Annotated in this window: 58 protein-coding genes, 1 pseudogene and 1 riboswitch (1 of these 60 cut by a window edge); of the genes and pseudogenes, 36 read left to right on the top strand and 23 right to left on the bottom strand. The window is 72.4% G+C overall.

Going from position 1 to position 53113, the window contains the following annotated elements; genetic code table 11:
• The 5 genes from ACEZDG_RS30125 to ACEZDG_RS30105 form a co-directional block, all read right to left on the bottom strand.
• On the bottom strand, window positions 1–1001 hold the 5' portion of the coding sequence (locus ACEZDG_RS30125; RefSeq protein WP_380515536.1) for a sigma-70 family RNA polymerase sigma factor. 1000 nt of this gene lie to the left of the window's left edge; only the first 1001 of its 2001 coding nucleotides appear in the window; its start codon is at window positions 999–1001; its stop codon lies off the left edge, out of view.
• Between the two features lie 70 nt (window positions 1002–1071).
• Complete coding sequence (locus tag ACEZDG_RS30120) at window positions 1072–2574, bottom strand: glycosyltransferase family 39 protein (protein WP_380515533.1); 1503 nt, start codon at window positions 2572–2574, stop codon at window positions 1072–1074.
• Window positions 2558–3274, bottom strand: a complete 717-nt coding sequence (locus tag ACEZDG_RS30115; RefSeq protein ID WP_380515532.1) for a TetR/AcrR family transcriptional regulator — start codon at window positions 3272–3274, stop codon at window positions 2558–2560. The genes ACEZDG_RS30120 and ACEZDG_RS30115 overlap by 17 nt, the downstream gene beginning before the upstream one ends.
• Window positions 3275–3352: 78 nt before the next feature.
• Entirely contained in the window at window positions 3353–3991 is a 639-nt protein-coding gene (locus ACEZDG_RS30110; RefSeq protein ID WP_380515529.1) for a TetR/AcrR family transcriptional regulator, read from the bottom strand.
• Window positions 3897–5390 carry an MFS transporter gene (locus tag ACEZDG_RS30105; protein ID WP_380515526.1) on the bottom strand — a complete coding sequence of 498 codons (1494 nt, stop codon included), beginning with the start codon at window positions 5388–5390 and terminating at the stop codon, window positions 3897–3899. Before ACEZDG_RS30105 ends, ACEZDG_RS30110 begins: the two co-directional genes overlap by 95 nt.
• A gap of 136 nt (window positions 5391–5526) precedes the next feature.
• Between ACEZDG_RS30105 and ACEZDG_RS30100 the strand changes: the two genes are divergently transcribed.
• Window positions 5527–5871, top strand: a complete 345-nt coding sequence (locus ACEZDG_RS30100; protein WP_380515523.1) for a DUF6968 family protein — start codon at window positions 5527–5529, stop codon at window positions 5869–5871.
• 123 nt (window positions 5872–5994) lie between these two features.
• Entirely contained in the window at window positions 5995–6432 is a 438-nt protein-coding gene (locus ACEZDG_RS30095) for an ATP-binding protein (RefSeq protein WP_380515521.1), read from the top strand.
• Here ACEZDG_RS30095 and ACEZDG_RS30090 read toward each other — a convergent pair.
• Window positions 6429–6836, bottom strand: coding sequence for a PASTA domain-containing protein (locus tag ACEZDG_RS30090; RefSeq protein WP_380515518.1), 408 nt, complete (start codon window positions 6834–6836; stop codon window positions 6429–6431). The two genes, ACEZDG_RS30095 and ACEZDG_RS30090, sit on opposite strands and share 4 nt — an antisense overlap.
• Window positions 6837–6925: 89 nt before the next feature.
• On the opposite strand from ACEZDG_RS30090, the gene ACEZDG_RS30085 reads away from it, so the two are divergent.
• Both ACEZDG_RS30085 and ACEZDG_RS30080 read left to right on the top strand, forming a co-directional pair.
• A complete protein-coding gene (locus ACEZDG_RS30085; RefSeq protein ID WP_380515516.1) occupies window positions 6926–7312 on the top strand; it encodes a hypothetical protein in 387 nt (128 codons plus the stop codon).
• Between the two features lie 80 nt (window positions 7313–7392).
• A complete protein-coding gene (locus ACEZDG_RS30080; RefSeq protein ID WP_380515814.1) occupies window positions 7393–7719 on the top strand; it encodes a plasmid stabilization protein in 327 nt (108 codons plus the stop codon).
• 41 nt (window positions 7720–7760) lie between these two features.
• Here the strand turns inward: ACEZDG_RS30080 and ACEZDG_RS30075 are convergent, their stop codons facing one another.
• Window positions 7761–8327: a TetR family transcriptional regulator gene (locus ACEZDG_RS30075; RefSeq protein WP_380515514.1), complete on the bottom strand. Its 567-nt coding sequence runs from the start codon at window positions 8325–8327 to the stop codon at window positions 7761–7763.
• A 90-nt stretch (window positions 8328–8417) separates the two neighbouring features.
• Between ACEZDG_RS30075 and ACEZDG_RS30070 the strand changes: the two genes are divergently transcribed.
• From ACEZDG_RS30070 to ACEZDG_RS30040, 7 genes and pseudogenes are all read left to right on the top strand, one after another.
• Window positions 8418–9353 carry an SDR family oxidoreductase gene (locus tag ACEZDG_RS30070; RefSeq protein WP_380515511.1) on the top strand — a complete coding sequence of 312 codons (936 nt, stop codon included), beginning with the start codon at window positions 8418–8420 and terminating at the stop codon, window positions 9351–9353.
• A 129-nt stretch (window positions 9354–9482) separates the two neighbouring features.
• Window positions 9483–10535 (top strand): acyl-CoA dehydrogenase, encoded by a 1053-nt coding sequence (locus tag ACEZDG_RS30065; RefSeq protein WP_380515508.1) that lies wholly within the window; start codon window positions 9483–9485, stop codon window positions 10533–10535.
• Complete coding sequence (locus ACEZDG_RS30060; RefSeq protein ID WP_380515506.1) at window positions 10532–11287, top strand: PIG-L deacetylase family protein; 756 nt, start codon at window positions 10532–10534, stop codon at window positions 11285–11287. Before ACEZDG_RS30065 ends, ACEZDG_RS30060 begins: the two co-directional genes overlap by 4 nt.
• On the top strand, window positions 11284–11946 hold the full coding sequence (locus ACEZDG_RS30055) for an SAM-dependent methyltransferase (protein ID WP_380515503.1): 663 nt from the start codon (window positions 11284–11286) through the stop codon (window positions 11944–11946). The genes ACEZDG_RS30060 and ACEZDG_RS30055 overlap by 4 nt, the downstream gene beginning before the upstream one ends.
• Window positions 11943–12683 (top strand): glycosyltransferase, encoded by a 741-nt coding sequence (locus tag ACEZDG_RS30050; protein ID WP_380515501.1) that lies wholly within the window; start codon window positions 11943–11945, stop codon window positions 12681–12683. Before ACEZDG_RS30055 ends, ACEZDG_RS30050 begins: the two co-directional genes overlap by 4 nt.
• 88 nt (window positions 12684–12771) lie before the next feature.
• Window positions 12772–13329 carry a Dps family protein gene (locus ACEZDG_RS30045; protein ID WP_380515499.1) on the top strand — a complete coding sequence of 186 codons (558 nt, stop codon included), beginning with the start codon at window positions 12772–12774 and terminating at the stop codon, window positions 13327–13329.
• A gap of 38 nt (window positions 13330–13367) precedes the next feature.
• A pseudogene (locus tag ACEZDG_RS30040) lies at window positions 13368–13944 on the top strand (HAD family hydrolase).
• 125 nt (window positions 13945–14069) lie between these two features.
• Here the strand turns inward: ACEZDG_RS30040 and ACEZDG_RS30035 are convergent.
• Window positions 14070–14438 carry a low affinity iron permease family protein gene (locus tag ACEZDG_RS30035; RefSeq protein WP_380515496.1) on the bottom strand — a complete coding sequence of 123 codons (369 nt, stop codon included), beginning with the start codon at window positions 14436–14438 and terminating at the stop codon, window positions 14070–14072.
• Between the two features lie 125 nt (window positions 14439–14563).
• Between ACEZDG_RS30035 and ACEZDG_RS30030 the strand changes: the two genes are divergently transcribed.
• From ACEZDG_RS30030 to ACEZDG_RS30020, 3 genes are read left to right on the top strand one after another with little or no spacing between them, the layout of a single operon-like run.
• On the top strand, window positions 14564–14794 hold the full coding sequence (locus tag ACEZDG_RS30030) for a hypothetical protein (RefSeq protein ID WP_380515493.1): 231 nt from the start codon (window positions 14564–14566) through the stop codon (window positions 14792–14794).
• A gap of 53 nt (window positions 14795–14847) precedes the next feature.
• A complete protein-coding gene (locus ACEZDG_RS30025) occupies window positions 14848–15657 on the top strand; it encodes a DUF72 domain-containing protein (RefSeq protein WP_380515491.1) in 810 nt (269 codons plus the stop codon).
• Window positions 15658–15693: 36 nt separating this feature from the next.
• Entirely contained in the window at window positions 15694–16341 is a 648-nt protein-coding gene (locus ACEZDG_RS30020) for a lipocalin family protein (protein ID WP_380515488.1), read from the top strand.
• A 42-nt stretch (window positions 16342–16383) separates the two neighbouring features.
• On the opposite strand, the gene ACEZDG_RS30015 is transcribed toward ACEZDG_RS30020, so the two are convergent.
• Both ACEZDG_RS30015 and ACEZDG_RS30010 read right to left on the bottom strand, forming a co-directional pair.
• Window positions 16384–17622, bottom strand: coding sequence for an NAD(P)/FAD-dependent oxidoreductase (locus ACEZDG_RS30015; protein WP_380515486.1), 1239 nt, complete (start codon window positions 17620–17622; stop codon window positions 16384–16386).
• A 41-nt stretch (window positions 17623–17663) separates the two neighbouring features.
• Window positions 17664–17861 (bottom strand): hypothetical protein, encoded by a 198-nt coding sequence (locus tag ACEZDG_RS30010; protein WP_380515483.1) that lies wholly within the window; start codon window positions 17859–17861, stop codon window positions 17664–17666.
• Window positions 17862–18103: 242 nt separating this feature from the next.
• Between ACEZDG_RS30010 and ACEZDG_RS30005 the strand changes: the two genes are divergently transcribed.
• From ACEZDG_RS30005 to ACEZDG_RS29985, 5 genes are all read left to right on the top strand, one after another.
• Complete coding sequence (locus ACEZDG_RS30005) at window positions 18104–18307, top strand: cold-shock protein (RefSeq protein WP_034086841.1); 204 nt, start codon at window positions 18104–18106, stop codon at window positions 18305–18307.
• A gap of 303 nt (window positions 18308–18610) precedes the next feature.
• The gene (locus ACEZDG_RS30000; RefSeq protein WP_380515479.1) at window positions 18611–20137 is read left to right on the top strand and encodes a DEAD/DEAH box helicase; all 1527 of its coding nucleotides are present in this window, start codon (window positions 18611–18613) and stop codon (window positions 20135–20137) included.
• Window positions 20138–20202: 65 nt separating this feature from the next.
• Window positions 20203–20424 (top strand): hypothetical protein, encoded by a 222-nt coding sequence (locus ACEZDG_RS29995; protein ID WP_380515477.1) that lies wholly within the window; start codon window positions 20203–20205, stop codon window positions 20422–20424.
• Window positions 20425–20601: 177 nt separating this feature from the next.
• Window positions 20602–22092: an MFS transporter gene (locus ACEZDG_RS29990; protein WP_380515474.1), complete on the top strand. Its 1491-nt coding sequence runs from the start codon at window positions 20602–20604 to the stop codon at window positions 22090–22092.
• Window positions 22089–22493: a hypothetical protein gene (locus ACEZDG_RS29985; RefSeq protein ID WP_380515471.1), complete on the top strand. Its 405-nt coding sequence runs from the start codon at window positions 22089–22091 to the stop codon at window positions 22491–22493. Before ACEZDG_RS29990 ends, ACEZDG_RS29985 begins: the two co-directional genes overlap by 4 nt.
• Here ACEZDG_RS29985 and ACEZDG_RS29980 read toward each other — a convergent pair.
• Entirely contained in the window at window positions 22469–23203 is a 735-nt protein-coding gene (locus ACEZDG_RS29980; protein ID WP_380515468.1) for an SDR family oxidoreductase, read from the bottom strand. The two genes, ACEZDG_RS29985 and ACEZDG_RS29980, sit on opposite strands and share 25 nt — an antisense overlap.
• A 100-nt stretch (window positions 23204–23303) precedes the next feature.
• Here ACEZDG_RS29980 and ACEZDG_RS29975 point away from each other — a divergent pair, with 100 nt between their 5' ends.
• On the top strand, window positions 23304–23780 hold the full coding sequence (locus ACEZDG_RS29975; RefSeq protein ID WP_380515811.1) for an RrF2 family transcriptional regulator: 477 nt from the start codon (window positions 23304–23306) through the stop codon (window positions 23778–23780).
• Between the two features lie 73 nt (window positions 23781–23853).
• Here ACEZDG_RS29975 and ACEZDG_RS29970 read toward each other — a convergent pair whose 3' ends face one another.
• Genes ACEZDG_RS29970 through ACEZDG_RS29960 form a run of 3 tightly spaced genes read right to left on the bottom strand, consistent with a single transcriptional unit; the run spans window position 23854 to window position 25284 of the window.
• On the bottom strand, window positions 23854–24090 hold the full coding sequence (locus tag ACEZDG_RS29970; RefSeq protein WP_380515465.1) for a hypothetical protein: 237 nt from the start codon (window positions 24088–24090) through the stop codon (window positions 23854–23856).
• Window positions 24062–24316 (bottom strand): DUF4190 domain-containing protein, encoded by a 255-nt coding sequence (locus tag ACEZDG_RS29965; protein ID WP_380515463.1) that lies wholly within the window; start codon window positions 24314–24316, stop codon window positions 24062–24064. Before ACEZDG_RS29965 ends, ACEZDG_RS29970 begins: the two co-directional genes overlap by 29 nt.
• 20 nt (window positions 24317–24336) lie before the next feature.
• A complete protein-coding gene (locus ACEZDG_RS29960; RefSeq protein WP_380515460.1) occupies window positions 24337–25284 on the bottom strand; it encodes a helix-turn-helix domain-containing protein in 948 nt (315 codons plus the stop codon).
• A 94-nt stretch (window positions 25285–25378) separates the two neighbouring features.
• Between ACEZDG_RS29960 and ACEZDG_RS29955 the strand changes: the two genes are divergently transcribed.
• Entirely contained in the window at window positions 25379–26431 is a 1053-nt protein-coding gene (locus ACEZDG_RS29955; RefSeq protein WP_380515457.1) for a saccharopine dehydrogenase NADP-binding domain-containing protein, read from the top strand.
• A gap of 28 nt (window positions 26432–26459) precedes the next feature.
• Here the strand turns inward: ACEZDG_RS29955 and ACEZDG_RS29950 are convergent, their stop codons facing one another.
• Entirely contained in the window at window positions 26460–27299 is an 840-nt protein-coding gene (locus ACEZDG_RS29950) for an SDR family oxidoreductase (protein ID WP_380515454.1), read from the bottom strand.
• An 82-nt stretch (window positions 27300–27381) separates the two neighbouring features.
• Here ACEZDG_RS29950 and ACEZDG_RS29945 point away from each other — a divergent pair, with 82 nt between their 5' ends.
• A complete protein-coding gene (locus ACEZDG_RS29945) occupies window positions 27382–28329 on the top strand; it encodes an AraC family transcriptional regulator (RefSeq protein ID WP_380515452.1) in 948 nt (315 codons plus the stop codon).
• Between the two features lie 18 nt (window positions 28330–28347).
• Here the strand turns inward: ACEZDG_RS29945 and ACEZDG_RS29940 are convergent, their stop codons facing one another.
• Window positions 28348–28986: a TetR/AcrR family transcriptional regulator gene (locus tag ACEZDG_RS29940; protein ID WP_380515449.1), complete on the bottom strand. Its 639-nt coding sequence runs from the start codon at window positions 28984–28986 to the stop codon at window positions 28348–28350.
• Window positions 28987–29060: 74 nt separating this feature from the next.
• On the opposite strand from ACEZDG_RS29940, the gene ACEZDG_RS29935 reads away from it, so the two are divergent.
• On the top strand, window positions 29061–29771 hold the full coding sequence (locus tag ACEZDG_RS29935) for a carboxymuconolactone decarboxylase family protein (RefSeq protein ID WP_380515447.1): 711 nt from the start codon (window positions 29061–29063) through the stop codon (window positions 29769–29771).
• Window positions 29772–29913: 142 nt separating this feature from the next.
• Here ACEZDG_RS29935 and ACEZDG_RS29930 read toward each other — a convergent pair whose 3' ends face one another.
• Complete coding sequence (locus ACEZDG_RS29930) at window positions 29914–31146, bottom strand: FAD-dependent monooxygenase (RefSeq protein WP_380515445.1); 1233 nt, start codon at window positions 31144–31146, stop codon at window positions 29914–29916.
• Window positions 31147–31304: 158 nt separating this feature from the next.
• Between ACEZDG_RS29930 and ACEZDG_RS29925 the strand changes: the two genes are divergently transcribed.
• Together ACEZDG_RS29925 and ACEZDG_RS29920 are read left to right on the top strand one after the other, a co-directional pair.
• A complete protein-coding gene (locus tag ACEZDG_RS29925; protein ID WP_380515442.1) occupies window positions 31305–32276 on the top strand; it encodes a TetR/AcrR family transcriptional regulator C-terminal domain-containing protein in 972 nt (323 codons plus the stop codon).
• A 133-nt stretch (window positions 32277–32409) separates the two neighbouring features.
• On the top strand, window positions 32410–33570 hold the full coding sequence (locus tag ACEZDG_RS29920) for a serine hydrolase domain-containing protein (RefSeq protein ID WP_380515439.1): 1161 nt from the start codon (window positions 32410–32412) through the stop codon (window positions 33568–33570).
• A 70-nt stretch (window positions 33571–33640) separates the two neighbouring features.
• Here ACEZDG_RS29920 and ACEZDG_RS29915 read toward each other — a convergent pair whose 3' ends face one another.
• Entirely contained in the window at window positions 33641–34702 is a 1062-nt protein-coding gene (locus tag ACEZDG_RS29915; protein ID WP_380515436.1) for an AraC family transcriptional regulator, read from the bottom strand.
• 105 nt (window positions 34703–34807) lie between these two features.
• On the opposite strand from ACEZDG_RS29915, the gene ACEZDG_RS29910 reads away from it, so the two are divergent.
• From ACEZDG_RS29910 to ACEZDG_RS29900, 3 genes are read left to right on the top strand one after another with little or no spacing between them, the layout of a single operon-like run.
• Window positions 34808–36346 carry a flavin-containing monooxygenase gene (locus ACEZDG_RS29910; protein ID WP_380515434.1) on the top strand — a complete coding sequence of 513 codons (1539 nt, stop codon included), beginning with the start codon at window positions 34808–34810 and terminating at the stop codon, window positions 36344–36346.
• Window positions 36343–37206: an alpha/beta fold hydrolase gene (locus tag ACEZDG_RS29905; RefSeq protein WP_380515431.1), complete on the top strand. Its 864-nt coding sequence runs from the start codon at window positions 36343–36345 to the stop codon at window positions 37204–37206. Before ACEZDG_RS29910 ends, ACEZDG_RS29905 begins: the two co-directional genes overlap by 4 nt.
• 20 nt (window positions 37207–37226) lie before the next feature.
• Entirely contained in the window at window positions 37227–38054 is an 828-nt protein-coding gene (locus ACEZDG_RS29900; protein WP_380515428.1) for an SDR family NAD(P)-dependent oxidoreductase, read from the top strand.
• A gap of 34 nt (window positions 38055–38088) precedes the next feature.
• Here ACEZDG_RS29900 and ACEZDG_RS29895 read toward each other — a convergent pair whose 3' ends face one another.
• From ACEZDG_RS29895 to ACEZDG_RS29880, 4 genes are all read right to left on the bottom strand, one after another.
• Window positions 38089–38310, bottom strand: a complete 222-nt coding sequence (locus ACEZDG_RS29895) for a hypothetical protein (RefSeq protein WP_380515426.1) — start codon at window positions 38308–38310, stop codon at window positions 38089–38091.
• 62 nt (window positions 38311–38372) lie between these two features.
• The gene (locus ACEZDG_RS29890) at window positions 38373–38555 is read right to left on the bottom strand and encodes a hypothetical protein (RefSeq protein ID WP_380515423.1); all 183 of its coding nucleotides are present in this window, start codon (window positions 38553–38555) and stop codon (window positions 38373–38375) included.
• 97 nt (window positions 38556–38652) lie between these two features.
• Entirely contained in the window at window positions 38653–39384 is a 732-nt protein-coding gene (locus ACEZDG_RS29885) for a hypothetical protein (RefSeq protein WP_380515420.1), read from the bottom strand.
• Window positions 39385–39465: 81 nt separating this feature from the next.
• Window positions 39466–40533: a helix-turn-helix domain-containing protein gene (locus ACEZDG_RS29880; RefSeq protein ID WP_380515417.1), complete on the bottom strand. Its 1068-nt coding sequence runs from the start codon at window positions 40531–40533 to the stop codon at window positions 39466–39468.
• 758 nt (window positions 40534–41291) lie between these two features.
• Window positions 41292–41402: riboswitch (SAM riboswitch) on the top strand.
• Window positions 41403–41435: 33 nt separating this feature from the next.
• On the opposite strand from ACEZDG_RS29880, the gene ACEZDG_RS29875 reads away from it, so the two are divergent.
• The 8 genes from ACEZDG_RS29875 (at window position 41436) to ACEZDG_RS29840 (ending at window position 50956) form a co-directional block, all read left to right on the top strand.
• Window positions 41436–41564 carry a putative leader peptide gene (locus ACEZDG_RS29875; protein ID WP_380515415.1) on the top strand — a complete coding sequence of 43 codons (129 nt, stop codon included), beginning with the start codon at window positions 41436–41438 and terminating at the stop codon, window positions 41562–41564.
• Window positions 41565–41678: 114 nt separating this feature from the next.
• A complete protein-coding gene (locus tag ACEZDG_RS29870) occupies window positions 41679–42797 on the top strand; it encodes an LLM class flavin-dependent oxidoreductase (protein ID WP_380515412.1) in 1119 nt (372 codons plus the stop codon).
• A gap of 10 nt (window positions 42798–42807) precedes the next feature.
• On the top strand, window positions 42808–44154 hold the full coding sequence (locus ACEZDG_RS29865) for an LLM class flavin-dependent oxidoreductase (protein WP_380515409.1): 1347 nt from the start codon (window positions 42808–42810) through the stop codon (window positions 44152–44154).
• A 134-nt stretch (window positions 44155–44288) separates the two neighbouring features.
• On the top strand, window positions 44289–45944 hold the full coding sequence (locus tag ACEZDG_RS29860; protein ID WP_380515406.1) for an ABC transporter substrate-binding protein: 1656 nt from the start codon (window positions 44289–44291) through the stop codon (window positions 45942–45944).
• Window positions 45941–47020, top strand: a complete 1080-nt coding sequence (locus ACEZDG_RS29855) for an ABC transporter permease (RefSeq protein ID WP_380515404.1) — start codon at window positions 45941–45943, stop codon at window positions 47018–47020. The genes ACEZDG_RS29860 and ACEZDG_RS29855 overlap by 4 nt, the downstream gene beginning before the upstream one ends.
• Window positions 47021–47992: an ABC transporter permease gene (locus tag ACEZDG_RS29850; protein WP_380515401.1), complete on the top strand. Its 972-nt coding sequence runs from the start codon at window positions 47021–47023 to the stop codon at window positions 47990–47992.
• Complete coding sequence (locus ACEZDG_RS29845) at window positions 47985–49700, top strand: dipeptide ABC transporter ATP-binding protein (RefSeq protein WP_380515398.1); 1716 nt, start codon at window positions 47985–47987, stop codon at window positions 49698–49700. The genes ACEZDG_RS29850 and ACEZDG_RS29845 overlap by 8 nt, the downstream gene beginning before the upstream one ends.
• Complete coding sequence (locus tag ACEZDG_RS29840) at window positions 49697–50956, top strand: dipeptidase (RefSeq protein ID WP_380515396.1); 1260 nt, start codon at window positions 49697–49699, stop codon at window positions 50954–50956. Before ACEZDG_RS29845 ends, ACEZDG_RS29840 begins: the two co-directional genes overlap by 4 nt.
• Before the next feature lie 124 nt (window positions 50957–51080).
• Here ACEZDG_RS29840 and ACEZDG_RS29835 read toward each other — a convergent pair.
• Window positions 51081–53113 (bottom strand): FG-GAP-like repeat-containing protein (locus ACEZDG_RS29835; protein WP_380515394.1); only part of this gene is annotated, 2033 nt, incomplete at its 5' end.

Below are 53113 nucleotides of genomic sequence, written 5' to 3'. Positions count from 1 at the left end.
CCGACCAGCGCCAGCGCGGCGCCGGACAGGACCGCCGCCTTGCCCAGGGAGACACCCCCGGCCCGGCTCGCGGCCCGGCTCGCGCTCCGGCTCGCTGCCCGTCCCGTCCTGGCCGCCCCGGAGCGGGCGTGGGTGGCGGCGGTGGCCGAGTGGTGGGCGACGCCGCCCGCGCCGGTGAGGGCCAGGGCCAGCAGCACCGGCGGGACCGGAACCAGCGCGAAGTTGGCCAGCAGCCGTTCGACGGGCACCATCTCGGCGGGCACCCCGCCGCAGGTCGGGCAGGTGCGCACATGGCGGGCGATCCGCTTGCGCCACAGCCCGGCCGGCCGCCCGTCCCAGTCGCGCAGGACGGCGTCGGCCTCCTGGCAGCGCGGCACCGCGTGCAGCGCGCGTACGACGGTCCGGGATATCTCCAGTTGGGCCTTCATCCGCTGGATCCGGACCGCGGCCTTGGGCGGCGGCAGCTCCAGCGCGGCGGCCAGCTCGGTGCGGGTCAGCTGGCCCGCGACCTCCATCCACCACAGGGACAGCAGCTGCCGGTCGTCGGCGTCCAGCCACCGGGTGGCCTCGGCCGTCTCCCGCCGCTGGCCGGACAGATTCAGCGTGGTGATCGTCAGGTCGACGAAGTCGGCTCCGGGATCGGCGAGCAGCGCCGTTTCCTGCAGGTCCTGGATCCCGGCGGAGTCCGGTGCGCTGCGCCGTGCGCGCCAGTGCCCGCGGACCTGGCGCATGGCGATGGCGACCAGCCAGGACCGGAACGCCTCGGGGTCGCGCAGCTTCCGCACGTCGCGGATCATCTGCAGCATGGTCTCCTGCACGACGTCGTCGGTGTCGCCGGGGGCATCCAGCGCGCGTCCCACGATGTTGTAGATCAACGGCAGGTAATCGGCCACCAACTGGTCCAGCGCCCGCTGGTCGCCCTGCTGTGCGGCACGCACCGCCGCGGCCTGCGCGCGGGGCGGCCGTGGACCGTCGTAGCCGTTGTGTGGAATCTGGGTCATGACCTGAGGAGGGTTCCCGTTCGGCTTCGGCATAACAGAAATCGGCGAATCCGATCCCGCACAGTCTGCCTCAGCTGTCGTGGACGAGGGCGGGCCAGAGCCGCGCCCAGCTGCCGCGCGGCTCACGGCAGACGTAGATCGCGGCGTGGAACTGCGTCTCCTGGTCGTTCACGCCGTTCATCCGGATCGGGGCGATCTCCGTCACCCGGCCCCAGGCCCGGCCCAGTTGGGCGGGGTCGAACTCGCCCACGCACAGTGCGACCTCCGGCCGCCCGGGCGGCGGCCCCCAGAGCGCGTAGTTGTTCTGTCCGCTGAACACCGGCTGCCGCAGGCCCTCGGCCGGGCCCAGGATCGCCAGCGCCCCGGCTTCGCCGTAGTTGCTGGTGAAGATCGGCGTTCCGGGCGGCAGCGCGGCTGCGGCCAGCCGCACCTGCTGGACGAACCCGGGCCATCCATAAGTCTCGATCACCGTCGGGTTGAGCTGCCGCATCGTATTGGCCGCGCTCAACGGCAGCACCGGCAGGCCGATCAACAGCGCTACCAGCGCCGACACTCCGATCGCCACCGGCCAGCCGGTCCGGCCCCGGGACCGCCCCATCGACTCGACCCGCACCGCGCCCGCCGCGAACAGCCCGGCCAGCGCCGGGGCCGGGTAGTACGACTTTCCACCGCTCGCGGTGAACACCACCACCGACACCACCGCGACCACCAGCACCCACCGGTGCGCCCGGCCGATCGGGGACGCCAGCCAGCGCACGCCCAGCACCCACAGCGCGATCAGCGGGGGACCGGCCAACAGCACGGCGAGGACCGGTAGTTGCTCCAGTGAGCCGAGCGGTCCGCCCTCTCCGGAGGAGAGCACCTGGGCCATCCGCAGATTCGGCCAGCCGTGGGCGGCGTCCCAGATCACGTTCGGTGCGGCCAGCGCGACGGCCACGCTTGCGGCCAGCCACGGTCCGGCGAGGGTGAGCGCCTCGCGGCGCAGCAGGAGCAGACCGACCGCGATGCCCAGCAGCAGGACGGCGACCGTGTCCTTGTTCTCCAGGCCGACCCCCGCGGTCACCCCGGCGGCCAGCCAGGAAGCCGTGCTGCGGAGCCGCAGCGCCCGGGCGACCAGCACCAGCAGTGCCACCCAGACCAGTTGGTCCACCACGGTGGTGCCGAAGAGCAGCGAGGAGGCCACGAACACCGGGCAGGCCGCGATCGCGGCAGCGGTGATCGTCTGCGCGCGGCGCCCGCCGCCGAACTCGGCGGTCAGCATCGGTGCCAGCAGCACACAGCCGACCTGCGAGGCCACCGCCAGCAGCCGCAGCGGCAGCACGCCGCCGGGCAGGGCGGCGGCGAGCCGGGCCAGCAGCGGGGTCAGCGGCGGCTGGTCGACATAGCCCCAGGCCAGGTGCCGGCCGCAGATCACGTAGTAGAACTCGTCACGGTGCCAGCCGTACCGGGTGGCGACCGCCAGATGCACCACCGCCACGACCGCGGCGACCAGCAGCACCGGACGCCTTGCCGTCGCGGCGCGGCCGGGGGTGGACGGGGTGGTGGGTAACACGCGTTCAGCGGTCTCCGGCATGGCTGGCCTCCACAGCGGGAAACGCGGATATCAGCAGGTGGCGCACGGTGCGGCGGCAGTCCTCGTCGGTCAGCATCCGCGAGTCCGGGTCGTTGTGACGGTGCATGGCGAACCAGGCGACGGTCTCCACGACGAACCGGGCGGCGACCGCCACATCGGGGACCGGGCGCAGCAGCCCGGCCTCGATCCGGGCGGCCAGGTAGTCGCCGAGCTGGCCGACCATCGCGCGCCGCCGCTGCACGAAGTACCACTGGGCCAGCTCGGGCAGCTGCTCGGCACAGCGCTCGACCAGTTGCAGCGCCGTCCGGTGCTGCTCGACGAAGGAGTACAACTCGTCGACCACGGAGCCCAGTTCCGCAGCCGGAGGAAGGTCTGTCGGCCGGGTGGAGGCGCCGGCCAGGAGCGGCAGCGCGGTCCGGTCGCCGGCCCAGGACTCGACCAGCGCGACGACCTCGTCGGCGGTCGGGGTGGGCACCGGCACCTCCAGCGCGGCCACCGTGTCCGGCCGCAGCACCCGCACCAGCGCCAGGTGGAGCAGGGCCTGCTTGCTCTTAGCGTAGGTGTAGACCGCGCCGTGGCTGAGCCCGAGCGCGTCCGCGACGTCGGAGATGCCGGCGGGCCGGAAGCCCTGCGCCAGGAACACGCGCACCGCCGCGTCGGCGATCTCCTCCAGGGGTCGCATCGGCATCCGTCCACGCATGGGCTCACCATAGACTGACTGGGTCAGTCACTCAAGGCCCGAGAGGAATTGCGAGGCGGGGGGCTTCGCCGACTGGGGCTAGGCGGAAGGGTCCGAGAGCAGGGGTTGGATCAGGGGGGCGTAGTGGTCGGCGATCTGATCGGACGTCAGCGCCCGTACGGTCTCCGCCTGGACCATGGCGTAGAGGGCGCCGAGGCCGAGCAGGATGCCGACGGCCATCTCGGCGCGCAGCGGGGCGTCCGGTCCGGGGAGGCGCTCGGCGAGGCGGGTGATCACCTGGGCGCGGAAGTTGGCGCGGGCCTGGCGGCCCTGCTCGTCGTGCAGACGGGAGAAGGCGATGCGCAGGATGGGGTCGCGGGCCTCGCCGTGCTGGGTGGCGAGCAGGTGCAGCACCATGTGGCGGGCGAGGGTGTCCAGGGGGGCGCCGAGCAGGGCCTCGGCGTCGTCCTCGAAGGTGAAGACCTGGGAGAAGAGCTGTTCCTTGCTGCCGAAGTACTTCATCACCAGGGCCGGGCTCACCCCGGCCGCCTGGGCGATGCCGGCGATGGTGGTGTCGGCGTAGGCGTGGCGGCCGAAGGCGTAGCGGGCCGCCTGCAGGATGTCGGCGCGGCGGGCCTCCGCGTCACGCGGCCGGGTCGCCGGGCCGGGGGAGTTCGCCTGCGGTGAGGCCGGGTGAGGTGAGGCCGGGCGCGGGGCGGGCTTGTGGGCGTCGGGCATGGGTCTCACTTTCCGTACTGCGGTGCGGGATCAGGCAGGCGGTGGCGCAGGCCAGCAGGGCGACCGTGCCGGCCATGGCGAAGCCGGTGCGGTAGCCGTCGAGCGTGGGCGCGGTGACGGCGCCGCCGAAGGCGCGGGTGTGCGAGGCCAGGACGGAGGCGACCGCCGCGCTGCAGAAGGCCTGGCCGATGGTGCGCATCAGCACATTGAGTCCGGTGGCCGCCGCGGTCTGGTCCATCGGCACCGCACGCATGATCAGCATCGGCAGCGCGGAGTAGGCCAGCGCCGTGCCGACCGAGACCACCGCCGCGCCGGTGATCACGGTCCACAACTGGCGGCTGTCGCCGAAGCGCAGCGCGTAGCCCACGGCGATCACGGCCGCGCCGAGGGCCAGGGTGACCTTGGCCCCGCGGGCGGCGGAGACGCGGGCGGAGAGTGGAGCGCACAGCACCATGATCACACCGCTGGGCAGCAGGCACAGGCCCGCCCCGACCATCGACAGCCCGAGGCCGTAGCCGGTCGCCCGGGGAGCCTGCACCAGCTGGGCGGTGACCAGGGAGTTGGCGTAGAAGGCGAACCCCGCCAGCAGCGCGGCGGCGTGCGGCAGCAGGACCGCAGGACGGGCGGCCAGCCGCAGGTCCACCAGCGGGCGTGGTGCGGACCACTGCTGACGGCCCCACAGCGCCAGCACCACGGCTGCCGCGCCGATCAGGCCGAGCGTACGGGGGCTGCCCCAGCCCCAGTCGCCGCCCTTGGAGGTCGCCAGCAGCAGCAGGACCAGGCCCGCGCTCAGCCCGAGCGCGCCGGGTATGTCGAAGCGGCCCGGCGAGCGGCTCGGCACCTCCCGGACGGTGTGCCAGGCCAGCGCCAGCACGGCGGCGGACAGTCCGGTGGTGGCCCAGAACATCGCGTGCCAGTCGGTGTACTGGACCAGCAGCGCCGCGAGCGGCAGGCCCAGGGCCGCGCCGATGCCGACGGTGGAGCTCATCAGCGCGACGGCCGAACCGGTCCGCTCGGGCGGCAGCACCCCGCGCAGGATGCTGATCGAGAGCGGGATCACCGCCGCGCCGACGCCCTGGAGTCCGCGTCCGGCCAGGAGCAGGGCGAGATCCGAAGTGAATCCGCACAGGAGCGACCCGGCGGTGAGCGAGCCGAGCGCGAGCAGCAGCATCGGCCGCTTGCCGTACATGTCCCCGGCCCGGCCGAGCAGCGGGGTGGCGACCGCCCCGGTCAGCAGGGTGACGGTGACCACCCAGCCCACGTCGACCGGCGCGGAGCGGGTGAGCCGGGGCAGTTGCGGCAGCAATGGGACGACCGCGGTCTGCACCAGGGTGGTCACGATGCCACCTGCGGCCAGCACGGCGACGACCGTGCGGCTGCCGGGCGCGGGAGTGGGCACGGCGGTACTCCTCGGTGAGGTGAATGAGCGTTCACCACAGTAGGTGAATGGCCATTCACCTTGCAAGCTCGCTCGCGGTCACCTGGTCGGTACCGGACGATATGGACGGGGAAGAGCGAAGGAGAGCGGAGTGGACATGGCTGTGGACATGGCTGAGGACCGGCTCGGCGAGATCATCGCCAGCCGTGCGATCGAGGCGGTGTATCCGGACGGTCGCCGGACCACGCTGGGCATCCAGATCGGCCGCCCGCGCCCGAACCCGGACAAGTCGGGGGACTGGGAGTGCCCGTGCCGGATCCAGGGCCTGGGCGACTCACCCGTGTGGACCATGTACGGGGTGGATTCGGTCCAGGCGCTCACCCAGGCCGCCGAGGTGCTGCGCCGGGCGCTGACGTCGGCCGCCGCCGACCACGCGCTGACCTTCCGTTGGGACGGGGAGGACGCGGCCCAGGCACTGCCCGTCGACGACGTCCTGTGGTGACGGATCGGCCGGCTCTCCTGCGGTAGGCGGGAGACCTGCATCCCCAGCGGGCGCATCGGGCGGCGCGGCGCGGGCAGGCGTCTGCTACGAACACGACGATTCGAAGAGTAAGGGCGCAGGCACATGGACTTCGGGCAGCATTCGCTTCACTGCCATGCCACCTATGTACTGGACGGGCGGTCCGGTTCCACGGCTGCGGCCCGCGCCCATGCCCGCGACTTCCTGGACCGTCGCCGGCCCGCGCTGTCCGCGGCCCAGGCCGAGGACGTGGTCCTGGTGGTGAGCGAACTGGTGGCCAACGCGGTGCGGCACGCCCCGGGCCCCTGCGCCCTCGACCTGGCCGACGAGGGGTCCCACCTGGCGGTCGCCGTGAGCGACACCAGCCCTACGGCCCCGGTGCCGCGCACCGCCGACACGTCCACCGGCACCGGCGGCTTCGGCTGGAACCTGGTCCGCACCCTGGCCCACGCGGTGCAGGTCACCCTGCACCGCACCGGCGGCAAGACGATCACCGCCCTGCTGCCCCAACTCGCCCTCTCCTTCGCCCTGCACCCGGCCTAGGCAGGCGGTGGCCGCAGACGTTCACCGGGCTGGTCGGGATCCGCTGCGGGGTGGGGCCCGGCTTCGACCTCAGGCTCGACCTCGGGTTCGGCTTCGGCGGCGAGCTCGCCCGGTCGGGGAGGCGGGCGGCGCGGTTCACGATCCCCGGCCGTGCCGCCGGGCAGTTCCCTGAAATCGATCACCAGGGAGCCCCAGCGGCGCATCCGGGTGCCGGCGGCGGGCCGCTGGGCGGTGACCACCCAGACGCCCGGCCAGGTCAGCGCACCGACCGGCGGGCCGTCCGGATCGTCTGTGGCGAGCGCGAGGCCCGCCTCCGTCGCGACGGTGCGGGCGTGGGCCACGATCAGCCCGACCACGTCGGGAACGGTCACCTCGGCGGAGTTGCTGGGGCCGATCCATGTCATGTCACCCTCCGGCCATCAGCGTCCCGCTGATCCCCGGCCGGCGCGAGGCTTCGCGCATGGGGGCGTGGGCCGGGGACAGACGAACACGTATGAAGAAGGAAGACTCAGTAGCGCTGGAAGAGCAGCAGATCGGTGCGCGGCGACGCTCCGAGGTCGAGAGGGAGCATCGGGACCTCGACGCGGTGGGTGCGGCGCCGCACCGGCAGACCCAGTTCGTCCGAGGGGCGCTGACCGGCTACGTCTGGGCGCTGGGACACGCCGACGCGGCCCCGATCACCGGGCTCAGGGAGAAGGGGGTGCCGTCGACGCAGGGAATCACCGCGGAGGTCGACGCGACTCTGGTCCAGTTGGCGTCCCAGCCGCTGCGTACCGTGCCGCGTGACTACGTTCAGGGCGTCCATGACGCCCTGGCCTGGGTGTGCGGGTTCCAGGACGAGCCGCCCGGGGTCACGGAGCAGGCCCCCACCGGGGAGTGACGGGGCCGGGTGGGACCGCCGGTACGGGGTAGGCGTGTGGACCGAGCCCGTTCAGCGACATGAGGAAGCAGGTGGAGACCGTGCCTTCGGGATCCAGCGCCAAGCGTGAGCGCCAGTACGAGCACATCAAGGACAGTCAGAAGAAGCGCGGGACAAGTGACAAGCGCGCCGAGGAGATCGCCGCGCGCACCGTGAACAAGGAGCGGGCCCGCGCCGGAGAGTCGAAGACGGCCAGCCGCAGTTCGCTGCAGGACATGTCCTCGTCCCGGCGCGGCGGCCTGCGCTCGCACCAGGGGGCGGGCGGCCCCACTTACGCCCAGCTCTACAACGAGGCCAAGCAGCGCAACGTCAAGGGCCGTTCGGCCATGAACAAGGCCGAACTGCAGCGGGCCCTCGGCGGGTCGTAGCAGCGGGCGACGCCCGGGCCTGCCGACCCCCGGGCCCGCGGTCACCCGCCGGTGGTCACCGCTTTGAGTTCGTCGAGCGACTCGCGGAGGAAGTCCGCCAGGGGGCGTTCGCCGTCCGCGCCGACCCAGCGCTCGAACCCGATCTTGAAGACGGCGATGCCCGCCTCCGCGGTGAGGCTCGCGGCCGGGTCCTTGACGCCGCGTCCGCGCAGGGTGGTGGCGAGCGCGTCGGACAAGGACGCCAGCTTGATCAGCTCGCGCTCGCGCAGCTCGGTGTTCGCCATGATGACGGCCTGGCGCTGCCGGGCGAACTCATGGCGGTCCAGGAAGAAGTCGGCGACGATCTGCAGCGTCGAACCCATCGCGTCTATCGGGGCGGCCGTTTCCGGGGTGCCGGCCAGGGTCTCGACGAAGGCCTGCTCCAGCGCGCTCGCACCGCCGAACAGCACCTCGCGCTTGTCGGCGTAGTGGCGGAAGAACGTCCGCTCGGTGAGCCCGGCGCGTTCGGCGATCTGTGCGGCGGTGGTCTGCTCGAACCCGCGCTCGCTGTAGAGGGCCAGCGCCGCCTGCTCCAGTCGTCCGCGCGCGTTCGGCTCCCATCGGCTCATGGCCCAGATCATACGCGATGGCAGTGACTGACATCCAGTGCTACGCTGATGACAGCAACTGACATCGGGGACTGACCGGAGGTTCTTCTCATGCGTGTGTTCGTCACAGGTGCGTCCGGCTGGATCGGTTCAGCCGTGGTTCCTGAGCTCATCGGCGCCGGCCACCATGTCGTCGGGCTCGCCCGTTCCGACGCCTCGGCCGCCGCTCTCGCCAACGCCGGAGCCGAGGTGCGCCGCGGCACGATCGACGACCTCGACACCTTGCGCAGCGCGGCTGCCGAGTCCGACGGCGTGATCCACCTCGCCTTCAAGCACGACATCGCCTTCAGCGGCGGCTTCGAGGACGCGGCCGACGCGGACCGCCGTGCCATCGACGCCTTCGGCGAGGCGCTCGCCGGTTCGGACCGCCCGCTCCTCATCGCCTCGGGAACCCTCGGCCTCGCATCGGGCCGGGTCGCGACCGAGCAGGACGGCGGGCCGTCCGACCCGCCCGGCGCCCACTCCGCGCCCGGTCCGGCCAAGCGACGGGCCAATGCCCAGGCGACGGTCGCCACCGCGGAGCGCGGCGTCCGCTCCGCGGTGGTCCGGCTTCCCCCGACCGTGCACGGCGACGGGGACAACGGCTTCATGGCCACCCTCGTCGCCATCGCCCGCGCGAAGGGATTCAGCGGCTACATCGGCGACGGCGCCAACCGGTGGCCCGCTGTGCACCGTTCCGACGCCGCGCGGCTCTTCCGGCTGGCGCTCGAGGGCGCGCCGGCCGGCTCCTCGCTGCATGCGATCGCCGAAGAGGGCGTGCCGATCCGTGCCGTCGCCGAGTCGATAGGACGGGGCCTCGGCCTGCCCGTCGCCTCCGTCGCCCCCGACGACGCGGCTGCGCACTTCACCTGGCTGGCCGGGTTCCTCGGCCTCGACAGCCCCGCGTCCAGCGCGTACACCCGCGAGCTGCTGAGCTGGGAGCCGACCGGCCCCGGGCTGGTCGACGACCTCAACAAGGGCCACTATTTCGCGGCCCCGTCCGCCTGACCACCGACCCGGCGCCGCGCCTGCCCGGTCCGGGTGGAAATCCCGGACCGGGTGAAAACGGGGCGGTGCGGTGGGTCGGGTGTGTGCGCCGGGGGCGCGGGGGCAGACGCGTTTCATGAGGTCAGCATCATGACGGCCCCCAGCGGGCCGGAATCGTTCGTGCAGGGCCACCAGCCCCCGGGCGGAGGACTGGACGTCGAGGGGCACCGGATCGAAGTCGCGGGCCGGTTCACCGCCCTGGTGAACGCCGGGGAGCTGGAATTGCCGCTGCCGGGTTCCGGCGACACCCGCTCGCGCTGGTCGGCACTGACCCGGATCGCCGAGGCGGACCTGGCCCTGGCCAGGCTCTGCGAAGGGCACGCCGATGCCCTGGCGATCCTGGCCGAGCTCACCTTCCTCGGCGTCCCCGGTGTGCCGACCCCGGTCCCGGGTGCGCGCTGGGCGGTCTGGGCCGCGGAGCCGCCCGGGGCCGTGCTGCGCGCCGAACGGACCGAGGTCGGCGGCTGGGCCCTGTCCGGGCGAAAGCCCTACTGCTCCGGAGCCCGGGTCTGCACCGACGCCCTGGTCACCGCGCGTGACGGCGACCAGCGGCGGCTGTTCGCCGTGTCGACCGCGGTCGGGGTGGCCCCGGTGCCCGACAGTTGGCCGGCCGCCGGGATGGCGGCCAGTGACACTCTGGACCTGGACTTCGACCGGGTACCGGCCGTACCGCTGGGCGAACCGGGCGCCTACCTGGCGCGGCCGGGCTTCGCCCACGGCGGCATCGGCGTGGCGGCCTGCTGGTTCGGGGGCGCGCGGGCGGTGGCCGCGACCTTGCTGCGCGCCGCCGCAGCACACGGTCCCGAGCCGCACACCCTGGCCCACCTCGGGGCGGTGGACGCGCGGCTGGAGGCGGTGTCCGCACTGCTGGACCGGGCCGCGGTCGAACTCGACGCCGATCCCGCGGACCGCAAGGGCGGAGCCGCGCTGCGGTCGATGCGGGTGCGCGCGGCGACCGAGGACGCGGCCATGGCCGTGCTGCACCATGTGGGGCGGGCCCTCGGCGCCGGGCCGCTGGGCCACGACCGGGAGCACGCCCGGCAGGTCACCGACCTGACCGTCTACCTGCGCCAGTACCACGGCGAACGGGATCTGGCCGGCCTCGGCGCGGCCCTGGCCGACGCGGAACGGGAGCGCCGGTGAGCACCCGAGCGCCGCGCGATCCGATCCAGGCGGCGGGCACGCCGGAGTCCGCCTGGGCGGGCTGGGCGGAGCTGGCCGCCCTCCCGGAGTTCGCCCTGACCGGGCTCCGCAGCGCCGTCGTGGTGGCCGCGCATCCGGACGACGAGGTGCTCGGCCTGGGCGGCGCCATCGCCAGGCTCGCGGACGCGGGAGTCCGGCTGCGGCTGGTCTCGGTCACCGACGGGGAGGCGTCCCACCCGCACAGCGACGCACCCGCCGCCAGCGATCTGGCCCGGATCCGGGCGGTGGAGACCGAACAGGCGCTGGCCGCACTGGGCGCCGCCGATGTGGAGGTGGTGCGGCTGGGCCTGCCGGACACCGGCGTGGGCCTGCATGAGAACGAGCTGATCGAGCGGCTGACCGGGCTGGTCCGGGGTTTCGACGTCTGTGCGGCGCCCTGGAGCGGCGATGTGCACGCCGACCACGAGGCGGCCGGACGCGCCGCGCTGGCCGCCGGCGCCCTGACCGGCGTCCCGGTCGTCCAGTACCCGGTCTGGACCTGGCACTGGTCCCACCCCGGTGACCCCAGGGTGCCCTGGGGTCGCGCGTCCGGGATCCCGCTCGGGGCGGACCACCGACGGCGCAAGCGGGCCGCGCTGGACTGCTTCGCCAGCCAGCTCCAGCCGCTGGGGGAGAAGCCGGGTGACGCAGCGGTGCTGCCGCCCGAGGAGGTCGCGCACTTCCTGCGCGACCAGGAGGTGATCCTGCGATGAGCATCCCCGCCGGTACCCCTGCCGCCGCTCCGGAGGCAACGCCGGAAAGCTACTTCGCCCGGATGTACCAGGACGCCGAGGATCCGTGGAGCCTGGGCAGCCGCTGGTACGAGCAGCGCAAGTACGCGCTGACCACCGCCGCGCTGCCGAGCGTCCGCTACCGCAGCGGGTTCGAACCGGCTTGCTCGGTGGGCGCGCTGAGTCTGCTGCTGGCCCGGCGCTGCGACCGGCTGCTGAGCTGCGACCGGTCCACCCGAGCGGTCGGCACCGCGCGGGAGCGCCTGGAGGGTCACCCGCACGTGCGGGTGGAGCAGCGGCTGCTGCCCGAGCAGTGGCCGGCCGAGAGCTTCGACCTGATCGTGCTCTCCGAGTTCCTCTACTACCTGGATCCGGCCAAACTGCGGGGTCTGCTCGACCGCGCCGTCGCCTCGCTGGAGCCCGGCGGCACGCTGGTCGCCGTCCACTGGCGTCACCCGGTCCCGGACCACTGCCAGAGCGGCGACGCCGTGCACGAAGCCGTGCGCGCCACGCCCGGCCTGGTACCCATCGCCTCGCACAGCGAGCCCGACTTCCTGCTGGACGTCCTGGTATGTCCCGAGGATCCGGGCGAAGACGATCCGGTCCGGCTGTCGGTGGCCGCTGCCGAGGGGCTGACGTGATTCGGGCGCTCGCCGTCGTGGTCCCCGCCCGCGACGAGGAGCGGCTGATCGGCGGCTGCCTGCGCGCCGTGCACCGGGCCGCCCGCCACCCGCAGCTGGCCGGCCTGGCCGTGACCGCCGTGGTGGTGGCCGACACCTGCGCGGACGGCACTGAGACCCTGGCCCGGGCGCTGGGCGCGCGGACGGTGCAGGTGGTCGGTGCCGGGGCCGGCGCGAGCCGGGCCCTGGGCACCGCCTACGCGCTGGACCTGCTGCGGGCCGAAACGCCCGGGCTCTCCGCCGAGGAGGTCTGGCTCGCCCACACCGACGCGGACACCCAGGTGCCGCCGTGCTGGCTGGCCCACCAGCTGCGGCATGCCGCGGCGGGCTTCGCCGGGATCCTCGGTACGGTACGGGTCGGCGACTGGTCCGCGCACCCGCCCGGCACCGCGGACCGCTTTCTGCGGCAGTACACGGCCTACCGGGCGCAGGGCCGCGAGCACCCCCACGTCCACGGCGCCAACCTGGGCCTGCGGGCCGACGCCTACCTCGCCGCCGACGGCTTCCCGCCGCTGGCCGAGGGCGAGGACGTGGCCCTCGTCGCCGCACTGGAGCGCGGAGGCCACCGGCTGCTGCGCAGCGACGCCTGCCCGGTGCTCACCTCGGGCCGGCGCGATGCCCGGGCCCGGGGCGGCTTCGGTGACCTGCTGCTCACGTTGGAGCCCGGGCGTATCGCGCCCGTACTCGGGCGAACCTGACAAAACCACCCTCTTGGCGACGGATGCCCGCCCCGAAACCGGGAAGGCGACACCGCGACCCGTCCACCGCGCAGAAAGCGAAGACGCCATGAGCACTCCCCGCTACACCGTCCCCGGCATCTCCCTCAACGACGCCGGCGAGGTCATCGACCAGCTGCGGATGCGGTTGCACGCGCTCAACGACCTGGCGCTGACCCTGAAGCACGTCCACTGGAACGTGGTGGGGCCGCACTTCATCGCGGTGCACACCATGATCGACCCGCAGGTCGAGGCCGTCCGCGCGATGGTCGACGAGACCGCCGAGCGGATCGCCACACTCGGCGGCTCGCCGGACGGCACCCCCGGCACCCTGGTCTCCGAGCGCACCTGGGACAACTACAAGCTGGGCCGCGCCGACGCCCTGGAGCACCTGGTCGCGCTCGACCACGTCTACACCGGGATCATCATCGACCACCGCAAGGCCGCTGCGGCGACCGAGGAGTCGGACCCGGTCACCCAGGACATGCTCATCGCCCAACTGCACGCACTGGAGCAGTTCCACTGGTTCATCCGGGCCCACCACGAGACGGCGGGCGGTGCCCTGACCGAGGCCCCGGCCAAGACGGCAGCGCCGCGGAGCCAGACCAAGGGCCGGAAGAAGTCCTGAGAGGACTGATCCGGGGACCTGAGCGAGGGAGCAGCGACATGCCCGAGGAACGCGACCGCGCCGTTCTGTTCGACGTGGACGGCACCCTGGTGGACACCTCGTACGTGCATGCCGTCACCTGGTGGGAGGCACCAGGACAGCAGGCTGTCCGAGGCCCACAGCGCCCTCTACGCGGCGTACTGGCCCTCGCTGCAGCCGCTGCCCGGCGCCGCCGAACTGCTGCGGGCCTGCGCGGAACGCGGTTGGACCGTGGTCCTGGCCACCTCTGCCAAGGAGGATGAACTGCGGGCCCTGCGCAAGGCGCTGGACGCGGACGACGCCATCACGGACGCGGTGACCGCCGACGACGTGGACACCGCCAAGCCCGCGCCCGATCTGGTGCGGCGGGCGCTGGCCAAGGCGGGGGTCCCGGCCGACCGGGCCGTGTTCGTGGGCGACACGCCGTGGGACGTCAAGGCGGCCCACCGGGCCGGGGTGCGCTGCCTCGGCGTGCTCTCGGGAGGGGTGAGCCGCGGCGAACTCCTCGACGCCGGAGCCGAGCAGGTCTACGCGGACCCGGCGGAACTGGTGGCGTGGATCGGCCACAGCCTGTTTGCGTCTTTCGGAACCGGGTAGCCGTCGCCTGCTGCACTCGGTCGCGGCCTGGGGAGGTCAAAGGCCGACGTCCGGCCCCGTCGGCCGTTCCACTGGTCGACGAGGCCGGCGTGCAGCCCAGGGCCGCCTGCGGATCCCTCAGCGGCTCACAGCTCGTCCTCCATCCGGATCGCTGCCTCCAGGCCGTCCTGCACGGGCCCTGAGCGGTCCCCGTGCAGTTCCAGCAGGGAGGCGGCTATCGCGTCCAGCTTGCGCTGCACGGCGCGTTCCGAGCGCCGCTCGGAGTTCTTGAGCAGGGCCAGCAGCAGCAGGGTGACCGCCGTCATCGCGTCGCCCGCCAGTAGTTTGGTGTCGGTGGACAGGTGCGTGGTGTGCACGCCCAGGACAGCGAGCACCAGCAGTAGGCAGAGCAGGAAGAACGCGGGCGAGCTGCTGAAGTTGGAGGCGTGCTCGGCCAGCCGGTCGAACCGGCTGCGCTGGCCCCCGTTGGTCTCGGCTGGATGTTTCAAGGTCATGACCGCCCGCCTACCCCGTCGACGGACTCCTAGCTCGCGGTCGGCCAGGGGGCACGGTCGGCCTCGGATCGGGGTAGGGGGCAGGGCAGCGGCGTACGCCGCACTGACGCAGGGGAGGACGCACCATGACATCGGCGAAGCAGAAGGTCGAAGAACTCCGGGGTTTCCGGCAGTCCAGGGCGGGACTGCTGTTAAGCATCGGCAGCAGCATCTTCGGCGCCTTCGGCGTCATCAGCGACATCCGCAGCGCCCGCCGCGAGAGCGACGCCCTGCAGCTGGTCAACGCCGGGGCCGCGGCTCTCGCCCTGGCCACCAGCACCGCCCTCGTGGTGCGGGAGCTGCGCCGCCTTACCTGAGGCCGTTGTCCACAGCGGCGCATCGGGGCCGACGCAGCGGGCAGGCGTCGGCCATGGGCGCGATTCTTGTGGGCACGGCAGGCTGGGCCGACCGCGAACTGACAGCCTCCGGCTGGTACCCGCCGGGGACACGCACCCCGGCCCAGCGCCTGGCCCACTACGCCTCGCGCTTCGGTCTGGTCGAGGCGGACTCCCCGTACTACGCCGTCCCCGCGCCGGCCACGGTCCAGCGCTGGGCGGACAGCACTCCCGAGGGCTTTGTGATGGACGTGAAGGCCTTTGCCGCGCTCACCGGCCACCCCGGCCGGGTGGAGCCCCGCGATCCTGAGGTGGCCTGGGGCCGCTTCCACGAAGCGGTCGAGCCGCTGCGTGCCCGCGGTCGGCTGGGCCGGGTGCTGCTGCAGTTCCCGCCCTGGTACACCGCCGCGCCGCGCTGGGAGCAACGGGTCAGCGATGCGCTGGACCGCTGCCGACCGCTCCCGGCGGCGGTGGAGTTCCGACACTCCTCCTGGGTCGACGGCCCGGAGCGGCGGGCCAGGACCTTGGGGTACCTGCGGTCCCGGGATGCCGCCTACGTCTGCGTCGACATGCCGCAGGGGCACCGGGGCGCGGTGCCCCCACTGCTCGCGGTGACCTCGTCCACGGCGGTGGTCCGGCTGCACGGGCACAGCCGCGCCTGGGTCGGCGGCAGCAAGGAGGACCGCTTCCGCTACAGCTACTCGGAACGGGAACTCGCGCACTGGGCCGAGCAGTTGACGCTCCTCTCCGGGCAGGCGAAGCAGGTCCACGCGGTACTCAACACCTGCTGCGCGGGAGAGGCCCAGCGCGCGGCGGAGTTGCTGCAGACCCTGCTGTCCCCCTGAGTTTCCCCCGACCTTTCCGACCACGAGGAGTTCGAGATGGCCATCCTTCGCACAACCGCCGTCGTCACCGCCGCTGCTGTCGGCACCGCGGCAGCGGCACGAGCAGTCGGCCGGCGGATGCGCGCCACGGCCGGCGACCCGGACCAGGCACCGCCGCTGCAGCCGGTCAAGGAGGTGGACGTCCAGCGCTACCTGGGCAGCTGGTTCCAGATCGCCGCCGTACCGGCCTGGTACGAGCTGCAGTGCGCCAAGGACGCGCAGGCCGAGTACACGCTGCGCTCCGACGGCACCGTCGGCGTGCGGAACAGCTGCATCACCTGGTGGGGGAGCGACAGCCGGATCACCGGCGCGGCCCGGCCCCTGGACGAGGGGAACAACCGGCTCAACGTGTCCTTCCGGCGGGCGGACGCCGGGGAGGGCTACCGGCACGGCGGCACCGCGAACTACGTGGTGATCGGCGTGGGCCCCGACTACGACTGGGCCGTGGTCACCGACGATTCTCGGCGCAGCGGGTTCGTGCTGTCCCGCACCCCCGTACTGACCGACGACCAGTACGACGGCGCCAGGGAAGCCCTGGAGCGCAGCGGCCTGGACGCCGGGCAACTGCGCACCACCCGGCAGACCGGCGGCGCTCAGCAGCGGGTCCGCTTCTCGGCCTATCCGTCCGGGATCCAGCTGTTGTAGGCGACCGGGCGGTTCACTGCCCGACAGTCAGCACCCGGGCGTTCAGCGCTCGGCGAGGACCTCGCGGGCCGCTCTGCTGCCGGAGGCCAGCGCCCCCTGGACGGAGCCGGTGGCCCGGTGGTCTCCGCAGACGAAACGGCCGGGCCCGAGGCGGCTGGTCCGGATCAGGGGGTGCGGCGCCCCCATGGCCGGCAGCGCGTCGGTGACGGTGCGGCTGGCGATGTGCTCCCAGTCGCCGGTGTCGGTGCGGTAGAGCTCGGCGAGGCGGGAACGCACGGCCGTCTCCTGGCCGGGCGTGTCGGCGCCCAGGACCGAGCTGGAGACGAGTGCCCGGCCGTCGGTGCCGTAGGTCGGGGCGACCTCGGTCAGGACCGCGGTGTGCAGCAGCATCCCTGTGCCGTCCACCAGCAGCGTGGGCTCGGCCAGCGGGGAGTGGACCGCGGCGTGGTAGTGCGTGGTGACGCTGCGTCCGGCCGGCGTCTCCAGGTCCGGAAGCAGCGCCCCGGCGGCGCTCGCCCCGGTGGCCACCACCACGGCGTCGGCGGTGAGCGCGGTGCCGTCCCCGAGCAGGACGCCGGTGTCCTCCAGCCGCTGCACCGGCGCGTCCAGGCGCAGGGTGCCGCCGGGCAGGGCCGCGGCCAGCTGGTCCGGAACCGCCCGGATGCCCGCTGCGGGCAGGCAGAGGCTTCCGCGCAGCATGCTGCGCCAGACCAGGTGGAAGAAGCGGCTGGAGGTCTCCAGGCTGTCGTCGAGGAACACCCCGGCCAGGAACGGGCGGAAGAAGACCTCGACCAGGTCGGGGGAGACACCGGCGGCGGCCAGCGCGGCCCGGGTGGTGGTCTCCGGTCCACGTCGCAGCAGGGACGGCGGCGCCAGCAGGTCGCGGGCGCTGAGCACGGCGAGTGCCGCCAGGTCGCGGGTCGAGGCGAACCTGCCCGGCAGCAGGTCGGCGACGGGGTGCGGGCGACGCGTGGGGTCGCCGATCCGTACCCGTCGGCCGCCGGTGTCGAGCAGCATGCCGGGGGTGAACGGGCGAAGCCGCAGCGCCCGCAGGTCAAGCCGCCGTTTCACCTGGGGGTAGGAGGTGTTGAACACCTGGAAGCCGCGATCGAGCCGGAAACCGGCCACCGTGTCGGTGCGCATCCGGCCGCCGACCGCGTCCGAGGCCTCCAGCAGCCGCACCGACAGCCCGGCCCTCAGCAGGCCCAGGGTGCAGGCCAGTCCGGAGAGTCCGGCTCCGACGACGATGACGTCACTGTGGGTCTTGCCTGTGGATGCCACGGCCCGCCTCTGTAGTCCGACTGCGCTGAGTAGTGATGAGGCTACCCTCGGCTGTGATCCTCGGCGTGGGGATCGGCGAGGAGGTGGAACGGGTCCTCGCCCTCGGTGGCTCGGGGGTCGCCCTGCTCGTACTGGCGCTGCTGGCTGCGTTCTCCCTGCTCATAGCGTTCGCCCTGGTTCGGCGGCTGGGGCTGGTCGCCCGTCCGTTCCGCGGTTGCCTGCTCGCGCTGGGTCGCCATGGTGTCCTCCTGAGAGTTTCGACGTGTCCTCGCGCTGCTCCTGCCCCGATCGGACCGGGATACCTGCTACAGTCATTGATGTTGCAGTTGTGGTTCCCATGAACTTATGTGTGCGCCTGCTGGTTGTAGCCGACAGGCGCATTTTTGTTTTCCCGGACATGTTCCGGGCTGGTCATCATCACGGCGGCGCGAGATCTGTGACGTACAGGTCTCGGAACAGCCCCCATCAAGGAGTTACCTATATGGCTACTGGCACTGTGAAGTGGTTCAACGCGGAAAAGGGCTTTGGCTTCATCGAGCAGGACGGTGGCGGCGCTGACGTCTTCGCCCACTACTCGAACATCAACGCCCAGGGCTTCCGTGAGCTGCTCGAGGGCCAGAAGGTCGAGTTCGACGTCACGCAGGGCCAGAAGGGCCCGCAGGCCGAGAACATTCGACCGATCTGAGTTCCATCCGCAGCCCTTCTTGCTGCGAAGCGCCCGTACTGCGGCACGGTTCATCCGTGTCGCAGTACGGGCGGCACCACTGTTCGAGCACTAATCCGGCCCGCGTTTCGGGCCCGCTCTTGAGTACGGTTCGAGGATTCTGCCGCCCGTTCCGGGCGTGCGCCGACCGTAGGTGACGTGCTGCACGGTTCTACCGTCCACGCCCCATTCTATTTTTCTGGCCCGTTCGTGTGATCTCCCCGCGTTTTCAGCTGCGGTCCGGAGGCTTCCTCGACACGCGCCCCATTCGAGGAAGGCCCTCCCATGATTCATTCCAGTCGTTCGTCCGACCGCGGTTCCAGCTCCTCCTACGGCCGCCGCACCGGCGGAGCCGCCCGCTCCGCCTCGCCGAGGGGCCGTCAGAGCCCCTCCGCGCAGGGCGAGTTCGCGCTCCCGGTCAGCACCACTCCGGCGCTGGCGCCGGTGGAGGCCTTCGGCGACCTGGACATGCCGCGCGCCCTGCTGGAGGTCCTGGCCCGCCAGGGCGTGACCGCGCCGTTCCCGATCCAGGCGGCGACCCTGCCGAACTCCCTGGCCGGACGCGACGTCCTGGGTCGCGGCCGGACCGGTTCTGGCAAGACCATCGCCTTCGGGCTGGCCGTGCTGGCCCGCACCGCCGGGCGCAAGGCCGAGCCGCGCCAGCCGCTGGCCCTGGTCCTGGTGCCCACCCGTGAGCTGGCCCAGCAGGTGACCGAGGCGCTGACCCCGTACGCCCACGCGGTCCGGCTGCGGCTGGCGACCGTGGTCGGCGGTATGTCGATCGGCCGTCAGGCCCAGGCCCTGCAGCGCGGCGCCGAACTGGTCGTCGCCACCCCGGGCCGGCTCAAGGACCTGATCGAGCGCGGCGACTGCCGTCTGGACCAGGTCACCGTCACCGTCCTGGACGAGGCCGACCAGATGGCCGACATGGGCTTCCTGCCCCAGGTCACCGAACTCCTGGAGCAGGTCGCCCCCGGCGGGCAGACCATGCTCTTCTCGGCGACCCTGGACCGCAACGTCGACCGGCTGGTCCGCCGCTTCCTGAACGACCCGGTGACCCACTCGGTCGACCCGTCCTCGGCGACCGTCAGCACCATGGAGCACCACCTGCTCCATGTGCAGGGCCACGACAAGAGCGCGGCCGTCGCCCACATCGCCTCCCGTCAGGGCGGGGTGATCATGTTCACCGACACCCGGCACGGCGCCGACCGGCTGGTGCTGGAGCTGCTGTCCAAGGGGGTCAAGGCCGCGGCGCTGCACGGCGGCAAGTCCCAGCCGCAGCGCACCAGGACTCTGGACCAGTTCCGCAGCGGCGAGGTCACCGCGCTGATCGCCACCAATGTCGCCGCCCGCGGCATCCACGTCGACGGCCTGGACCTGGTCGTCAACATCGACCCGCCGACCGACCACAAGGACTACCTGCACCGCGGCGGACGCACCGCCCGGGCGGGGGAGTCCGGCACCGTGGTCACCCTGGTTCTGCCCAACCAGCGCCGTGAGATGACCCGGATGATGGCCATGGCCGGTATCACCCCGCACACCACGCAGGTGCACTCGACCGACTCCGAGCTGGCCCGCATCACCGGTGCCTGCGTGCCCTCCGGCATCCCCGTGGTGGTGAGCAACCCGGTGGTCGAGCGTCCCCGCCGCAGCGGCCCGTACGGCCGCGGCCAGGGCAATCAGCGCAGCCGCCCGGCCGGCTCCGGGTCCGGCTCCGGCCACGGGTCGGGGTCCGGCTACGGGTCCCGCGGTGCGAACGGCGGCTCCGGCTCCGGCCGGCCGCCGGCGCGCCGGCCCCGGGTCGCGGCGTAGCGCCTCATTCTCAGGGGGCGACCGGGCTGTCAGCGGTGCGGTGATTGCCTGCATACTGGGGAGCAATGACAAACATGCGTATGGCCAAGCGTCACCTGCCGTCCAGCCCCTTCAAAGCCGCAGTCGCGCCCCCGACCAAGATCTTCGCCGTGGGCAACCGGGTCTCCCATGACGTCTACGGCCTGGGCCGGGTCACCGGCGTCGAGGACGGTGTCGCGGTCCTGGTCGACTTCGGTCTGCTGTCGAAGCGCATCGCCAGCCCCTACACCAAGATGACCGGCCTGTAAGCAACACCCTCACCCTGTCGGCTCCCGGCCCGTGGCATTCGCCACGGCCCGGGCGCCGACCTGTGTGCCCGCCGGGGTCCTCCATCCGGCTGAAGCGCCGTGTCATTCCGTCCCGCCAGGGCAGACGTGTGAACGGCTGCCTGGGACGGCAGACCGGAGCGCACTGGAGGACGTGCCATGAGCAGCGCAAGCACCGACGTCAGGGACCGCGGGGACCACGGCCAGGACATCGTGGAGACCGATGTACCGGCCAGACTCGACCGACTGCCCTGGTCGCGGTGGCACTGGAGGATCATCATCGGGCTCGGCACCGTCTGGATCCTGGACGGCCTCGAGGTCACGATCGTGGGCAATATCGCCGGACGGCTCTCCGAGCACGGCAGCGGTCTGTCGATCACCACCGGCCAGGTCACCACCTGGGCCGCCGCCCTGTATGTGGCCGGTGCCTGCCTGGGCGCGCTGTTCTTCGGCCGGCTGGCCGACCGGTACGGCCGCAAGAAGCTGTTCATGATCACCCTGGCGGTGTACCTGGTGGCCACCGCGGTCAGCGGTCTGGCCTGGACCGCCTGGTTCTTCTTCCTGTGCCGGTTCTTCACCGGCTTCGGCATCGGCGGCGAGTACGCGGCGATCAACTCGGCCATCGACGAGCTGATCCCGGCCCGGGCGCGCGGGCGGATCGACCTGGTCATCAACGGCAGCTTCTGGATCGGCGCGGCCGTGGGCGCGTTCGCCTCGATCGCGCTGCTGAACACCTCCCTCTTCGCCACCGACCTCGGCTGGCGGCTGGCCTTCGCCATCGGCGTGGTGCTCGGCCTGGTGATCCTGCTGGTGCGCCGCCATGTCCCGGAGAGCCCGCGCTGGCTGTTCACCCACGGCCGGGTCCAGGAGGCCGAGGACCTGGTGGCCGAGGTGGAGCACACGGTCAGGGCGGAGACCGGCCGGGAACTGCCGGCGGTCGACCCGTCCGACACCATCAAGGTGCGGGAGATCGGGCCGATCGGGTTCGGCACCATCGCCAAGACCGTCTTCCGCACCTACCCCAAGCGCACCGTGCTCGGTCTGTCCCTGTTCGTCGGCCAGGCGTTCCTCTACAACGCGGTGACCTTCGGCTACGCGGTGATCCTGACCACCTTCTTCAAGGTCCCGACCGGCAGCACGGGCTACTACTTCGCGGTGATCGCGGTCGGCAACTTCCTCGGCCCGCTGCTGCTTGGCCACCTGTTCGACTCCATCGGGCGCAAACCCATGATCGCCGGGACGTACATCCTCTCCGGCGTGCTGCTCTTCGGCACCGCGGCGCTGTTCCAGAACGGGACGCTGAGCGCGTTCACCATGACCGCCTGCTGGACCGTGGTGCTGTTCTTCGCCTCGGCCGGGGCCAGCTCCGCGTACCTCACCGTCAGCGAGGTCTTCCCGCTGGAGATCCGGGCGCTGTGCATCGCCTTCTTCTACGCGGTCGGCACCGCGCTGGGCGGCATCACCGGGCCGCTGGTCTTCAACGGCCTGGTCAACAGCGGCAAGCCCAGCGACACCACCCTGGCCTTCTGCATCGGCGCCTCGCTGATGGTCCTGGCGGGCCTGGTCGAGGCGGTGATCGGGGTCAAGGCCGAGCGGCGCAGCCTGGAGTCGCTGGCCGCGCCGCTCAGCTCCGTGACGGCGGCGCCGTGACACCGGCCGTGGGCCGCAGCACGCCGGTGAACCGGTTCGCGCTGACCCGGGCCGGCTACGGACTGCTCCAGCTCGCTTGCGCCCCGGCTCTGTTCCGTGGCGCTGACCGGTCAGCCGCACGGGCCGCGCTGCGGGTCCTCGGCCTGCGGCAACTGGTGCAGGCGGCGGCCACGGTCTCGGCACCGACTCCGGGCGTGCTGGGCCTGGGCACCGGGGTCGACCTGCTGCACGCGGCGAGCATGGCCGCGCTGGCCGGGGTCAGCCGCCGCTACCGGGGCGTGGCCCTCCCCGAGACGCTCGCGGCGACGGCGCTGGCACTCGCCGGTACCGTCGCCGCCGGGCAGGCCGCTCGGCAGGCCCGTGTCCTGACTGTGCCTCAGCCGGCCAGCCAGTCGCGGTAGCGGGTGGGGGTGATCCTGGCACCGTCCTTGGCGATGATGGCGTCGCCGGGGACGGCGCCGAACGGGGGGACGGTGTTGTCGGTGGTGACAGTGCGGCTGTCGCCGCGGGCGGCGAGGGTGATCCGGCCGAGCTCGTCCAGCGGCAGGACGTCGGGGCCCGCGATGTCGAGGATTCCGTCGAGCGGGGCGCCCACGGCGACTTCGGCGACGACCTGGACGACATCCGCGCCGGCGACGGGCTGCAGCGGGGTCGGGGACAGCCGGACGGTGTCGCCGTCGGCGGACCAGGACATCACCTCCTCGATGAACTCGAAGAACTGGGTGGCGCGGACGATGGAGTAGGGCACCGGTCCGGCCTTGAGCAGGTTCTCCTGGCGGACCTTGGCCCGGTAGTAGCCGAGGCCGGGTACCTGGTCCACGCCGACGATGGACAGCAGCACGGCGTGGCGGACACCGGCCTTGTCCGCGGCGGCGAGCAGATGGTCCATGGTGGCCTCGAAGAAGGCGAGCGAGGAGTCGTCGCTGGTCGGCGACTGCGTCACGTCGATCAGGACATCGGCGCCGGCCAGTGCCTGCTCCAGCCCTTCGCCGGTGAGCAGGTCGACGCCGGTGGACCTGGCGTGCGGGACGGCCTCGTGCCCGGCCGCCCTGAGGGCTGCCACCAGGGGAGAGCCGATCCGTCCGGTCCCACCGATCACTGCGATCTTCATGCCGCACCTTCCTCGCCAAACTCGGACACTGACTATCCAGGATCATACTCGGACAGTCTTTGACCGCGAAAGGGGGTGCCGATAAGCTGGCGGAGTGAAGATGTCAGGTGGGGTGGAGTGGGCGCTGCACTGCTGCGTCGTGCTCACCACCAGCAGCGAGCCGGTCCCGGCCGCGCGACTGGCCGCACTGCACGACGTCTCCGGCAGCTATCTCGCCAAGCAGTTGCAGGCCCTGTCCCGGGCCGGCCTGGTGCACTCCGCCCAGGGGAAGTCCGGCGGCTACACGCTGACCCGGGACCCCGATTCGATCACCGTGCTCGACGTCGTCCAGGCGGTGAACGGCGCCGCGCCCGCCTTCGTCTGCACGGAGATCCGGCAGCGCGGCCCACTGGCCACCCCGGCCGCCTCGTGCACCGCCCCCTGCGCCATCGCCCGGGCCATGGCCGCGGCCGAGACCGCCTGGCGGCAGACCCTCGCCGCGATCACCATCGCCGACCTGGCCCGGGACGTGGAGGCCAACAACGGTCCGCAGGTGATGGCCGGCATCGGCGCCTGGCTCGCCGCGCAGGACGCCTGAGCGCGTCCCGCAACGACGCGGGGCCCGCGCAGGCCCCTGGACGGGTTCTGCGGGGCCCCGCGTGGGCGCCCACTCAGCTCTGGACGGGATGTCCCGCGTCGCCCTCGACGACGTGTGCGGGGTGTCCGCTCTCGTCGACATCAGTGAGGGTGATGTCGGGTTCCCCGCTGCCGGTGGTGTCGAACTGGAACAGGTCAGCCTTCCCGTCGCCCGTGGTGTCGGTGGCCCACATGTCGGGCTTGCCGTCGCCATTGGTGTCGGCGGCGAGGAGCAGATGGTCGTCATTGCCGGTGTTCTCGTTGGTAGCCATGTGGCGCGGTTGCCCGGCCGGCACGGCGGGAAACCTCCGATTCGACCGGGGCCAGGTCAGCTGCCGACGTACCAGTGGAAGCCGCCGTGGCCATGCCGGTGCGGCCGGGTCCGGCGCGCTTGGCGTTCCGCAACCCGACGCCACCGAAGATCAGTGCCAGCGGTCCCAGGATGATGTTGAGGAGAAAGATCCCGACGATCCCGCAGACCAGACCCGCTACCGCCATGCCGTTGCCACCGACATCGCTCAGGACGGCCGGGCGCTGCGGAAGGAGCGGCGGTAGCTGTCGGGAGGGACGCCGACGATGCGTTTGAACTGGCGCCGGAGCGTTGTGGCGGTGCCCATGCCGGTGGCGAGGGCGACCGCCTCGACGCTCTGGTCGGTGGCCTCCAGCAACTCCTGCGCGCGACGCACGCGTTGGGTCAGCAGCCACTGGAGCGGGGTCTCGCCCAGCACCGACCGGAACTGCCGTCCGAGGTTGCGCGGGCTGGTATTGGCCCTGCGGGCCAGGTCGGTCACCGACAGCGGCTGGTCCAGCCGCTGCTGGGCCCAGACGAGCAGGTCGACCAGCAGGTGGTCGCCGGTGGCCTGCAGCGGCGTCGATACGAACTGGGCCTGGCCGCCCGGCCGGTGCGGAGGCATGACCAGGCGGCGGGCCACGGAGTTGGCGATGGCGGCGCCGTGGTCGAGATGGACCAGGTGCAGGCAGAGGTCCACGGCGGCGGCCTTGCCCGCGGCCGTGAGCACACTGCCGTTGTCCGTGTAGAGCACGTCCGGGTCGACCACGGCCAGCGGGTGACGGGCACTCAGTTCCGCGGCATGGGCCCAGTGGGTGGTGGCCCGGCGGCCGTCCAGCAGGCCCGCGGCGCCGAGCAGGAACGCCCCGGTGCAGAGGGAGGCGACCCGGGCGCCCGCCTCGTGGGCCGCGCGCACGGCCTCGACCAGTTCCGGCCGCGGCGGGTCGTCGACATCGGCGCACGCGGGGACGATCACGGTGTCGGCGCCGACCAGGCCGTCAAGGCCGTGGTCGGGCTCGACCAGGAACGGGCCGACCTGCACCGGACCCGGCCCGCAGAGCAGCACGTCGTACCAGCCGTTGGTGGCTTCGAGCGGGGGGTTGCCGAAGATCTCGTACGCCACCCCCAGTTCGAAGTGCAGCAGGCGGCCGGCGGCCAGCAGGGCGACAGTGGGCATGTCCGAAAGTGTACGCATGATGTCGTTCCGGACCATCACCGTTGATCCCCTTCCGCCCTGAGACTGGAGTCATCGCAACGGAGGACGGGGAGCCATGAGTACAGCGGCAGCAGTAGTGGTCTATGGGGCGACAGGGCACACCGGCCGTTTTGTCGTCGCCGAGCTACGGAGGCGCGGGCTCGCCGTGATCGTCTCCGGCCGTGACGCGGCCCGGTTGGAGGCCCTGGCCGCCGAACGGCGGCACGCATGGGGCGAGGTGACGGTGCGGGCGGCCGGCCTGGACGACGCGGATGCGCTGGACCGGGCCCTGGCCGGGGCCGCTGCCGTGGTCAACTGCGCCGGGCCGTTCGCGCTGACGGCGGGGCCGCTGGTCGAGGCGGCCCTGCGGGCCGGCATCCCGTATGTCGATGTCGCGGCCGAGATCGAGGCGAATGCCGCGATGTTCGCCGACTACGCGGAAGCGGCCCGGAAGGCGGAGCTCCCGGTGGTGCCGGCGATGGCCTTCTACGGCGGACTGGGCGACCTGCTGGCCACCGCCGCGATGGGGGAGGCCGGGGAGTGGAGCGCCGCGGACGAGGTGCACGTCGCCTACGGGCTGAGCGGCTGGCACCCCACCCCCGGCACCCGGGTCGCCGGTGAGGTGTCCCACCAGCGCCGGGCGGGCCGCCGGGTGCGGTTCGCGGACGGGGAGTTGCAGTACCACGACGACAAGCCGTCGGAGCAGGACTGGCTCTTCCCGGAGCCGCTGGGCCGACGAGCCGTGGTCGCCGGGTTCACCATGGCCGACGTCGTCACCGTCCCCAGCCATGTGGCGGTGCCCGAGGTGGTCACCTACATGACTGTCGAAGCCGCCAGGGACCTGGCCGGGGAGGACACCCCGGCGCCGGTGTCGGTGGACGCGCTGGGCCGGTCGGACCAGACCTTCGTCGTCGACGTCCTGGTCCGCGCGGACGGCGTCGAGCGCCGGGCCACGGCCCGCGGCCGGGACATCTACGCGATCACCGCACCACTGGCGGTGGAAGCCGTCCAGCGGATCCTGGACGGGCGTACCCGGACCACGGGCGTGGCCTCGGCGGGGGCGATGTTCGACGCGGCGGACTTCCTCCGGGCGCTGGACCCGTACCTGTCGGTGCAGCTGCCACGCTGACGCTCCGTCACCCACTGTCCGCCGTACGTCAGCTCCAGCAGCCTGTGGCGGCGGTCTCGGTGACGTAGTCCTCGAAGGACCGAGGCGCGCGGCCGAGGGCGCGTTCCACCCCGTCGGCGGTCGCGGCGTCCAGGTCGTCGCGGGTGGCTGCCAGGAGGGCGGCGAACTGCCGCGCGGCGTCGGCCGGGACGCCCTGGGCGATCTGCTGCTCGAGGTAGACCTCGGGGTCGACGTCGATATGACGGACCGTCCGCCCGGTGGCCTTGCCGATGAGGTCGGCCACCTCGCCGAAGGTGAGCGCGCGCGGGCCGGTCAGCTGGTAGGTCCGGCCGCTGTGGCGCTGCTCGGTCAGCGCCGAGGCGGCGGTCTCGGCGATGTCCTCGGCGTCGATGAACGGGGTGCGGCCTTCGCCGGTGGGCAGGGACAGCGCCCCGGCCAGGATCCCCGGCAGGAAGAAGGACTCGCTGAAGTTCTGCGAGAACCAGGTCGGCCGGAGGACGGTCCAGTCCACGCCGGAGTCGCGCACGGCCTGCTCGGCGGCGATGAGCGGAGACCCGTGGTGGGGCTCGCCGCTGCCGCCGGCCGACAGCAGCACCAGTCGTCGCACGCCCGCGGCGACCGCCTCGGTCACGAACCTGGTGCTGGGCTGCTGCTCGCCCTCCGGACCCGGCCGCAGGTTGGGCAGCACCAGGTAGGCGGCGCTGACGCCGTCCAGCGCGGATGCCCAGGTGGACGGGTCGTTCAGGTCGAAGGGGGTGTCGCTGCCGGTGCGGGAGGCCGTGCGCACCGGCTGTCCCGCGTCCCGCAGCCGACGGACGATGCGGCGGCCGGTCTTACCGGTGCCGCCGAGGATGAGGATTGTGTTCATGTCCTCCAGACAACCGCAGGCGGCCAGGACGATCCATGGGAGAACGTCGAGAAGACATGTGTGTTCGTCTAATCTGGGCGGTATGGATGTGCTGAGTGATCTGCTGCACCGGGCTCGCGCCAGGGACGCCCTGGTCCGGCAGCTGATCCAACGACCGCCGTGGGCGATCGCCTATGCCGACGCCGTACCGCTCACGGTCGTGGCCACCCTCGGCGGCGAGGCCTGGGTCCGGCTGGACGGCGCCGAGCCAGTGCGGCTGGCCGCGGGCGACATCGCCCTGATCCGGGGGACCAGCCCGCACACCATCGCCGACAGCCCGTCCACCCTGCCGCACTTCGTCATCCGCGGAGGCAGGAAGTACCTCCTCGGCACGGGAGAGGAGGTCGTGGACCACGGAAGCCTGGCCCCCCGTACCTACGGCGACGGACTGCCCGGGGCCACAGTCATGCTGCGCGGCCTCTACGAACTCCGCGGCGGCGTGGGCGAGCGCCTGCTGGCGATGCTTCCGCCGCTGGCGGTCGTTCCCGCCGGGCCGCGGACCGGGGCGGCGCTGGACCTGCTCGGCGCCGAGATCGCCAGGGACGAACCGGGTCAGGACGCGGTCCTGGCACGGCTCTTGGACCTCGTACTGGTGCTGGCGCTGCGGGCCTGGTGCGCCGAACCCGAGTCGGCCCCCGCCTGGTACCGGGCGCTGGCGGACCCCGCCATCGGCGACGCGCTGCGCCTGCTGCACCAGGACCCGGCCCGGCGCTGGACGGTCGCCGCGCTGGCCGCCGAGGTCGGCATGTCCCGCGCCGCCTTCGCCGCGCGCTTCAGCGGCCTGGTCGGCGAGCCCCCGCTCACCTACCTCACCGGCTGGCGGATGACGGTGGGGGCCGACCTGCTCCGCGACACCGAGGCGACCGTCGCCGCCGTCGCCCGCGAGGTCGGCTACGCGGACGCCTTCGGCTTCAGCGTGGCGTTCAAACGCGCCCGGGGCCTCAGCCCCTCCCTCTGGCGCCGCCACTCCGCCGCCGCACCCGGCCGCTGACCGGGACGGAGACTGGCTTCATGGCTCCAGGGGCGGGATGCCGACCAGTTTGGTCAGGAAGCGCTCCACCTGTTGCTCCAGTGCGGGCCAGGGCAGTTCGGGCTGGTTGAGGCGCAGTGAGACGGCGCCGTGGACGGCGGTGCGCAGGTCCAGTGAGACGGTCTCCGGGTCGGCCCGCGGTGCCAGCCCGGCGTCCATGCAGCGGCGGACCGCCGCGGTGGTGCGCTGGGACATCTCGTCCCTGAAGGACATGTCCCTGCGCCGGTCGAGGGTGCTCTCGTGCAGCACCTTGTAGAGCCCCGGGTGCTCTCGACCCCACGCGCCGAGCAGTGCCGTGCGGGCGCGCAGCGCGGCCACCGGGTCGGTGGCCCCCGACTCCGCCTCGTCCACCGCGCGCAGCAGGCCCGCGTAGCAGTGCTCCAGCGCGGCCAGCACCAGTGCGTCGCGGTCGGCGAAGTGGATGTAGACGGAGGTCGCCGCGATGCCCACCTCGCGGGCGACCGCCCGCAGTGACAGCGCCTGGTCGTCGGCGAGTTGGTCCAGCAGCCGCACGGCCGCGCCCACGATCTCGGCGTGCAGCCGCTCGCCCTGGCCGCGCGGGTTGCGGCCGCGGGGCGCGGGGCCTGCGGTCTTTCGGGCCGGGGTGCTGGCATCCATGGTCCGCCATTGTATTGGACGGAACGTAGGGCTACAGTCGTAGCACTACAAGTGTTAACCCAAAGGGAGTCATCATGACGCTGCCCACGCTGACCACGGTCCAGGAACTGGACCCGGTCTTCGGGGAGATGTCCACCGCGACCTTCCGACTCGCCGGGGAATGGCAGGGGCTGACGGCGCGTGAGCAGAGCCTGCTCAGCCTGGTCGCCGACGTCTGCGAGCAGATCCTCGGTGTGCCGTTCGAACTGCATGTCCGGGCCGCCCTGAACAACGGCCTGGACGCCGACGACCTGCGCGAACTGCTCCGCTTCATCTCCTACGACAGCGGCTACCCGGCCGCGCTGGCCGCCCTGGACCGGCTGACCGAGATCGAACGCGAGCACGGGCTGCCCGGGCCGACCGGCCAGAGCCACCGGGTCGACGCGGACGGCACGGGCAGCCCGCTCCCCGCGGCGATGCGCGCCGAGGTGCAGGCCCTCGACCCCGACTTCGCCGACTACATGGACCTGCAGTCGCGGATGCGGGCCGGGATGTCCCGGCTCAACGTCCGCGAGCGGGCGTTCGCCACCATGACGGTGGACGTGCTCTACCAGACCCTGCAGGAGAGCTTCCGCGCCCACGTCGGCCGCGCCCTGGGTGCGGGAGCGACGCCGGACGAGGTCCGGGCCGCGGTCCGGGCCACCGCGGTGTTCGGGATGACCAGGACCTGGCGCGCCCTGCACGTCCTCGACGCACTGCTGGCCGAGCGCGAGCAGGACGCGACCGCGGCGGGTGGTCGGCGCTGACGCCCGCTGGTTGTTCTCGGTCCATGACAGTGCTGGACTGGTTGCTCGATTCCGAAGCCGCTGGAACACCCTCCGCGCGCTGCGGGTCCTGGCCTGGCACGGCTCAGCGGCCGTCTGAGCGCCCGGGATCGGCCGACCCGGATCAGTGGACGGAGCCGGACCGCGCCGCGGGGGACAGCCGGGGGTAGTCGGGCAGGGTCACATTGCCCGCCTTGGCGAACTGGGCGGCCATGATGTTGTGCATCGGCCAGTGGTTCATCGCCCGCATCGACAGGTCGCGCAGCCGGATGGCCAGGGCGCTGGACGGCGCGTAGCCGCCGGCGCCGCCGGGCGGGAGCTCCTGGGCCTGTTCGACGTAGGGACGCATCACCCGGTCGTAGTTGCCCAGGGCGGTGCGGTGGTCGCCGCGTGCCTCGGCCAGTTCGCCGGCCAGGACGTAGGCGCCGACCAGGGCCAGGCTGGTGCCGAGCCCGGTGAGCGGTGAGGGGCAGTAGCCGGCGTCGCCGAGCAGCACCACCCGGCCCCGGGACCAGCGGTCGAGCCGCACCTGGCTCATCGAGTCGAAGAAGAAGTCGTCCGCGTCGCGCATCGCCCGCACCAGGCGCGGGACCTCCCAGCCGGCGCCGGCGAAGCGGCGTTCGATCAGATCCTGCTGCGCGGTGGTGTCGCCGCGGTCGTAGCTGATCGGCTTCGAGCGGAAGCTGAGTCCGGCCTTGATCTCGCCGGGGATCCGGCCCGGCCGGGCCGAGGCGACCAGCCCGCCCGGGGTGTTGTGCAGCTGGAACCAGCCGTCCAGCTGCACCGGCTCGGTGACGGTGAACCAGGCGGTGTAGAGGTCCAGCGGGCGGACGTGCTGCTGCTCCGGGCCGAAGGCCAGCGCCCGCACCACGGAGTGCGATCCGTCCGCGCCGACGACCAGGTCGAAGCGGCGCGGGGCGGCCTTCTCGAAGGTGACGTCGACCCCGTCGGCGTCCTGGTCGAGCCGGGTGATGGTGTCGTCGAAGAGGTACTCGACGTCGGGCAGGGTGGCGTCGTGGAGCAGCTGGGCGAGGTCGCCGCGGAGGATCTCGATCTCGGAGACGATTCCCTCGCCGCCGAAGCTGTCCGCGGGCATCCGGGCGGTGATCCGGCCGGAGGCGTTGACGAAGGCCAGGCCGCGCTGGTCGAGGCTCACCGCGCGGGCCCGGTCCATCAGGCCCATCCGGGCGATCACGTCGCGGCCGGCGCCGCGCAGGTCCACGGCCTGTCCGCCGGGCCTGAGCCCCGGGGCGCGTTCGACGACGGTGACGCTGAAGCCGGCCCTGCGTAGCCAGTACGCAAGTGCGGGTCCGCCGATGCCGGCGCCGGAAATGAGGACGTTCACTGAGTTCTCCATGGCCATGAATATACGGCGTACGCAGCGCACTAGGCAAGTAGTTTCCGCTCTATGATGGGGATTCAGTGGGGTAGTGCACTAGTACGCCACCAGTTCCCGCGCCTCGTCCGGTCGGAACGGCTAGTCTGACTGCGGCCGAGGTGCACTAGTACGGAGGGATGTCCATGGAGAACGAGGGCGCGACGCGCTCCAGCCGGATCGTCGGCGAGCTGCGACTGCGGATCGAGGCGGGCGCATTGGCTCCGGGGGACCGGGTGCCGTCGACCCGCGAGATCACCCGGGAGTGGGGGGTGGCCATGGCGACGGCGACCAAGGTGCTCACCGAGCTGCGCCGGGAGGGCCTGGTCCGCGCCGTCCCGGGCGTCGGCACCGTGGTCGCCACCCCTGCCCTCCAGGCCGCCCCGGCAGCTGTCACTCCCGCGCCCGCGCCCGGAGGCGCGCCTCCGCCCACACGCAGGTCCGCTCCGGACCAGGCACTGACGCTCGATCGGATCGTCGCCGCGGCGATCGCGGTGGCCGATGCCGAGGGGATGGACGCGGTCTCGATGCGCAGGGTCGCCACCGACCTCGGGGTGGCCACGATGTCGCTCTACCGGCATGTCGCCGACAAGGACGACCTGCTGATGCGGATGATGGAGGCCGCGTTCGCACCGTGGTCGTTCCCCGCCGATCCGCCGGAGGGCTGGCGCGAGCGGCTGACCCTCGCCGCCGGGATGCTGTGGGACGTCTACCGGGGGCATCCGTGGCTCGCCTCGGCGATGTCGCTGACCCGGCCTCAGGTCGTCGCCAGCGCCATGCCCTTCACCGAGTGGGTGCTGGCCGCGCTGGACGGCCGCGGCCTCGACTTCGGGACGGTCTTCACCACCCATCTGACGCTGTTCAACTACATCCGCGGCACGGCCGTCAATGTCGAACTGGAGGCCGAGGCGGAGGCCGTCAGCGGTCTGGACAACGACAGTTACATGGACACCCAGGAACAGGCGATGAACGAGATCCTGGCCACCGGCCGCTTCCCGACCCTGGCCCGGCTGGCCGCCACCGGCTACGACTTCGACCTCGACTACCTGTTCGAGTTCGGCCTGCAGCGCCTGCTCGACGGCATCGCCGTCCTGCTCGACTCCGCGCGCTGACCCCGTGCTGACCCCGCGAGCCGGCCTGGGGCTGGCACCCGTTCTGGCCTGGGGCTGACCCCATGGCCGATCCCGCCCGTCGACGGAAGGCTGGAAGCACAGGACTGACAGGACGAACGGAGAGTGAGGCGCGATGGCCAGGGCGAGGATCCACAGCAGGGCGGCGGTGGTCGCGGTGGCGCTGTGCGCCGTCGGCGGCGGGACGCTGGGGGCCGCGTCGGCGGCTCCCGCCCCCGGCCCGGCGGCGGGGGCGGCCCGGACGGCGGCGGAGCAGGGGGTCCGCGACGGTTATCCCGGCGTGCTCGTCTACGCCAGGAGGGGCGCGGACGCGGCCGCCGCGGCGGCCGGTGTCGCCGACACCGCGAGCGGGGAGCCGGCCCGTACCGGCGACCGGTTCCGCATCGCCAGCAACACCAAGTCCTTCGTCGCCACCGTGCTGCTGCAGTTGGAGGCGGAGGGCCGGCTGAGTCTGGACGACAGCGTGGCGACGTGGCTGCCCGGGGTGGTCCAGGGCCACGGCAACGACGGCACCCGGATCACGGTGCGTCAACTGCTGAACCAGACCGCCGGGTTGTACGACCCGACCACGGATCCCGGGTTCTTCGCGCCCTATCTGCAGCAGCACGACTGGGGGTACGTCTACCGGCCCCGGCAGGTGGTGGCGGCTGCCGTCGCACACGCGCCGACCGGCGCACCGGGGGCCGCCTGGGCCTACTCCAACACCAACTACCTGGTGGCGGGGCTGGTCATCGAAGCGGTGACCGGACACAGTCCGGCGGAGGAGATCCGCCGGCGCATCCTGGTCCCGCTGGGGATGGCGCACACGTCCTTCCCGATCACCGACCCGGACATCCACGGCCCGCACCTGCACGGCTACGACCTGTCGGGCCATGACGTGACCCGGTTCAGCCCCTCCTACGACTGGACGGCGGGGGCGATGATCTCCACCCTGGCCGACCTCGCCCGCTTCGACCGGGCCCTGTTCGCCGGTGACCTGCTGCCCCCGGCCCAGCAGCGTGAGCTGGAGACCCCGGCCGACGCACCGGGCGCCCACGGCTACGCCCTGGCCGTCCGGGCGGCGTCCACCGACTGCGGCAGCGGCGAGGTCCCGGTCTGGGAGACCGACGGCGGCGGCCCCGGCTTCACCAGCATCTCGCTGACCTCGTCGGACGCCACCCGCCAGCTGATCATGGTCGGCAATGTCTTCGACCTGGGCAAGGACCTGCAGAACGAGGACCCGGCACCGGAGAGCAGCGCGGTGGGGCCCGCGCAGACAGCCGTCTTCTGCTCCTGAGAGCTCCTGAGAGCTCCTGAGAGCTCCTAAGAGCTCCTGAGAGCTCCTGAGAACCGGACGCCGCAACAGGCTAGGCGCCCCCGGGCGGCGGCGGAGCGCCGGCGCCCGGGTGGGCGGCGGCGTGTCTGCGCAGGTGGGTCGGGGGCTGGCCGTACCAGCGGCGGGTGGCGCGGGTGAGGGCGGACTGCTCGGACAGGCCGAGCATCGCGGTAATCTGCGACAGCGGCAGGGTGGTCCCGGTGAGCAGCTGGTACGCGCGCCGACGGCGGATGTCGTCGAGCTGGGCCTCGTAGCTGGTGCCCTCGGCGGCGAGGTGGCGCTGCAGGGTGCGCGGGTGCATCCGGTGCCACCGGGCGACCGATCCGATGCTCACCTCCGCGGTGCCGACGGAGCGGGCCAGCGTGGCGCGGACCTGGGCGGTCAGGGTCTGCGTCGGGTCGGTGAAGTGGCTGGCGAGGTAGTCGACGGCGATGGCGCGCAGCACGCTGTCGCGTCCGTCCAGCGGCGCCGACATCAGCGTCTCGGGCATCCGCAGTACCGCGGCCGGGCGGCCGAACCGCACCTCGGCGCCGAAGAACTCCGTGTAGCGGGCCCGCGCGGCCAGCATGGTGTGCGGGAGTTCCACCGAGCGCAGCCCGTACGCGCCCCCCTGGGCGCTGTGGACCTGGGCCAGGACGCGGTGGATCAGGCCCACGCCCAGCTCGGTCGCCTGCGGCTGCGGCGGCACCCCGGGGATGGCGGCCTGGTAGCGCAGCCCGACCACGTCCGGGCTGCCACACGGGTCCGGGACCTGCACGATGCTCAGGGCCGGGCTGTGGATGTACAGGAACCGGGACGCGCAGTCGACGGCGGCGCCGATGGTGGGCGAGGTCTCGACGGCCACCGCCAGCGGGCCGAGGATGCTGATGTCCTGACGCTCCGCCAGCAGCAGCCCCAGATCAGGGCGGCCGACCCCGGCCGCCCCGGCCTCCAGGGCCCGCGCCGCGGCACCGGCCGGGATCAGCGCGTCGTCGCTGTCCGGCGCGTCCGGGTCGATGTGGAAGCGGGTGAGCAGCGCGGCGCCGTCCCCGCCGAGTGCGTCCAGCAGCGGGACCAGGCCGCGCAGGCCGGCTGCTCGGACCAAGGGTGTCATGTCGCACCAGGGTAAAACTATGTCGCGCGAAGTCAAGCCCCCGGGCCCCCGGCTGGCCCACACTGGCATGAGCCCGTCCCCCACCCTGTTGAGAAGAGGCCGTCGGTGAGTGAGCCTGTCGATGTCCCGTACGTGGACGTCCTGATCGTCGGCGCGGGCCTGTCCGGGATCGGGGCCGCGAGCCATCTGCGGCGCGAGTGCCCGGACAAGACGTTCACGCTGCTGGAGTCGCGCGGGGCCGTCGGCGGCACCTGGGACCTGTTCCGCTACCCGGGGGTGCGTTCGGACTCGGACATGTTCACCCTGGGCTACTCCTTCCGTCCGTGGACGGATGCGAAGGCGATCGCCGACGGCGAGTCGATCCGCAGCTACGTCGTCGACACCGCACGGGAGAACGGCATCGACGCGCACATCCGGTTCCACCACCGGGTGGTCCGGGCCGAGTGGTCCTCCGCCACGGCGCGCTGGACGGTCACCGCGGTGCGCACCGACCCGGACTGCGGCGAGACCGAGACAGTGGTGCTGACCTGCTCGTTCCTCCAGGTGTGCTCCGGCTACTACCGCTACGACCAGGGCTACAGCCCGGAGTTCGCCGGGGCCGAGGACTTCGCCGGGCGGATCGTGCACCCGCAGCACTGGCCCGCCGACCTGGACCACGCCGACCAGCGGGTGGTGGTGATCGGCAGCGGCGCGACCGCGGTGACCCTGGTGCCCTCGATGGCGCGGACCGCCGCACACGTCACCATGCTGCAGCGCTCGCCGAGCTATGTCGCCGCGCTGCCCGGCAAGGACGCGCTGGCGGACCGGCTGCGGCGGCGGCTGCCGGCCGGCACCGCCTACCGGGTGATCCGCTGGAAGAACGTGCTGTTCAGCATGGCGACCTACCAGTTGAGCCGGCGCCGACCTGGGCTGATGAAGTCCATCCTGCGCAAGGGCGCCGCCGCCGCACTCCCGGACGGGTACGACGTGGACACCCACTTCGCGCCCGCCTACAACCCCTGGGACCAGCGGCTGTGCGTGGTCCCGGACGGCGACCTGTTCGCCGCGATCCGGGACGGCCGGGCCGACGTGGTCACCGACCGGATCGAGCGCTTCACCGCCACCGGGATCAGGCTGGAGTCCGGCGCCGAACTGCCCGCCGACATCATCGTGACCGCGACCGGGCTGAACCTGCTGGCGATCGGCGGCATGGCGCTGAGCGTCGACGGCAGCGAGGTCACCCTGTCCGAGACCCTGGCGTACAAGGGGATGATGCTCTCGGGCGTGCCGAACTTCTCGCTTACCGTCGGCTACACCAACGCCTCCTGGACGCTGAAGGCCGACCTGGTCGCGCAGTACGTGTGCCGGCTGCTGCGGCACATGGACGCGGGCGGGTACCAGAGCGTCACCCCGGTCGCGCCGGTGCTGGACAGCCCGGAGCAGCTCGCCCCGCTGATCGACCTGGAGTCCGGGTACGTCCAGCGCAGCGTGGGACTGCTGCCCCGGCAGGGGCCGTCCGCGCCGTGGCGGCTGCACCAGAACTACCTGCGCGACCTGCGGCTGATGCGGCGCGGACCGGTGACCGACGCGGTCCGCTTCGGCCGCGCGACGGGCCCTGCCGAGGCCGCTGCTCCGGCCCTTGCCAAGGAAGGAACCCGCGCGTGACCGCCGCCGCTGAATCCACCGTAACCACCGGGACCGTGCAGGTCGGCGGCCTGCGGATGCGCTGCCGGGACACCGGCGCGGGCGATCCGGTGCTGCTGCTGCACGGCATCGGGCGCAGCCTGGAGGACTGGACCGAGCAGCACGACCGGCTCTCCGCCGGGCACCGGGTGCTCAGCCTGGACCTGCCCGGCTTCGGCTACTCGGACCGCCTCCCCGGCCCCAGCACCCTGGACGGCCTGGCCGCCGCGCTGCCCGGCTTCCTGGACGCGGTCGGCGCCGCCGGGCCCGTGCACGTGGTCGGCAACTCGCTCGGCGGCGCGGTCGCGATGCGGCTGGCCGCGGACCACCCCGGGCGGGTGCGCTCGCTGCTGCTGGCCAACAGCGCCGGGTTCGGCAAGGAGGTCACCATCGCCCTGCGGATCCTGGCGATCCGTCCGCTCGGCGCGCTGCTGCTGCGTCCGAACCGGGCCGGGGCGACCAGGACCACGCAGGCCATCTTCCGCGACCGCTCCTTCGCCACCGCCGAGCGGGTCGAGCTCGCGCTCGCCCTGGCCGCGCACCCCGGCCACAACCGGACCCTGCTGGAGGTCGCCCGCGACCTGGGCGGCCTGCGCGGGGTCCGCGAGCCCTGGCGCACCGCGCTGATCGCCGATCTGATCGCCCGTCGGATCCCGACCCTGGTGGTCTGGGGCGACCGCGACCTGATCCTGCCCGCAGCCCACCTGGACGCGGCCCGCACCCTGCTGCCGGACGCCGAGACCCGGCTCTTCCCGGACACCGGCCACATGCCCCAGATCGAACGGGCCGACGAGTTCGCCGAACTCGCCACCGCGTTCTTCGCCGCCCGCAGCACGTCCTGAATTCGGAAGAGGAACAAACGATGGACAGGTACGCCTTCGCCGGCGGCACCGCGATCGTCACCGGCGCCGCCAGCGGCATCGGCGAGGCACTGGCCGGGGCGCTGGCCGCCCGCGGCAGCCACCTGGTGCTGCTGGACCGCGACGCGGAGCGGCTCGGTGCGGTCGCCGACACGATCCGGGCCGCCCACGCGGCCCTGACCGTCGACACCGTCGTCGTGGACCTGGCCGACCACGAGGCGACCGTGAAGGCCGGGCAGCGCCTGGCCGCCGACCACCCCGGGACGACGCTGCTGGTCAACAATGCCGGGGTGGCGCTGGGCGGGCGTTTCGACCAGATCACCCTGGACGAGTTCGACTGGCTGATGGAGATCAACTTCCGGGCCGTGGTCACCCTCACCCACTGCCTGCTGCCGGTCCTGCGCACCCACCCGGGCGCGCATCTGGCGAATGTCTCCAGCGTCTTCGGGATCATCGCCCCGGCCGGTCAACCCGCCTACAGCGCCAGCAAGTTCGCCGTTCGCGGGTTCACCGAGGCGCTGCGCGCGGAGCTGGCGGGCGAGGGCGTCGGCGTCACCTGCGTCCACCCCGGCGGGATCGCCACCCGGATCGCCAGCAGCGCCCGGATCGGCTCCGGGGTGAGCCAGGAGGAGATCGCCGAGGGGCGGGCCCAGATCGGCAGGCTGCTCAGCATTCCGCCGGCCACCGCCGCCGAGGCCATCCTGCGCGGCGTCGAGCGCCGGTCGCCCCGGGTGCTGATCGGCTGGAGCGCCAGGATCCCGGACCTGATCGCCCGGCTGGCCCCGGGCTCGTACACCAGGATCCTGACCCTGGCCATGTCCCGCCGCTGACGACCCGTCACCGGACGCGGCGGGGCGGGCAGGATCACACCGCCGGTACCGGCTCGTCCTGGGTCTCGGCCCGGCGGAGGGCGTCGTCACGGGCGATCATGGCCGCGTTCCACTGGGCGACCAGCGCGTCGTGGTACTCCCACTCGCTCCGGGTCAGCGGCTGTCCACCGGCCAGACCCATCCAGAACTGGCGTATCGCACCGTTGGCGCGGTCGACAGCACGCTGGAGGTCGGGGCGGGGTGCGGGCTTTGGCATGACACCATCATCTCAGAGTCCTGTTACGCCTGGTGCCACGGCCCGTTCCGGAACCGCCGGCCCTAGGGTGCGCGGCGCCTGAGGGCGGTGATGAGGTCCTTGAGGGCGCGCAGGGTCGCGTCCAGGGTGTGGGCGTCGCTCTTGTTGATGGCTTTGCTGGCGATGAGGCCGGCGACGATCATGCCGAGGGCGGTGACGGCCGCGGTACAGGCGATGGCGAGGTCGGCGGCGGGCAGGGGCGACACGGTGGTGGTCTCCTGGTGGGGCGTCAGGTCGGTGGTACCGGGCGGACAGGCGGTGTGCTCGCGTGGCGAAGCGGGCTGGAGCAGGCCGGGGCGGGGGTCATGGCGCGGGCGGGGGCAGCATGCGGCTGGGGAACGGCTGACTACCGTCCTTGATCGCCGTCCAGAGCGGCTCCAGGCGGTCCGGGTCTCCACCGCAGGCGGCGTAGAGCTTGCCGGCGATCGACTGGGTCGGAACCCTGCCGTGGCCGCTCATGGCATCGGTGACGACCTCCACGGGCACCTCCGCCGCCGCGCTGAGGTCCTGAAGGCTCAGCCCCGAGCGTTCCCAGCATCGGTTCAGTTCGTCCAGCAGGGCCTGGCGCGCCGCACCGGCCTGGGGGTTGTTCGTGGCCCCCGGCGACACCACCGCCCGGGTCCGTGCGGGTTCGGGGCAGTCGGCGGACCAGCGCTTCTTCGCGAGCCAGGGCCCGATGTCCGAGGCCCGAGCGATCTGTGCCCAGCTGGCGCCGTGGCTGCGCCCGTGCCGCACGATCAGCGTCAGCGCCTCGCTCAGGCTCCGATCGAGCAGCATCGCCGCGTGCAGCATGTAGCTGATGTCCTTGTCGGTGGCCTCCTTGTCGCTGCCGGCCTCGACCTGGAGTTGGCGTGCGAGCCGCACCAACTGCTCCAGATGGGCGCCGGTCGCCCGGGCGTCCCACACTTCCCTGGGTGGCCGCAGGACGACCTTCCTGCGCCCGTGGCGCAGGCAGTACTTGGGCTTGCCTCCGCGGGAGGCTTCCCAGAAGAACGTGTTACCGCATTTCGTACAGGCGATTGTTTCCGTCGGCATGGCGGTTCCTGTGAGGTAGTCAGCAGCGGTTGAGGGACGGGGATGCTGGCCCCGGTGGGTGAGCGGCTGCGGCCGTGCCGCCTACGGGGTGAGGCGCTCGAGGGTGACGGAGGTCTGCCGGGCGGGGCCGGGATAGGCGCTTCGCCACAGGTGCTTGCTGCGCTCCGGGCTGCCGCCCAGCGCGCGGACGACGCGTTCGACCACCGGCCACGGCGGCGTGGTGTCGCCCAGTAGGAAGCCGCTGACCTCCGGCGGGCGCAGCTCGTCCGGGAAGGCCGCGCAGATGACGGCGTCGGAGGGGCAGCCGGCCTCGAGGTACAGCTCGCGCACGGCTGCGTGCAGTTCCTGCGCGGCGACATGCGGGGGCAGCGGTCGGGGTCCGACGCGTACCTCGGTCCACAGCGGTCGCAGTCGGCCCGGGTCTCCCGCGCACGCAAGGATGACCCGTTCGGCGGTCTGCCAGGGAGGGAGGCGGGATCCCGACAGGATCCGCGAGACATAGGAGGGGGAGACGCCGACACGCGCGGCGACCTCCTTGACCGAGACGCCCGCCGCCCGCTGCAGTTGGATCAGGGCGCGGGAGAGCTGGGTGGCGGTCCCCGCCGTAGGCGGCCCGGTTTCGCCCCGGGGCACCGGCTCGGTGCCGGTCGCCGGCCGGGGTGCGGGCAGCGCCAGGCGTTCCTGGCGTCGCGAGAGCATCCGCTGGGCCCGGTCGGCGGAGTACTTGTCGCGGGCCGTGTTCGCGCCGATGCCGATGATGTCGGCGATGGCGCTCCACGACATCTTCTGATCGCGCGCCTGCTGCACCATCAGCATGATGACGTCGTCGAGTTCCGGCTTCAGGCGGGTGGCCTTCTCCAGGAACGCGATGGCGTCGGGGGTGCCTGCGTGCAACTCCCGCTCCGCCTCCTGCTGCAGCTGCACTGTGAGCAGGAACAGGCTGGTGGTGACGTCGAGGAGCAGGCTCTTGTCACCATGCGGGGAACGGGGGGCGGCCGCGAGCTCGACGGCCGCGCCCGTGGCCGCCTTGCCCTTGAGGCGGTTCGCCGCCGACCGGCAGCGTGCACTGCAGAACTTCCTGCGCCTGCCTCGCGCATTGCCCTCGAAAGCCTCGCTGCAGCGGGCGCACTCCTTGTATTTTGACGTCACGTCCGTCCTCCGGAGCGAATCGGCAGAAGCGGCAGCCGTTTCGTTGCGGAGATGGCCCAGTCTCGACGGCCGAGGCGGACGAATATCGGCTGCCCGGCAAGGGCCTGCCGACGAGGCAAGCCCCGTCCCGGCCGCGCGGAGTGCACCGATCGGGCGCGACGGCAGGGCGCGCTGCGGGCGGAGTCTGCGAGCTGGGAAGGGGTGGATGCCACAAAGTGGTCCAGTCCACAGGTGGAGGCCGCCGGGCCCTTCCGGGATGAACATACCGGCCGGTACGATCGGGGCCGCGAGCATGTCCGCGTGTTCGCGACATGGGGGCGTGACAGTGCTGTCAACACAGGGTGATCGATCGATGACACTGGGAAGCCGGCAGATGCTACGGTCGTCACTGTTGCCCTCCCGGCGTCCGTGGACGTCGTAAGGCGGCAAATCGATCGGGAGGCATGGTCCGTCCTTGGTCCTGAGGTACGGATAGCTCCGGCGAGGCGACCAACCAGTAGCCGGGGCTATCCATCAACTGGTGCGGTGAGAATAGCCGTTGGCGGGCACGGCGTTCCGCTGGAAGCGTCCGCGGCGGAACGTAACTCCGAAAATCACGTGTCACGACGTAACTCATCCAAGATCGAACCACTCTCTGTGATGAGACCAGGCCAAAGGGTGCTGCTGATCCCCTGATCCCCTGATCGTCCGGGCTGCCGGTATCTCCAGCAGATCTATAGGCATTGTCTAAAACCCGCCGAGCGGTTAGCGTGAGCCCTGGTTATGAGCGTCAGCGTCAAGCCCTGGCTTGCTGACCGGCAACCCTCCGCCGCGGTGGGGTGCTCCAGGTGACGACCCGACAGGACGGCTCCGTCCTGTAAGCGCGAGGCCCGGCAGGGCCCGATCGGTATGAGGTGATCCGGATGCGTGAGCAGCGCCCCAGCGGCACGCCGCGTCCGTACGGGTCCTTCCGACTGCGGGTCGCCCGGCGGCATGTCGATCTGCTCCGGGTGAGCAGCGCCCTGTGTCCGGGGTCGTGTCCGGTCCGCTGAGACCGCTCCCCCCTCGCGCCCCGCGCATCCCGTCCGACGCCGGGTCGTCCGTCGACGCCGTCCTCTGCCGCGCGCGGCCCCCGTCCAGCAACATCCCGACCGGAGGTATGTCCCATGAGCGAGCCTGGCACCCGGGTCCCCGTCCTGCGCCTGGCACTTGAGGCCGACGGGGACGGCGCCCACCCCGCCGCCCGGCGGCACTCAGGACGTCCACCGGGCGCGGCGCTGACCGCCGGGGCGCTGCGGGCCGTGGTCGCCGCGGCCGAGGCCGCCGGGTTCGACCTGCTCACCCTGGACGACTCACCGCTGCCGCCGAGCGCAGGACCGGACGCGCCGGGCCGGGTGGAGGCGGGCACCCGGGCCGCCTTCGTCTCGACCCTGACGGACCGGATCGGCCTGGCGCCGACCCTGCAGGTCACCACCACCGAACCGTTCCACCTGGCGACCCAGCTGGCGAGCCTGGACCACGCCGCCAACGGCCGGGCCGGCTGGCTGGTCGGGGCCGCCAACGGCGAGGACGACCTGGCCACGATCGGCGCGCAGCCGCTCGGCCCGGACGAACTGCGCCGGGAGGTCGCCGACGTCATCGACACCGCCCGTGCGCTCTGGGACTCCTGGGAGGACGACGCCGTCATCAAGGAGGTCAGGACCGGCCGCTACCTGGACCGCGACCGGGTCCACCCGGTCGACTTCGAGGGCGCCCGGTTCACCGTGAAGGGCCCGCTGATCACCCCGCGCCCGCCGCAGGGCCAGTTGGTCGTGCTGGTGCCGGACGCCCTGGACGCAGACGACCGCGCCGATGTGGTGCTGGTCCGGCGGCCGGACCTGGCCGGGATCGCCGAGCGGGCCGCCGAGGCCCGTGCGGCCGGGGCCCCGCTGGTGTTCGCCGAACTGGAACTGGTGCTGGACACGGACGTCCCGGCCGCCGAGCGGCTGGCGGAGCTCGACCGCTCCGGCTCAGGACCCTGGCCGGAGTCCGGCCGGTTGCGCCATGTCGGCCCGCCCGCCGCCCTGGTGGAGCTGCTGACCCGGCTGGTCGAGGTGGTCGACGGGGTCAGGCTGCACCCCGCCGTGCTCGCCGCCGACCTGCCGGTGCTCACCGCCGAGGTGCTGCCGGCCCTGGCCGCCGCCGGCCTGCACCGGGCGCCCCGGGCCGGCGACACCCTGCGCGGCACGCTCGGCCTGCCCCGTCCTGCCAACCGGTTCGCCGCCACGGCGACCACGAGCGTCTGAGGTACGCGCGATGACCGAGACCGGGACAAGCCCGTCCACGCCGACCGGCGCCCCGTACGACCCGAAGGCGCAGGTGCACCTCGGGGTCTTCTTCACCGGGGTCGGCTCCGAGCTGATCTGGACCGATCCCTCCGCCGCCCCGCACACCGCGATCGAGACCTTCGTCCAGGTGGTGCGACTGCTGGAACGCGGCCTCTTCGACGCGTTCTTCCTCGGCGAGGGCCTGCGGGTCCGGGAGAACCGGGGCCGGGTCTACGACCTGGACGTGGCCGGACGCCCCGACGCGATCACCCAGCTGTCCGCGCTCGCGGCGGCCACCGAGCGGATAGGCCTGGTGGCCACCCAGAACACCACCTACAACTACCCCGCGGACCTGGCCCGGCGGCTGGCGAGCCTGGACCTGCTGTCCGACGGCCGGGCCGGGTGGAACATCGTCACCACCGACAACGCCTGGACCGGGGCCAACTTCCGGCACGGCGGCTGGCTGGAGCACAAGCGCCGCTACGAGCGGGCCGAGCAGTTCGTCCGGGCGGCCAAGGCGCTGTGGTCCTCCTCGGCACCGGTGGAGCGGGACACCGACCTGGTCCGGCTGCGCGCCGCCGCCACCGTGCCGGCCAGCCGGCAGGGCCGTCCGGTGCTGTTCCAGGCCGGGGACTCGGACGGCGGAAGGGAACTGGCGGCCCGTCAGGCCGACGTGGTCTTCTCCGCCAACTCCGCGTACGACAAGGCCGTGGTCTACGCCGCCGACCTGCGGGCCCGGCTGGCCCGGTACGGCCGGACGGCCGACTCGCTGCGGATCCTCCCCGGTGCGGCCCTGGTGCTCGGCGACACCGCAGCCGAGGCGCGGGAGAAGGCCCGCTGGGTGCGCGACCACCAGGTCAACGGGCCCCGCGCGATCGCCTTCCTGGAGCAGTACTGGGGCACCGACCTCTCCGGCTACGACCCGGACGGTCCGCTGCCCGACATCGAGCCCACCGAGGACGAGCTCGACCCCTCCCGGGGCACCATCGCGATCGACCACCGCACCGGCAAGCTGGAGCGGATCCGGAAATGGCGCGAACTGGCCGAGGAGAAGGGCCTGTCGATCCGTCAGCTGGTCCTGGAGGTGCTGCCGGCGCACTCGCTCTTCGTCGGCACCCCCTCGGCGATCGCCGACGAGTGGACCCGGTACGTCCGCACCAGGGCGGCCGACGGCTTCAACCTGCTGCCGCACCTGATCCCCTCCTCGCTGACCGAGATCGTCGACAAGCTGGTGCCCGAGCTGCAGGAGCGCGGCTCCTACCGCACCGAGTACCAGGGCAGCACCCTGCGCGAGCACCTGGCCCTGCCCGTCCTGCCGCCCCGGAACGCGGCGTGACCGTGCTGGGGCCTGTCCTGGTGCGCCGGCTCCACATCGATCTGCTGCTGGTCTGCGGCGCGCTCTGTCCCGGCTGAGCCCGCCCCGACCGAGTTGCCCCCGCATCCAACACCAGCGCAGAAGCGGACACACCCATGCCACTGCCCCGTACGACCAGACCCGTCAGGAACGGCCTCGCCGTCGTCTCGCTCAGCACCGCTGTGCTGGTCGCCCTGACCGCCTGCACCAGCGCCAGGACCACGGCCGGCGCCGGCGGCACCGGGAAGAGCGCGGCCAAGGCCCTCACCATCGGCACCACCGACCAGGTGGTCAGCCTGGACCCGGCCGGCTCCTGGGACGCCGGATCCGGAACGATCGAGGACGAGGTCTACGCCACCCTGCTCAGCCCGCAGAACGGCTCCTCCGACGTCCGGCCCAACCTGGCCGCCGGGATCAGGCTGACCGGTCCCAAGGAGTACACGGTCGCCCTGAAACCGGGCCTGAAGTTCGCCAACGGGCACGATCTGACCTCCTCCGACGTCAAGTTCAGCTTCGACCGGCAGCTGAGGATCGCCGACCAGAACGGCCCCTCCTCACTGCTCTACAACCTGGCCTCGGTCGCCGCCCCCGATCCCGCCACGGTGGTGTTCACCCTCAAGTCGGCCAATGACACTCTGTTCCCGCAGGTCCTCTCGACCGGGGCGGGCTACGTGGTGGACGAGCAGGTGTTCCCCGCCGACAAGATCCTGGACGACACCGCGGTGGTCGCCGCCAAGCCCTGGGACGGCCCGTACACGATCGGCAGCTACCAGAAGAACTCGCTGGTGTCCTTCACCGCCAACAGCGCCTACCAGGGCCTGCTCGGCACGCCGAAGACCGCCGAGGTCCAGCTGAAGTACTACACCGACGCCAGCAATCTGAAGCTCGACGTGCAGCAGGGCACCCTGGACGCGGTCTACCGCACGCTGTCGACCGCGGACCTGGAGGACCTGTCCACCAAGAAGGGCATCACCGTCCACACCGGCTCCGGCAACGGCATCCGGTACATCGTGTTCAACCTCAAGACCCAGCCCTTCGGCTCCGCCACCAAGGAGCCGAACCCGGCCAAGGCGCTGGCGGTGCGTCAGGCCGTGGCCGACTCGGTGGACCGGGCGCAGCTCGCCTCGCAGGTCTACAAGAACACCTTCCAGCCGCTGTACAGCTCGGTCCCCGACGGCATCACCGGGGCCACCCCCTCGCTGAAGGGGCTCTACGGCGACAAGCAGGGCGGTCCTGACAAGGCCGCCGCGGCCCAGGTGCTGTCCGCGGCCGGGGTGCAGACCCCGGTCACCCTGAACCTGCAGTACAACACCGACCACTACGGGGCGTCCTCGACCGACGAGTACGCGCTGATCAAGACCCAGCTGGAGGGCACCGGCCTGTTCAAGGTGAACCTGCAGTCCACCGAGTGGGCCCAGTACGGCAAGGACCGGGTCGCCGACCTCTACCCGCTCTACCAGCTCGGCTGGTACGCCGACTACCTGGACGCCGACGACTACCTCGCCTCCTTCTACTCCCACAACAGCTGGGTCGACAACAACTACGACGACCCGGCGGTGCAGGCGCTGATCCAGCAGGAGGAGACCGAGACCGACCCGGCCAAGCGCACCGCGCTGATCGAGCAGGTCCAGGACAAGGTCGCCGCGGCCGTGCCGCTGCTGCCGCTGCTCCAGGGCTCCACCGCGATCGTCACCCGCAGTGACGTCAGCGGGGTGCCGGACAAGCTCACCAGCGCGTACCAGTTCCGCTGGGCGGAGCTCTCGAAGAAGTGAGCGTCCTCACCGAGGAAGCCACCGGCGCCGTCGGCACGTCCGACGGCGCCACCGGGTACGGGCTGACCCGCTACCTGGTGGTCCGCTTCCTCCTCATCATCCCCACCGTCCTCGTCCTGGTCAGCGTCGTCTTCTTCCTGATGCGCGTCAGCGGCGACCCGATCACCACCGCCTTCGGCGACCGGCTCACCCCGGCCCAACTGCAGGTCAAGCTGCACCAGGCCGGCTACGACCGGCCGCTGCTGACCCAGTACCTGGACTACCTGCGCTCGCTGGCGACCGGCGACTTCGGCCGGACCGCCACCGACAACCAGGCGGTGTCCCAGGTGCTGCGGACCTACGGCGCGGCGACCGTCGAGCTGGCCGGCTACGCGATGCTGGTCGCGCTGGCCGTCGGCGTGCCGCTGGGGATGGTCGCCGCGTCCTACCGGGACCGCGCACCCGACGCCGCGCTGCGGCTGTTCGCCATCGTCAACTACGCCACCCCGGTGTTCTTCCTCGGACTGCTGCTGAAACTGGTCTTCGCGGTCTGGCTCGGCTGGCTGCCCGCCTCCGGGCGGGCGGGCATCGACGTCCAACTGGAGCTGCAGAACCAGACCAGCAGCACCGGCCTCTACCTGCTGGACGCGATCCGCAGCGGCGACGGCAGCGCGGTCCTCGACGTGCTGCGGCACGCGGTGCTGCCCAGCCTGGCGCTGGGGCTGCTGGTCGCCGGGGTGCTGCTGCGGCTGGTCCGGACGAACCTGATCGGCACCCTGTCCGCCGACTACATCGAGGCCGCCCGCTCCCGCGGGGTCAGCCGGTTCCGGCTGGTCACCCGGCACGCCACCCGCCCGGCGCTGATCCCGGTGGTCACCGTGCTGGGGCTGCAGATCGCCGGGCTGCTCGGCGGGACGGTGCTGACCGAGACCACCTTCGAGTGGAAGGGCCTCGGCTACGAACTGGCCCACTATCTGACGCTGCGTGACTACCCGGCGGTGCAGGGGATCGTGGCCCTGTTCGCGGTGGTGGTCGCGGTGACCAACTTCCTGGTCGACGTGGTCGCGGCGCTGATCGACCCCCGAGTGAGGTACTGAGTGGCGAACGAGATCCTCGCCCCACCGACCGCCACCGTGCCCCGGCCGCGTCGGCGCGTCCCGCTGCCGGCCCGGGTCCGCGGCAGCAGCGGACTGCAGCGCTGGATGCTGCTCGGCGGGATCACGCTGACCGGCCTGTTCCTGCTCGCCGCCGCCTTCGCCCCGCTGCTGGCGCCCTACGGCTACGCCACCATGCAGCACGGCGGCCGGCTCTTCGGCTCACAGCAGCACCCGAGCGGGGCGCACCTGCTCGGCACCACCATCGGCGGCTACGACGTGCTGTCCCGCACGCTCTGGGGAGCCAGGACCGCGCTGGGGATCATCGTCGCGGCGCTGCTGCTCTCGGTGCCGGCGGGAGTCCTGCTCGGGCTGGTCTCCGGCTACCTCGGCGGCTGGCTGGACCGGCTGCTGGTCGGTCTCGCCGACGCGATGTACGCGTTCCCCCCGCTGCTGCTGGCGATCATCATGTCCATCGTGATCAGCGGCGGGCAGTCCAGCCTGATCGGCGGCCTCGGCGCGGCGGCCGCATCGGTGGCGGTGGCCTTTGTGCCGCAGTACTTCCGGGTGGTGCGGGCCGAGGTGGGCCGGGTGAAGTCCGAGGCGTTCGTCGAGGCCGCCCGGGTGATCGGCACCGGCGTCCGGCGGATCATGTTCCGGCATGTACTGCGCAACTCGGTGCGCACCCTGCCGCTGATCCTCACCATCAACGCCTCGGAGGCCATCCTCACCCTGGCCGGTCTCGGCTTCCTCGGCTTCGGCATCGAACCCACCTCCGCCGCGGAATGGGGCTACGACCTCAACCGCTCGGTGGCGGACGTCACGTCGGGCATCTGGTGGACGGCGCTGCCGCCCGGCCTGGCGATCGTCCTCACCGTGCTTGGCACCACGCTGCTCGGCGAGGGCCTCACCGACCTGGCCGACCCCCGGCTGCGGCGACGCGGCGCGACGAACGGAGCCGACGACGATGACTGACCTGCTGCGGATCGAGGACCTGCACGTCAGCTTCCACACCGACGCCGGACCGGCGCACGCGGTCAGCGGGGTGAGCCTGTCGGTCGCGCCCGGCGAGGTGCTCGCCCTGGTCGGCGAGAGCGGCAGCGGCAAGACCGTCACCGCGAAGTCGGTGCTCGGACTGCTGCCGGCCACCGCGTCCACCCGCGGCCGGGTGCTGCTGGGGGGCGGGGACGCGGAGCCGGTGCAGGACGTGCTCACCGCGTCCCCGGCCCAACTGCGGGCGCTGCGCGGCACCCGGGCCGCGATGGTCTTCCAGGAGCCGTCCACCGCGCTGAACCCGGTGTTCACCATCGGCTGGCAGCTGGCCGAGGGCCTGCGCGCCCACGGGCACACCACCCGCGCCGAACGCCGCGAGCTGGCCGTGGACATGCTCGGCAAGGTCGGGATCCCGGACCCGGCCACCCGGGTGGACCACTATCCGCACCAGCTCTCCGGCGGCCAGAAGCAGCGGGCCGTCATCGCCATGGCGCTGGCGCTGGGCACCGGGCTGCTGGTGGCGGACGAGCCGACCACGGCGCTCGACGTCACCGTCCAGGCCGAGATCCTCGAACTGCTGCACCGCTGCCGCACCGACTTCGGCACGGCCGTGCTGCTGATCACCCACAACATGGGCGTGGTCGCCGACCTCGCCGACCGGGTGGCGGTGATGCGGCAGGGGCGGATCGTGGAACAGGCCGGGGTGCGCGGCCTGTTCGCCGCGCCGGCCCATCCGTACACCCGTGAACTCCTGTCCGCGGTACCGGACTTCGGCAGCGGTGCGGCCGGTGGCGAAGACACTGGGCCTGCGGTGGAGCCGACGCGTCCGGCGGGGGAGCCGGTGGTCCGGGCCGCCGGGCTGGTCGTCGACTACCCCGGGCGGACCGGCAGCCGGGCCTTCCGGGCCGTGGACGGGGTCAGCTTCGAGATCCGTCCGGGCGAGGTGCTGGGCCTGGTGGGGGAGAGCGGCTCCGGCAAGACCACCATCGGCCGGGCCGTGGCCGGGCTGACCGGCGTCACCGCGGGTGAGCTCGACGTCCTCGGCGAACCGCTGGCCGGGCGGGGGCGGTTGCGCCGGGCCCGGCGCTCCACCGCGGGCAGCCGGGCGGGCGAGATCGGCTTTGTCTTCCAGGACCCGGCGACCAGCTTCAACCCGCTGCTGACCATCGCCGACTGCGTCGGGGAGCCGCTGACGGTCCATCGGCGCGAGCTGGGGGCCCGGGTCATCCGGGAGCAGGTGGAGTCGCTGCTGGAGTCGGTCCAACTGCCGCGCGGCCACGCCGCCCGCTACCCGCACGAGCTCAGCGGCGGCGAGCGGCAGCGGGCCAGCCTGGCCCGGGCCCTGGCGCTGAGCCCCCGGCTGGTGATCGCGGACGAGCCGACCTCGGCCCTGGACGTCTCGGTCCAGGCGAAGGTGCTGGAGCTCTTCGCCCGGCTGCAGAGGGAGTTGGGCTTCGCGGCACTGTTCATCAGCCACGACCTGGCCGTGGTGGAGCAGGTGGCCGACCGTGTCGCGGTGCTGCACCGGGGAAGGATCGTCGAGTCGGGCAGCACCGCGCAGGTGCTCGGCGCGCCGCAGGCCGACTACACCCGACGGCTGATCGCCTCACTCCCGGTGCCCGATCCGGTGCGGCAGGCCCGGCGTCAGGACAGACCCGAACCCATCGAGCAAGGAGCGACCGGCCCATGAGCAGCACCCATGTCCACCATGTCCAAGCCACGGATGCGCACGCCACCGACGTGGTGGACCTCGCGCTGAACAGCACCCCGGTGTTCGACGGCCACAACGACCTGCCGACCGCGCTGCGGGCCCGCTCCGGCTACAGCGTGGAAGGGCTGGAACAGGGACGCCCGGACCTGCACACCGACCTGGCCCGGCTGCGCGCCGGACGGGTCGGCGCCCAGTTCTGGTCGGTCTATGTGTCCTCGAAGCTGCCCGAACCCGAGGCGGTGGTCTCCACCCTGGAGCAGATCGACGCCGTCTACCGACTGGTCGCCCGCTACCCCGAGGACCTGCGGATCGCCTACACCGCCGCCGAGGTGGAGCGGGCCTTCGCCGAGAACCGGATCGCCTCGCTGCTCGGGGTCGAGGGCGGCCACAGCCTGGCCGGGTCGACCGGGGTGCTGCGGTCCTTCGCCCGGCTCGGGGTCCGCTATGTGACGCTCACTCACAACGACAACACGGCCTGGGCCGACTCGGCCACCGACGCGCCCGGGGTGGGCGGCCTGGACGACACCGGACGGGCGATCGTCGCCGAGCTCAACCGGACCGGAGTGCTGGTCGACCTCTCGCACGTGGCCGAGAGCACCCAGCGGGCGGCGCTGGCCGCCTCGTCGGCGCCGGTGCTGTTCAGCCACTCCTCCTCGCGCGCGGTCAACGACCACCCCCGCAATGTCGGCGACCCGGTGCTGGAACTGCTGCGTGGAAACGGGGGAGTCATCCAGCTCACCTTTGTCCCGGCCTTCGTCTCCGGCGCGGTCGGTGAGTGGTCGCAGGCACTGCAGGCCGAGCGGGAACGGCTGGGACTGCCGGCGGTGTCCTGGACCTGGCCCCGCGCGCCGCGCCCGGGCGAGGACCCGGAGCAGGTCGCCAAGGAGTACGCGGCGGCCTTCTCCGCCCCGACCGACGACCGGCTGCTGCGCTGGCTGGAGTCCCACCCGCGCCCCGAGGTGACGGTGGCCCAGGTGGCCGACCATGTGGAGCACGCCCGCGAGGTCGCAGGCGTGGAGCATGTCGGCCTCGGCGGCGACTACGACGGCGTCGACCACCAGCCCACCGGGCTGGCCGACGTCTCCCGCTACCCGGTGCTGCTGCGCGAACTGGCCGCCCGCGGCTGGTCGCAGTCCGACCTGGAGGCGCTGACCGGCCGCAATGTCCTCCGGGTGCTCCGCGCGGCGGAGGAACAGGCCGCCGAACCGCTCTGGCCGACCGCCCCGCTGCGCTGAAGGCTTCCGCCGCGGTGAGTCCCGCAGGAGGTGGCGCGGGCGCCGGCCGGGGTCGCGCCGCTGCGAACGCGGCGCAACCCCGGCCGGCCCGGCACAGAGCCGGTTTACAGGCTCTGGCTGCCGGCTACCACCCGTGTCCGATCTGGACGCGGGTGGAGAACGCGGTGGCTGAGCGTGGGTAGAGCCACAGCAGGCCGGCGTCGTCGCGGGCGATGACGTCCTGGTTCCCGTCCTTGTTCCAGTCGGCGAGCCCGGCGAAGGTGAAGGTGCCCCAGCCGTCTCCGATCTGGGAGCGGGTGCCGAAACCGTTGGAGCCGTTCCCGGGGTAGAGCCAGAGCAGGTCGGCGGCGTCGCGGACGATGACGTCCTGCTTGCCGTCGTGGTTGAGGTCGGCGACACCGGCGAAGGTGTAGCCGTTCCAGCCGGTGCCGATCTGCACGGCGGTGCCGAGCCCGGCCCCGCTGCCGGTGCCGGGGAACATCTTCAGGGTGCCGTCGGGGTAGCGGACGATGATGTCGGGGTTGCCGTCACCGTTGAAGTCGGCCACGCCCGCGAAGGTCAGCCCGGCCCACCCGCTGGCGAACCGGATGGTGGGGGTGGCCAGGTCGTGCGCGGCGTCGCCGGGGTAGAGCCGCAGGGCCCCGTCGGGCGAAGCGGCGATCAGGTCGAGGTGGCCGTCCTTGTTGAAGTCGGCGACGCCGGCGAAGGTGTAGCCGGTGAAGCCGGAGCCGAGGTAGATGGCAGCCGAGGAGAAGCCGTTGGAGCCGTTGCCCGGGAAGAACCACAGGTTCCCACCGGCGTCGGCGGCGATCACATCGGGGTTGCCGTCGCCGTTCCAGTCCGCGGTGTCGGCGAAGGTGTACGGGGCACTGCGGCCGGGGATGCCGGCCATGGCCGAGATCTGACTCTCGTTCAGTGCTGTGCCGCTCCAGGCCTGGACGTCGGACAGGCTTCCGTTGAAGTAGCCCGTGTGGGCGCCGTTGGCAATTTCGTCGCCGAGGGAGAAGGGCCCCCTGAACAGGCTGGAACTGACGGCGGTGTGGGTGCCTCGGGCAACCGGGCGGTCGTTGAGGTAGAGCGCGGTCGCACTGGTGGCGGGGTCGTAGGTGACGGTCAGGTGGGCCCACTGGCCGATCAGGACGGTGCCGCCCTGAATGCAGTCGTAGGCCCGGGTGGTGTCGCTGGTGGCCAGGCAGAAGGCCCACTGCTTGTTGGTCTGGGAGTAGAGCAGGAAACCGGAATTGTCCACCCCGTCCTGGGAGGCGACCACACCGCCCGCCGCGGTGGGCCGGACCCATGCGGAAATGGTGAAGGCGGCAGAGAGGTTCACCGCGGGACCTGCGGAGGCCAGGTGTCCTGTACCGCTGGTGTTCGGGGTGATGCCGTCGGAGCCCGTGTTGAGCAGTGCGTCGGGGGCGAAGGCGTCGCCGGTGTCCCAGACCGTGCCGGTGGTGCCGGTGAGGTTCTGGGTGCCGATGCTGTCGATGGTGCTGGTGAGGGTGCTGCCTGCGGTGTTGGTGCCGATGTCCTGGAAGTCCCAGGCGTGGTTGGCGGTGGTGGTTGCGGTGGTCGTGGTGGTGAGGGCGGGGTTGTTGGCCAGGTTGGCGGGCAGGTAGGCGGTGCTGGTGCCGGTGGCGGGGTCGGTGGCCCACAGGTCGGGGATACCGGTGCCGGCGAGGTCGGCGGCCTGCAGGATGCGGGTCTTGCCGGTGTTCCAGCCGCCGGCGACGGTGTACTGGCCGGTCGTGGTGAGGGTGGTGCCGGTGGGGTCCAGCGCGAGGCCGGTCCACAGGTCCAGGTCACCGGTGGTGCGGTTCCACAGGTAGAGGGCGGTGCCGGTGGACAGCTGGGTGGTGGCCAGGGTCCAGCTGTTCCAGTCCTGGGTGCCGTCGGGGGTGTTGAGGCCGGTCAGGACGTTGCAGCCGCCGGCGCACAGGCCGAAGTCGCTCGGGTCGCTGTAGCCGTTCGGGGTGGTGGAGTAGAACAGGAAGAGCCGGTTGTTGATGGTGGCGAGCAGGTCGGGCAGGCCGGTGGCCTGTCCGCTGGTGTTGCCGGCCGCGGCGATCTGGGTGGCGTTGTCGGTGTTGTCGTCCGCCAGTGCGCCGGCGCTGATCTGGAAGGGGGCACTGCCGCCTTCCAGGCCGCCGAGGTTGAGCG

Source organism: Streptacidiphilus alkalitolerans, from assembly GCF_042511045.1.
Taxonomy (GTDB): domain Bacteria; phylum Actinomycetota; class Actinomycetes; order Streptomycetales; family Streptomycetaceae; genus Streptacidiphilus; species Streptacidiphilus alkalitolerans.
This window is presented reverse-complemented; position numbering and strand designations above follow the sequence as displayed.

What these genes read in the sequence shown, in the direction of transcription:
- ACEZDG_RS30120 (WP_380515533.1), bottom strand. Translation starts at nt 2,574, where the DNA reads ATGCCGGAGACCGCTGAACGCGTGTTACCCACCACCCCGTCCACCCCC.
- ACEZDG_RS30115 (WP_380515532.1), bottom strand. Translation starts at nt 3,274, where the DNA reads ATGCGTGGACGGATGCCGATGCGACCCCTGGAGGAGATCGCCGACGCG.
- ACEZDG_RS30110 (WP_380515529.1), bottom strand. Translation starts at nt 3,991, where the DNA reads ATGCCCGACGCCCACAAGCCCGCCCCGCGCCCGGCCTCACCTCACCCG.
- ACEZDG_RS30100 (WP_380515523.1), top strand. Translation starts at nt 5,527, where the DNA reads ATGGCTGTGGACATGGCTGAGGACCGGCTCGGCGAGATCATCGCCAGC.
- ACEZDG_RS30095 (WP_380515521.1), top strand. Translation starts at nt 5,995, where the DNA reads ATGGACTTCGGGCAGCATTCGCTTCACTGCCATGCCACCTATGTACTG.
- ACEZDG_RS30090 (WP_380515518.1), bottom strand. Translation starts at nt 6,836, where the DNA reads ATGACATGGATCGGCCCCAGCAACTCCGCCGAGGTGACCGTTCCCGAC.
- ACEZDG_RS30085 (WP_380515516.1), top strand. Translation starts at nt 6,926, where the DNA reads ATGAAGAAGGAAGACTCAGTAGCGCTGGAAGAGCAGCAGATCGGTGCG.
- ACEZDG_RS30075 (WP_380515514.1), bottom strand. Translation starts at nt 8,327, where the DNA reads ATGAGCCGATGGGAGCCGAACGCGCGCGGACGACTGGAGCAGGCGGCG.
- ACEZDG_RS30070 (WP_380515511.1), top strand. Translation starts at nt 8,418, where the DNA reads ATGCGTGTGTTCGTCACAGGTGCGTCCGGCTGGATCGGTTCAGCCGTG.
- ACEZDG_RS30065 (WP_380515508.1), top strand. Translation starts at nt 9,483, where the DNA reads ATGACGGCCCCCAGCGGGCCGGAATCGTTCGTGCAGGGCCACCAGCCC.
- ACEZDG_RS30055 (WP_380515503.1), top strand. Translation starts at nt 11,284, where the DNA reads ATGAGCATCCCCGCCGGTACCCCTGCCGCCGCTCCGGAGGCAACGCCG.
- ACEZDG_RS30045 (WP_380515499.1), top strand. Translation starts at nt 12,772, where the DNA reads ATGAGCACTCCCCGCTACACCGTCCCCGGCATCTCCCTCAACGACGCC.
- ACEZDG_RS30035 (WP_380515496.1), bottom strand. Translation starts at nt 14,438, where the DNA reads ATGACCTTGAAACATCCAGCCGAGACCAACGGGGGCCAGCGCAGCCGG.
- ACEZDG_RS30030 (WP_380515493.1), top strand. Translation starts at nt 14,564, where the DNA reads ATGACATCGGCGAAGCAGAAGGTCGAAGAACTCCGGGGTTTCCGGCAG.
- ACEZDG_RS30025 (WP_380515491.1), top strand. Translation starts at nt 14,848, where the DNA reads ATGGGCGCGATTCTTGTGGGCACGGCAGGCTGGGCCGACCGCGAACTG.
- ACEZDG_RS30020 (WP_380515488.1), top strand. Translation starts at nt 15,694, where the DNA reads ATGGCCATCCTTCGCACAACCGCCGTCGTCACCGCCGCTGCTGTCGGC.
- ACEZDG_RS30010 (WP_380515483.1), bottom strand. Translation starts at nt 17,861, where the DNA reads ATGGCGACCCAGCGCGAGCAGGCAACCGCGGAACGGACGGGCGACCAG.
- ACEZDG_RS30005 (WP_034086841.1), top strand. Translation starts at nt 18,104, where the DNA reads ATGGCTACTGGCACTGTGAAGTGGTTCAACGCGGAAAAGGGCTTTGGC.
- ACEZDG_RS30000 (WP_380515479.1), top strand. Translation starts at nt 18,611, where the DNA reads ATGATTCATTCCAGTCGTTCGTCCGACCGCGGTTCCAGCTCCTCCTAC.
- ACEZDG_RS29995 (WP_380515477.1), top strand. Translation starts at nt 20,203, where the DNA reads ATGACAAACATGCGTATGGCCAAGCGTCACCTGCCGTCCAGCCCCTTC.
- ACEZDG_RS29990 (WP_380515474.1), top strand. Translation starts at nt 20,602, where the DNA reads ATGAGCAGCGCAAGCACCGACGTCAGGGACCGCGGGGACCACGGCCAG.
- ACEZDG_RS29980 (WP_380515468.1), bottom strand. Translation starts at nt 23,203, where the DNA reads ATGAAGATCGCAGTGATCGGTGGGACCGGACGGATCGGCTCTCCCCTG.
- ACEZDG_RS29975 (WP_380515811.1), top strand. Translation starts at nt 23,304, where the DNA reads ATGTCAGGTGGGGTGGAGTGGGCGCTGCACTGCTGCGTCGTGCTCACC.
- ACEZDG_RS29970 (WP_380515465.1), bottom strand. Translation starts at nt 24,090, where the DNA reads ATGGCTACCAACGAGAACACCGGCAATGACGACCATCTGCTCCTCGCC.
- ACEZDG_RS29965 (WP_380515463.1), bottom strand. Translation starts at nt 24,316, where the DNA reads ATGGCGGTAGCGGGTCTGGTCTGCGGGATCGTCGGGATCTTTCTCCTC.
- ACEZDG_RS29960 (WP_380515460.1), bottom strand. Translation starts at nt 25,284, where the DNA reads ATGCCCACTGTCGCCCTGCTGGCCGCCGGCCGCCTGCTGCACTTCGAA.
- ACEZDG_RS29955 (WP_380515457.1), top strand. Translation starts at nt 25,379, where the DNA reads ATGAGTACAGCGGCAGCAGTAGTGGTCTATGGGGCGACAGGGCACACC.
- ACEZDG_RS29950 (WP_380515454.1), bottom strand. Translation starts at nt 27,299, where the DNA reads ATGAACACAATCCTCATCCTCGGCGGCACCGGTAAGACCGGCCGCCGC.
- ACEZDG_RS29945 (WP_380515452.1), top strand. Translation starts at nt 27,382, where the DNA reads ATGGATGTGCTGAGTGATCTGCTGCACCGGGCTCGCGCCAGGGACGCC.
- ACEZDG_RS29940 (WP_380515449.1), bottom strand. Translation starts at nt 28,986, where the DNA reads ATGGATGCCAGCACCCCGGCCCGAAAGACCGCAGGCCCCGCGCCCCGC.
- ACEZDG_RS29935 (WP_380515447.1), top strand. Translation starts at nt 29,061, where the DNA reads ATGACGCTGCCCACGCTGACCACGGTCCAGGAACTGGACCCGGTCTTC.
- ACEZDG_RS29930 (WP_380515445.1), bottom strand. Translation starts at nt 31,146, where the DNA reads ATGGAGAACTCAGTGAACGTCCTCATTTCCGGCGCCGGCATCGGCGGA.
- ACEZDG_RS29925 (WP_380515442.1), top strand. Translation starts at nt 31,305, where the DNA reads ATGTCCATGGAGAACGAGGGCGCGACGCGCTCCAGCCGGATCGTCGGC.
- ACEZDG_RS29920 (WP_380515439.1), top strand. Translation starts at nt 32,410, where the DNA reads ATGGCCAGGGCGAGGATCCACAGCAGGGCGGCGGTGGTCGCGGTGGCG.
- ACEZDG_RS29915 (WP_380515436.1), bottom strand. Translation starts at nt 34,702, where the DNA reads ATGACACCCTTGGTCCGAGCAGCCGGCCTGCGCGGCCTGGTCCCGCTG.
- ACEZDG_RS29900 (WP_380515428.1), top strand. Translation starts at nt 37,227, where the DNA reads ATGGACAGGTACGCCTTCGCCGGCGGCACCGCGATCGTCACCGGCGCC.
- ACEZDG_RS29895 (WP_380515426.1), bottom strand. Translation starts at nt 38,310, where the DNA reads ATGCCAAAGCCCGCACCCCGCCCCGACCTCCAGCGTGCTGTCGACCGC.
- ACEZDG_RS29885 (WP_380515420.1), bottom strand. Translation starts at nt 39,384, where the DNA reads ATGCCGACGGAAACAATCGCCTGTACGAAATGCGGTAACACGTTCTTC.
- ACEZDG_RS29875 (WP_380515415.1), top strand. Translation starts at nt 41,436, where the DNA reads ATGCGTGAGCAGCGCCCCAGCGGCACGCCGCGTCCGTACGGGTCCTTC.
- ACEZDG_RS29870 (WP_380515412.1), top strand. Translation starts at nt 41,679, where the DNA reads ATGAGCGAGCCTGGCACCCGGGTCCCCGTCCTGCGCCTGGCACTTGAG.
- ACEZDG_RS29865 (WP_380515409.1), top strand. Translation starts at nt 42,808, where the DNA reads ATGACCGAGACCGGGACAAGCCCGTCCACGCCGACCGGCGCCCCGTAC.
- ACEZDG_RS29860 (WP_380515406.1), top strand. Translation starts at nt 44,289, where the DNA reads ATGCCACTGCCCCGTACGACCAGACCCGTCAGGAACGGCCTCGCCGTC.
- ACEZDG_RS29845 (WP_380515398.1), top strand. Translation starts at nt 47,985, where the DNA reads ATGACTGACCTGCTGCGGATCGAGGACCTGCACGTCAGCTTCCACACC.
- ACEZDG_RS29840 (WP_380515396.1), top strand. Translation starts at nt 49,697, where the DNA reads ATGAGCAGCACCCATGTCCACCATGTCCAAGCCACGGATGCGCACGCC.